Annotated in this window: 52 protein-coding genes (2 of these 52 running past the window's edge); 36 read left to right on the plus strand and 16 right to left on the minus strand. The window is 60.2% G+C overall.

Annotated elements, in window-relative coordinates; translation table 11 throughout:
• The 4 genes from DHV10_RS02335 to DHV10_RS02350 form a co-directional block, all read left to right on the plus strand.
• On the plus strand, positions 1 to 105 hold the final stretch of the coding sequence (locus tag DHV10_RS02335; RefSeq protein WP_239461258.1) for a FeoA family protein. 228 nt of this gene lie to the left of the window's left edge; 105 of the gene's 333 nt are visible here — the last part of the coding sequence; its start codon lies off the left edge, out of view; the stop codon is at positions 103 to 105.
• Positions 102 to 2024, plus strand: a complete 1923-nt coding sequence (gene feoB, locus DHV10_RS02340) for a ferrous iron transporter B (RefSeq protein WP_109484701.1) — start codon at positions 102 to 104, stop codon at positions 2022 to 2024. The genes DHV10_RS02335 and feoB overlap by 4 nt, the downstream gene beginning before the upstream one ends.
• Positions 2025 to 2043: 19 nt before the next feature.
• Positions 2044 to 3228 carry a VWA domain-containing protein gene (locus tag DHV10_RS02345; protein ID WP_109484702.1) on the plus strand — a complete coding sequence of 395 codons (1185 nt, stop codon included), beginning with the start codon at positions 2044 to 2046 and terminating at the stop codon, positions 3226 to 3228.
• Between the two features lie 163 nt (positions 3229 to 3391).
• On the plus strand, positions 3392 to 3829 hold the full coding sequence (locus DHV10_RS02350; RefSeq protein WP_109484703.1) for a hypothetical protein: 438 nt from the start codon (positions 3392 to 3394) through the stop codon (positions 3827 to 3829).
• A 64-nt stretch (positions 3830 to 3893) separates the two neighbouring features.
• Here DHV10_RS02350 and DHV10_RS02355 read toward each other — a convergent pair whose 3' ends face one another.
• The 4 genes from DHV10_RS02355 to DHV10_RS02370 form a co-directional block, all read right to left on the minus strand.
• Positions 3894 to 4319, minus strand: coding sequence for a hypothetical protein (locus DHV10_RS02355; protein WP_109484704.1), 426 nt, complete (start codon positions 4317 to 4319; stop codon positions 3894 to 3896).
• Positions 4316 to 5434: an adenosyl-hopene transferase HpnH gene (gene hpnH, locus DHV10_RS02360; RefSeq protein ID WP_109484705.1), complete on the minus strand. Its 1119-nt coding sequence runs from the start codon at positions 5432 to 5434 to the stop codon at positions 4316 to 4318. Before hpnH ends, DHV10_RS02355 begins: the two co-directional genes overlap by 4 nt.
• A gap of 104 nt (positions 5435 to 5538) precedes the next feature.
• Positions 5539 to 7548, minus strand: coding sequence for a squalene--hopene cyclase (gene shc / locus DHV10_RS02365; protein WP_109484706.1), 2010 nt, complete (start codon positions 7546 to 7548; stop codon positions 5539 to 5541).
• A 167-nt stretch (positions 7549 to 7715) separates the two neighbouring features.
• The gene (locus DHV10_RS02370) at positions 7716 to 8744 is read right to left on the minus strand and encodes a 4-hydroxy-3-methylbut-2-enyl diphosphate reductase (RefSeq protein ID WP_420818732.1); all 1029 of its coding nucleotides are present in this window, start codon (positions 8742 to 8744) and stop codon (positions 7716 to 7718) included.
• 281 nt (positions 8745 to 9025) lie between these two features.
• Here DHV10_RS02370 and DHV10_RS02375 point away from each other — a divergent pair, with 281 nt between their 5' ends.
• Positions 9026 to 9328, plus strand: a complete 303-nt coding sequence (locus DHV10_RS02375; RefSeq protein WP_109484707.1) for a helix-turn-helix domain-containing protein — start codon at positions 9026 to 9028, stop codon at positions 9326 to 9328.
• Positions 9329 to 9695: 367 nt separating this feature from the next.
• On the opposite strand, the gene DHV10_RS02380 is transcribed toward DHV10_RS02375, so the two are convergent.
• Positions 9696 to 11258, minus strand: coding sequence for a GH1 family beta-glucosidase (locus DHV10_RS02380; RefSeq protein ID WP_109484708.1), 1563 nt, complete (start codon positions 11256 to 11258; stop codon positions 9696 to 9698).
• 146 nt (positions 11259 to 11404) lie between these two features.
• On the opposite strand from DHV10_RS02380, the gene DHV10_RS02385 reads away from it, so the two are divergent.
• The 5 genes from DHV10_RS02385 (at position 11405) to DHV10_RS02405 (ending at position 15660) form a co-directional block, all read left to right on the plus strand.
• Complete coding sequence (locus DHV10_RS02385) at positions 11405 to 12733, plus strand: tetratricopeptide repeat protein (RefSeq protein ID WP_162601133.1); 1329 nt, start codon at positions 11405 to 11407, stop codon at positions 12731 to 12733.
• 265 nt (positions 12734 to 12998) lie between these two features.
• A complete protein-coding gene (locus DHV10_RS02390) occupies positions 12999 to 13457 on the plus strand; it encodes a hypothetical protein (RefSeq protein WP_109484710.1) in 459 nt (152 codons plus the stop codon).
• A 99-nt stretch (positions 13458 to 13556) separates the two neighbouring features.
• Positions 13557 to 14102 carry a hypothetical protein gene (locus DHV10_RS02395; protein ID WP_109484711.1) on the plus strand — a complete coding sequence of 182 codons (546 nt, stop codon included), beginning with the start codon at positions 13557 to 13559 and terminating at the stop codon, positions 14100 to 14102.
• A 257-nt stretch (positions 14103 to 14359) separates the two neighbouring features.
• A complete protein-coding gene (locus tag DHV10_RS02400; protein WP_338042561.1) occupies positions 14360 to 14905 on the plus strand; it encodes a SprT-like domain-containing protein in 546 nt (181 codons plus the stop codon).
• Between the two features lie 374 nt (positions 14906 to 15279).
• Positions 15280 to 15660, plus strand: a complete 381-nt coding sequence (locus DHV10_RS02405; protein ID WP_109484713.1) for a response regulator — start codon at positions 15280 to 15282, stop codon at positions 15658 to 15660.
• A gap of 18 nt (positions 15661 to 15678) precedes the next feature.
• Here the strand turns inward: DHV10_RS02405 and DHV10_RS02410 are convergent, their stop codons facing one another.
• Positions 15679 to 16467, minus strand: coding sequence for a prolipoprotein diacylglyceryl transferase (locus DHV10_RS02410; RefSeq protein WP_109484714.1), 789 nt, complete (start codon positions 16465 to 16467; stop codon positions 15679 to 15681).
• 119 nt (positions 16468 to 16586) lie between these two features.
• Between DHV10_RS02410 and hpt the strand changes: the two genes are divergently transcribed.
• The 5 genes from hpt (at position 16587) to aroA (ending at position 21821) form a co-directional block, all read left to right on the plus strand.
• Positions 16587 to 17132, plus strand: a complete 546-nt coding sequence (gene hpt, locus DHV10_RS02415; protein WP_109484715.1) for a hypoxanthine phosphoribosyltransferase — start codon at positions 16587 to 16589, stop codon at positions 17130 to 17132.
• Between the two features lie 22 nt (positions 17133 to 17154).
• Positions 17155 to 17529, plus strand: a complete 375-nt coding sequence (locus tag DHV10_RS02420; RefSeq protein WP_109484716.1) for a nuclear transport factor 2 family protein — start codon at positions 17155 to 17157, stop codon at positions 17527 to 17529.
• Positions 17530 to 17667: 138 nt separating this feature from the next.
• Complete coding sequence (gene deoC / locus DHV10_RS02425) at positions 17668 to 18423, plus strand: deoxyribose-phosphate aldolase (protein ID WP_109484717.1); 756 nt, start codon at positions 17668 to 17670, stop codon at positions 18421 to 18423.
• A gap of 197 nt (positions 18424 to 18620) precedes the next feature.
• Positions 18621 to 20444 (plus strand): SpoIIE family protein phosphatase, encoded by a 1824-nt coding sequence (locus DHV10_RS02430; RefSeq protein WP_109484718.1) that lies wholly within the window; start codon positions 18621 to 18623, stop codon positions 20442 to 20444.
• Between the two features lie 75 nt (positions 20445 to 20519).
• Positions 20520 to 21821, plus strand: a complete 1302-nt coding sequence (gene aroA / locus DHV10_RS02435; protein WP_109484719.1) for a 3-phosphoshikimate 1-carboxyvinyltransferase — start codon at positions 20520 to 20522, stop codon at positions 21819 to 21821.
• Between the two features lie 48 nt (positions 21822 to 21869).
• Here the strand turns inward: aroA and DHV10_RS02440 are convergent, their stop codons facing one another.
• The 3 genes from DHV10_RS02440 to DHV10_RS02450 form a co-directional block, all read right to left on the minus strand.
• The gene (locus DHV10_RS02440) at positions 21870 to 22247 is read right to left on the minus strand and encodes a hypothetical protein (protein WP_109484720.1); all 378 of its coding nucleotides are present in this window, start codon (positions 22245 to 22247) and stop codon (positions 21870 to 21872) included.
• Between the two features lie 282 nt (positions 22248 to 22529).
• Positions 22530 to 22982, minus strand: coding sequence for a GNAT family N-acetyltransferase (locus DHV10_RS02445; protein ID WP_109484721.1), 453 nt, complete (start codon positions 22980 to 22982; stop codon positions 22530 to 22532).
• 138 nt (positions 22983 to 23120) lie between these two features.
• The gene (locus tag DHV10_RS02450) at positions 23121 to 24233 is read right to left on the minus strand and encodes a 6-phosphofructokinase (protein ID WP_239461259.1); all 1113 of its coding nucleotides are present in this window, start codon (positions 24231 to 24233) and stop codon (positions 23121 to 23123) included.
• Between the two features lie 193 nt (positions 24234 to 24426).
• On the opposite strand from DHV10_RS02450, the gene DHV10_RS02455 reads away from it, so the two are divergent.
• Positions 24427 to 25089 carry a hypothetical protein gene (locus DHV10_RS02455; protein ID WP_204101297.1) on the plus strand — a complete coding sequence of 221 codons (663 nt, stop codon included), beginning with the start codon at positions 24427 to 24429 and terminating at the stop codon, positions 25087 to 25089.
• Here DHV10_RS02455 and DHV10_RS02460 read toward each other — a convergent pair.
• Positions 25022 to 26821 (minus strand): AMP-dependent synthetase/ligase, encoded by a 1800-nt coding sequence (locus DHV10_RS02460; protein ID WP_109484722.1) that lies wholly within the window; start codon positions 26819 to 26821, stop codon positions 25022 to 25024. The genes DHV10_RS02455 and DHV10_RS02460 overlap by 68 nt on opposite strands.
• 236 nt (positions 26822 to 27057) lie before the next feature.
• Between DHV10_RS02460 and DHV10_RS02465 the strand changes: the two genes are divergently transcribed.
• From DHV10_RS02465 to DHV10_RS02475, 3 genes are all read left to right on the plus strand, one after another.
• Positions 27058 to 28428, plus strand: a complete 1371-nt coding sequence (locus tag DHV10_RS02465) for a GGDEF domain-containing protein (protein ID WP_109484723.1) — start codon at positions 27058 to 27060, stop codon at positions 28426 to 28428.
• Positions 28425 to 29750: a GGDEF domain-containing protein gene (locus tag DHV10_RS02470; RefSeq protein ID WP_109484724.1), complete on the plus strand. Its 1326-nt coding sequence runs from the start codon at positions 28425 to 28427 to the stop codon at positions 29748 to 29750. The genes DHV10_RS02465 and DHV10_RS02470 overlap by 4 nt, the downstream gene beginning before the upstream one ends.
• 231 nt (positions 29751 to 29981) lie before the next feature.
• Positions 29982 to 31859 carry a PP2C family protein-serine/threonine phosphatase gene (locus DHV10_RS02475; protein WP_162601134.1) on the plus strand — a complete coding sequence of 626 codons (1878 nt, stop codon included), beginning with the start codon at positions 29982 to 29984 and terminating at the stop codon, positions 31857 to 31859.
• Between the two features lie 42 nt (positions 31860 to 31901).
• On the opposite strand, the gene DHV10_RS02480 is transcribed toward DHV10_RS02475, so the two are convergent.
• The 3 genes from DHV10_RS02480 to gltB all read right to left on the minus strand — a co-directional run bounded on the left by DHV10_RS02480 (position 31902) and on the right by gltB (position 37442).
• A complete protein-coding gene (locus DHV10_RS02480) occupies positions 31902 to 32537 on the minus strand; it encodes a hypothetical protein (protein WP_109484726.1) in 636 nt (211 codons plus the stop codon).
• Complete coding sequence (locus tag DHV10_RS02485) at positions 32538 to 32849, minus strand: PadR family transcriptional regulator (RefSeq protein ID WP_109484727.1); 312 nt, start codon at positions 32847 to 32849, stop codon at positions 32538 to 32540.
• A 126-nt stretch (positions 32850 to 32975) separates the two neighbouring features.
• Positions 32976 to 37442, minus strand: a complete 4467-nt coding sequence (gene gltB, locus DHV10_RS02490) for a glutamate synthase large subunit (protein ID WP_109484728.1) — start codon at positions 37440 to 37442, stop codon at positions 32976 to 32978.
• Between the two features lie 272 nt (positions 37443 to 37714).
• Between gltB and DHV10_RS02495 the strand changes: the two genes are divergently transcribed.
• The 8 genes from DHV10_RS02495 (at position 37715) to DHV10_RS02530 (ending at position 45733) form a co-directional block, all read left to right on the plus strand.
• Positions 37715 to 38170 (plus strand): arginine repressor, encoded by a 456-nt coding sequence (locus DHV10_RS02495; RefSeq protein ID WP_109485668.1) that lies wholly within the window; start codon positions 37715 to 37717, stop codon positions 38168 to 38170.
• Complete coding sequence (gene argC / locus DHV10_RS02500; RefSeq protein ID WP_109484729.1) at positions 38167 to 39234, plus strand: N-acetyl-gamma-glutamyl-phosphate reductase; 1068 nt, start codon at positions 38167 to 38169, stop codon at positions 39232 to 39234. Before DHV10_RS02495 ends, argC begins: the two co-directional genes overlap by 4 nt.
• Complete coding sequence (argB, locus tag DHV10_RS02505) at positions 39231 to 40013, plus strand: acetylglutamate kinase (RefSeq protein ID WP_109484730.1); 783 nt, start codon at positions 39231 to 39233, stop codon at positions 40011 to 40013. Before argC ends, argB begins: the two co-directional genes overlap by 4 nt.
• Before the next feature lie 47 nt (positions 40014 to 40060).
• The gene (locus DHV10_RS02510) at positions 40061 to 41320 is read left to right on the plus strand and encodes an aspartate aminotransferase family protein (RefSeq protein ID WP_109484731.1); all 1260 of its coding nucleotides are present in this window, start codon (positions 40061 to 40063) and stop codon (positions 41318 to 41320) included.
• Positions 41313 to 42344, plus strand: a complete 1032-nt coding sequence (gene argF, locus DHV10_RS02515) for an ornithine carbamoyltransferase (RefSeq protein WP_420818733.1) — start codon at positions 41313 to 41315, stop codon at positions 42342 to 42344. Before DHV10_RS02510 ends, argF begins: the two co-directional genes overlap by 8 nt.
• 74 nt (positions 42345 to 42418) lie before the next feature.
• Positions 42419 to 43774: an argininosuccinate synthase gene (gene argG / locus DHV10_RS02520; RefSeq protein ID WP_109484732.1), complete on the plus strand. Its 1356-nt coding sequence runs from the start codon at positions 42419 to 42421 to the stop codon at positions 43772 to 43774.
• 5 nt (positions 43775 to 43779) lie between these two features.
• Positions 43780 to 45225, plus strand: a complete 1446-nt coding sequence (gene argH / locus DHV10_RS02525; protein ID WP_109484733.1) for an argininosuccinate lyase — start codon at positions 43780 to 43782, stop codon at positions 45223 to 45225.
• Positions 45212 to 45733 carry a GNAT family N-acetyltransferase gene (locus DHV10_RS02530; protein ID WP_109484734.1) on the plus strand — a complete coding sequence of 174 codons (522 nt, stop codon included), beginning with the start codon at positions 45212 to 45214 and terminating at the stop codon, positions 45731 to 45733. Before argH ends, DHV10_RS02530 begins: the two co-directional genes overlap by 14 nt.
• Positions 45734 to 45752: 19 nt before the next feature.
• Here the strand turns inward: DHV10_RS02530 and DHV10_RS02535 are convergent, their stop codons facing one another.
• Complete coding sequence (locus DHV10_RS02535) at positions 45753 to 46166, minus strand: hypothetical protein (RefSeq protein WP_109484735.1); 414 nt, start codon at positions 46164 to 46166, stop codon at positions 45753 to 45755.
• Between the two features lie 20 nt (positions 46167 to 46186).
• Positions 46187 to 48520, minus strand: coding sequence for a carbamoyltransferase HypF (gene hypF / locus DHV10_RS02540; RefSeq protein WP_204101298.1), 2334 nt, complete (start codon positions 48518 to 48520; stop codon positions 46187 to 46189).
• Positions 48521 to 48737: 217 nt separating this feature from the next.
• Between hypF and DHV10_RS02545 the strand changes: the two genes are divergently transcribed.
• From DHV10_RS02545 to DHV10_RS02585, 9 genes are all read left to right on the plus strand, one after another.
• The gene (locus DHV10_RS02545; RefSeq protein WP_109484736.1) at positions 48738 to 49433 is read left to right on the plus strand and encodes a lipid-binding SYLF domain-containing protein; all 696 of its coding nucleotides are present in this window, start codon (positions 48738 to 48740) and stop codon (positions 49431 to 49433) included.
• Positions 49434 to 49676: 243 nt separating this feature from the next.
• Entirely contained in the window at positions 49677 to 50327 is a 651-nt protein-coding gene (locus tag DHV10_RS02550; RefSeq protein WP_109484737.1) for a hypothetical protein, read from the plus strand.
• A 98-nt stretch (positions 50328 to 50425) separates the two neighbouring features.
• Complete coding sequence (locus DHV10_RS02555; protein WP_109484738.1) at positions 50426 to 51193, plus strand: hypothetical protein; 768 nt, start codon at positions 50426 to 50428, stop codon at positions 51191 to 51193.
• 187 nt (positions 51194 to 51380) lie between these two features.
• The gene (locus DHV10_RS02560; RefSeq protein WP_204101299.1) at positions 51381 to 51878 is read left to right on the plus strand and encodes an NAD(P)H-dependent oxidoreductase subunit E; all 498 of its coding nucleotides are present in this window, start codon (positions 51381 to 51383) and stop codon (positions 51876 to 51878) included.
• Positions 51875 to 53536 carry a NuoF family protein gene (locus DHV10_RS02565; RefSeq protein WP_109484739.1) on the plus strand — a complete coding sequence of 554 codons (1662 nt, stop codon included), beginning with the start codon at positions 51875 to 51877 and terminating at the stop codon, positions 53534 to 53536. Before DHV10_RS02560 ends, DHV10_RS02565 begins: the two co-directional genes overlap by 4 nt.
• Positions 53533 to 54249 carry a bidirectional hydrogenase complex protein HoxU gene (hoxU, locus tag DHV10_RS02570; protein WP_109484740.1) on the plus strand — a complete coding sequence of 239 codons (717 nt, stop codon included), beginning with the start codon at positions 53533 to 53535 and terminating at the stop codon, positions 54247 to 54249. Before DHV10_RS02565 ends, hoxU begins: the two co-directional genes overlap by 4 nt.
• Positions 54246 to 54782 (plus strand): NADH-quinone oxidoreductase subunit B family protein, encoded by a 537-nt coding sequence (locus DHV10_RS02575; RefSeq protein WP_109484741.1) that lies wholly within the window; start codon positions 54246 to 54248, stop codon positions 54780 to 54782. Before hoxU ends, DHV10_RS02575 begins: the two co-directional genes overlap by 4 nt.
• Before the next feature lie 2 nt (positions 54783 to 54784).
• Positions 54785 to 56206, plus strand: coding sequence for a Ni/Fe hydrogenase subunit alpha (locus DHV10_RS02580; protein WP_109484742.1), 1422 nt, complete (start codon positions 54785 to 54787; stop codon positions 56204 to 56206).
• A gap of 13 nt (positions 56207 to 56219) precedes the next feature.
• Positions 56220 to 56699 carry a hydrogenase maturation protease gene (locus DHV10_RS02585; protein WP_162601135.1) on the plus strand — a complete coding sequence of 160 codons (480 nt, stop codon included), beginning with the start codon at positions 56220 to 56222 and terminating at the stop codon, positions 56697 to 56699.
• Here the strand turns inward: DHV10_RS02585 and DHV10_RS02590 are convergent.
• Positions 56696 to 57671: the 3' portion of an alpha-L-fucosidase gene (locus DHV10_RS02590; RefSeq protein ID WP_109484744.1), read on the minus strand. Its footprint extends 434 nt past the window's final position; 976 of the gene's 1410 nt are visible here — the last part of the coding sequence; its start codon lies beyond the right edge, outside the window; the stop codon is at positions 56696 to 56698. The genes DHV10_RS02585 and DHV10_RS02590 overlap by 4 nt on opposite strands.

Genomic DNA, 57671 nt, shown 5'->3' on the forward strand with positions numbered 1-57671 from the left:
GAGACCGCAACAGGCGCAGTTGCTGCCGAGTTGAGCAAGATCGCGGCGAACACCCGCGCCGAAGCGCAAACCGAGATTCACGAATTCGCAGGTGCCACCAGATGAACGCCTGCTGTGAGACGCCGGCGTTTGAGCCACCTCAGGCACCGCGCTCCGGAGGGCTCAGCACCGTCGTCCTCATTGGACCACCCAACTCCGGCAAATCCACCCTATTCAATCGCCTCACCGGCTTGCGCCAGAAGGTCGCCAACTACCCGGGCGTAACCGTAGAGCAGCGCATGGGTTTGATGTCCGGCGTAGGCCGCGACGACCTCACGCTTATCGATCTTCCGGGCGTCTATTCGCTCACTCCCTACTCCGAAGACGCGCGCGTCTCCGTCGACGTGCTCAAGGGCAAGATGCCCGGCACTCCCAAGCCCGACGCGGTCCTGCTCGTTCTCGATTCCCTGCACCTCACGCGGCAGCTCATGCTCGCCGCGCCAGTCCTCGCCCTGGGACTTCCCACGCTCATCCTCCTCAACATGAGCGACGTCATGGAGTCGCGCGGCGGCAAGATTGACACCCTGAAGCTCGCCAAGGAACTCGGCGCGCCCGTAGCCCAGATCAGCGCTGTCCACGGATCCGGTCTCGACGCCGTTCCCCTGTTTCTCAACCAGTGCGCTCTGCCACCCGCCGCAAAGAAAGCGGAGCAGCTTCTCACCCTGCCCGTGCTCGGCAACGCCGCCAGCACGCATCGCTGGGCCGCGCAGGTCAGCCGTCGAACCGGCTACAAGGCTCCGCTCTCAGCCGAGAACAGCCGCAAGCTCGACAGCATTCTTCTCCATCGCATCTGGGGACCGCTGCTCTTCCTGGCCGTCGTCATCGGTGTCTTCGAAGTTGTCTTCTCCATCGGCCAGCCTCTCAGCGATGGTTTCGGCGACGTCCTCGCCAAGATGGGTGCGCTCGTCAGGCCGCTGCTCCCCGCGGGCTGGTTGCAGTCGCTCGTCATCGATGGCGCATGGAAGGGCATCTCTTCCGTCCTCGTCTTTCTGCCGCAGATACTCCTTCTCTTCCTCTTCATCGGAATCCTCGAAGATTCCGGCTATCTCGCCCGCGCCGCTCTTATCGCCGATCGCGTCATGCGCACCACCGGCCTCAACGGCAAAGCCTTCATCCCTCTCCTCTCGGCTTACGCCTGCGCCGTTCCAGCCATCATGGCCACGCGCACCATCGAGAACAAGCGCGACCGCTTCGCTACCATCCTTGTCACACCGTTCATGACCTGCTCGGCCAGGCTGCCCGTCTACATGTTGCTAATCGCAGCGTTCATTCCGGCCAAAACATTCCTTCATGGGTTTCTTGGCCTTCAGACGATCGTCATGCTCGGCCTCTATCTCGCCGGCTTCGTCGCAGCCATGACAACAGCATGGCTGCTGAAGAGCTCGATCCTTAAATCCAGCGAAGCTCCCTTCATCCTGGAGCTGCCGCAGTACCGCATGCCCACTCTGCGCTCTCTTGGCATGCGCCTCGTCGATCGCGCCAAGGTCTTCATGCGCCAGGCCGGAACCGTCATCCTCTCCGTCACGCTCGGCTTGTGGCTGCTAGCCCATATTCCTCCGGTTCCAGGCCCGGGCGGCCATTACACCGCGCCCGAACTCGCCGACAGCGTCATCGGCAAAATGGGCCACTTCATCGAACCTGCGATTGCTCCTCTCGGTTTCAACTGGAAGGTCGGCATCGGGCTCATCTCCAGTGTCCTCGCCCGCGAAGTCATGGTCTCCACCATGGGCACGCTCTACGGCGCAGACCCTGAGACCCAGACCATGCACCTGCAGAACGCCTTGCACACCGACATGACTCTCGGCGGTGCAGTCGCGCTCATGATCTTCTTTGCCTTCGCCATGCAATGCACCTCCACCATGGCGGTCGTGCGGCGCGAAACAAACAGTTGGAAGTGGCCCGCGGTGCAGTTCGCCTGGATGCTCACCCTTGCTTGGACCGGGGCCTTCGCCGTCAATCACATCATCACCGCGCTGTTCGGCTAAGTAGCACCACTCTGCCTGCATGACAGGCATCCTGCGTTCCGCGTATCGTAAAGACATGCGGTACTGTGGCCTGAACCCCAGGTCAGCGGCTCAACTCGGCGCCGGGCTCATCCTGGCCATCGTCTGTACCGCAGCGTTCCCTCAACATCCTGTCCTCAAGACTCGCTCCAAAGAAGATCGTGAAGAGCGGTCCGGCGTCACACACCGCATCACGATGAACGTTCAGGTAATGAACGCTTCCGGAGATCCCGTCTCCGATCTTCGTGCCGAAGAGTTCAGCCTCTACGATAATCACCAGCCGCGCAGAATCATCGCGTTTCATCCTATCGACGGTCAGGCGCAGAGCGACGGAACGCAGGTCCTCATCCTGCTGGATGCGGTCAATACACCAGCGCCGGAACTCGCATCCGAAAAAAACGCCATCTTCAATTATCTAGCCGAGAGCCACAAACCTCTGCCGGCACCTACCGCCTTCGCGCTCTGGTTCAACGGCCATCTGAGCGCAACTTCTCCCACAACCGATCGCAACGCAATCGGCCGCGCGTTTGTGAAGCTCACAAAGAATGTCCACTCCAACTTCTGCGGAGCCGACCAGCCCGCGCTCCAGCAGAATACCTCCGGAAGCAAAAAGGATTCGGGCGCAACGGCATCGAACTGCCGTGCGGTTCACTTCAAAGACTCCATTGCCGCTCTCGACGGCATTGCCCAGCAACAGTTAACCTCCGGCGGACGTACGCTCCTGATCTGGATCGGCTCCGGCTGGCCTTCCCTCTCGAACGACGACTTTGAACGGCTCGATGCGAAGCAGCGCGAAGGCTACACCCACACATTCACGGAATTGCTGCACGACCTTCGCGCCGCGCAGATCACGATGTACTCCATCTCATCTGGCCCTGAGAATCAGCAGGACGCCAATGCCGCCGGCAAAGCGGTCGCGGCCACATCTTCAGCGAACGCCGAATTCCCGCGCATTGCGGTCAGCGAATTTGCCGAGCGCACCGGCGGCCGCTCCCTCCGCGCGAGCACGGACATGACCGCCGATCTTCGCACCTGCATCCGCGATGCCGAGTGGTACTACTCCATCGCCTTCAACGCTCCGCCTGCCCAGAACGGTCCCGGAGAAATGCACTCGCTCGAAATCAAAGTCGATCGTTCCGGCCTCAAGGTTCGCACCATGAACTCCTATTTTACCGAGCCGCAGTAACACTCGCCGCGCAGTACGCAGCTCAAATGGGCATGGATGCCCGCTTTAATCTAAAGCGTCATTACTTCGGATACCTGTTCTACTCGCCTCCCAATCAAGACAATAAGGGTCAGTGCGTGTTCCCCCAGCGCCGCGCACATTCCCGCAACGGAGGTCAATTCTCTTGCGCTCCCATATTGCTCTTTGCCTCACGTTCGTCATCGCAGCGTCCGCTTACGCGAAAGAACCGCACCACTACCGCTCCGGCAAACTCCTTCAGATGGCCTCGGTGCCCTGCGGCATGGCTGAGAAAGACGCCAAGACGCTCACCGGCGAACTGCTCGGGACCGACAGTTCACATAAAAAGACCGAAGAAGTTCTCTGCCAGGAGTACATCCTCGAGACCGATGCCGTCACCTACCGCATCCGTCCCAAAGACGATAAGCATCCCGTTCTGCTCCCGGTCGGCCAGCAGGCGCAATTCTTCCTCTCGAAAGACAAGATGGTCCTGCGTGTCGAAGACCTCGACAACAAGGACCGCGAATATCTGGTTGTCTCAATGATGCCGCGCGACACCAACACGGCAGACGCAAGCCAACCGGCACGTCCGCGGCTTCAATAGCTGAATTCACAACAGAAAAGGCGCGGTCACGCCGCGCCTTTCTCCTGCCCGTGTAATCTTCTGCCTACTCCGCTTCCGGAAGCAGCGCGATATTCTTCTCGCCGGCTGCCTTGCGCTCGTTGTAAGCCTTCACCCAGTCTTCCCAGTGCTTGCCCGCGGCGCGATCCTTGCCCGTAAACTCAAGCCGTGCGATCTCCGCATAGCTGAGCTTCTGCTTGGTCGCCACATTCGGTGCGAAGTACTGAACGTACGAATCTGCGAGCGTCGACCCGGTTTGCCTGTTGAAGATGTAGGCCTCGACCTTCGTTCCGGCCTTCGTGGTGATTGTGACATCGCCGCGATAATCGAAAGCCTTCTCAAGCGCCTGGCGCACTTCTTCGTCGGTCGCCAGCGACGGCACCGAGCCCTCCAGGTTTTCATGCACAGCGCCCGGCGCAATCTCAAGCGCCTCGATCTGCTCTCGCGTATATTTCAGGACCTCTGCGCTCATGCGTTGGTCTCCTCCAGAACGCGGGATGGCTTTTCGATTTGCACCAGTTGACTGTGTGCGTGCGCGTCCCACTCATTGAGTTGCTTGAGCGCGTGCTTGCTCTTGTAGGTGCTGAACGTGCCCTTCACCATACCCCAGAAGCCGCTCAGCGAGAGGAAGCCGTCGAGAACCGCCGTGGGCTCGTAACCGCAGCTCACCATGCAATTCGCGCACTTGGGATTGCCGCTGCCCACGCCGTAGTCTTCCCACTTGGTGGTTTCCATCAGTTCCTTGAAGCTCTCAGCGTAGCCGTCCTGCAGCAGATAGCAAGGCTTCTGCCAGCCGAAGATGTTGTACGCGGGCGAGCCCCAGGGCGTGCAGTCGTAATTGCGGTCGCCCATCAGGAACTCCAGAAAGAGCGGCGACATATTGAACTTCCAGGTCTTCTTGCGGTTCGAAAGAATCGCGCGGAAAAGCTTGCGCACGCGGGCTCGGCCCATAAAGTGCGTCTGATCGGGTGCCTTGTCATAGCTGTAGCCCGGCGAGAGCACGATGCCCTCCACGCCAATCGCCATCATCTCGTCAAAGTGTGCGCGAACGCTGTTCGGATCGGTTCCGTCGAAGAACGTGGAGTTCGGCGTTACGCGGAAGCCGCGCTTCACCGCTTCCTTGATGCCTTCCACTGCGATGTCGTATCCACCCTCGCGGCACACCGAGAAGTCGTGGTGTTCTTTCTGTCCGTCGAGGTGAACAGAAAATGTCAGGTACTTCGATGGAGTGAACTCGTGCAGGCGCTTCTTCAGTTCCAGGGCATTGGTGCACATGTAGACATACTTCTTGCGCGCCACAAGCCCGTTCACGATCTCCACGATCTGCGGGTGCAGCAGCGGCTCTCCGCCGGGAATAGCCACCATGGGGACGCCGCACTCTTCAACAGCCGCGAAGCACTCCTCAGGCGTGAGCATCCGCTTCAACACGTGGGGAGGATACTGCACCTTGCCGCAGCCGGCGCACGCCAGGTTGCAGCGGAACAGCGGCTCGAGCATCAGCACCGTCGGATAGCGCTTGACGCCCTTCAGCTTCTGCTTCCACACGTATGAGGCAACGGTCCACACCTGTGAGATGGGAATAGCCATATTCGGGAAAATCCTCCAGGCCAGCTTGTAGCTCTTTATTACAAGCTCTCAGCCAAAACATTGTTAGTGCGTCGTACTTCGTCGACGAAGCGAACAGCTGACACTTATGAGCCGCTCTTCTCCATCGCCCGCTGATAAGCCGTCAGAGCCATCAAAGGGAAATACTGTCTGTACAGCGTGTACGCCAGGTAGAACACTTTCGGAAATCCAGTGCCGGTGATGATGCCTTCACGCCTCGCGCCTTCGCCCATCGACTCATCCCAGCTGCCATCCTGAAGCTGACGATCGAGCAGCCAGCGAATTCCCTTCGCCACGGAGTCGGACCTGTCATCGCCCGCCGCGAGCAATCCGAGCAGCGCCCACGCAGTTTGCGATGGCGTACTGACTCCCACCCCGCGCGTATCCGGATCGTCGTAGGTCCCGCACGATTCGCCCCAGCCGCCGTCGGAGTTCTGCACCATCCTGATCCACTCGGCAGCCTGTTGAATCTGCGGCTCGTTGTGATCGAAGCCGATCGCCTCAAGCCCGCGCAGAACCAGAAACGTTCCGTAGATGTAGTTCACGCCCCAGCGACCGAACCAACTTCCGTCCGGCTCCTGCTCGCTCAGGATGAACTGAATTGCCTTTTGTACGCGCTTGTCGTCTTGCGTGTAGCCGTAAGCCGCCAGCATCTCCAGCATGCGGCCTGTAATGTCGACCGTCGGCGGATCGAGCATCGCGTTGTGGTCGGCAAACGGAATGTACTGGAAGATCATCTTCGTGTTGTCTTTGTCGAAGCTGCCCCAGCCGCCATTCCGGCACTGCATTGCAAACTCCCACTCGATCGCGCGCTGCGCCACCTGGTGCTGATAACGCTCGCGCGGATTATCGACCTTACTCAGGCCAAGCAGCACCTGCGCTGTGTCGTCCGTGTCGGGATAGAACTCGTTGTTGAACTCAAAGTACCAGCCGCCTGGCTCCGTCTTCGGAACCTTCACCGCCCAGTCGCCCTTGTGACGAACTTCCTTCGACAGCAGCCAGTCCGCGGCCTTCAGCATGCGCGGATCATTGCGCGGCACGCCGGCCTCACCCAGCGCATAGATCGCCTGTCCCGTGTCCCACACCGGCGACATGCACGGCTGCATGCGGAATGTCGGGTACGGAAACTCCGGCGTAGCCTCTTGCTCGATGCCCAGCTTCTCAAACTCGTCGCGCGCGCGAATGACCTGCGGATCGTCTTCCGAATATCCAAGGCAGCGCAGCGCAATGATGGCGTTCATCATGGCCGGATAGATGGCGCCCAGGCCATCCGACATCTCCAGCCTCTCCAGCATCCACTTCTCTGCCTTGTTCAACGCCAGCTTGCGAACGGGCCGCAAATGGACAGCCTCAGCCCAGTGCATCAGCCGATCGATCCCGATGAAAAAGTTCCGCCACGAAATCTTGTTCTTCCGATCCCACTGCAGCCGCAGATTCGCGTTCGCGCGTCCGCCCACAAAGAGCTCGTCAATCGCGTGCTCCTGCGGAATCTTCTTGTAAGGCTTCTTCGCGTAGATGATCGCCAGCGGCACAAGAATCGAACGCGACCACGCTGAAATCTCGTAGATGTTGAAGTAGAACCAGTTCGGAAAGAGAACAATCTCCGGCGGAATCGCGGGCACCGCATCGTAGTCATACTGGCCCAGCGCGCAAAGATACATTTTTGTGAACGTGTTGCACGCGACCACACCGCCGTTCGCCAGAATCCACTCACGCGCCAGCGAAAGCCGCGGATCGCTCGCCGGCACATTCATCAGCTTTGCAGAGAAGTAGCACTTCACCGTCAGCGAGATGTTTCCCGGACCGCCGGGATAAAGACTCCAGCTTCCGTCATCCTTTTGGTAGCGCATCATCTCGGTGAATGCGCGCTTCAAACGCCCGGAGTCACCCGACTCGAGCAGCGTGTGCAGAAAGATGTAATCCGCCTCGAGCATCGAGTCGGCTTCGAGCTCGCCGCACCAGTAGCCTTCGGGGTGTTGCCGGCCCAGCAGGTATTCGCATGAACGCTCGATCGCCGACTTCACATCTGCAAGAGCGGCATCCAGTCGGCCAAACTTCGGCACCGTCGACTTTGGCTGACTCAGCTGTGTACTCATGCGATATCTGGTCCTCGATGTTTCAAATGCCCGAAATCGCTTCCGTCCCCTGCTCGAGTCCGGTTCGATTCCGCTTCGTTTCCGCCTTATCGAGCAGCAATTCTACCCCGCGACCGAGGCCAACTTCGCTTCGATTCCGAGGGCCCGATGCGCGTTGGTTAACCCGCTCAGCGAACCGGAACCTGCTCCGCGCCCCCCGAGCTGCCGATCGCCTGCACGATCTCTGGAGGCAGGCCAAACCGCACATTCTCCGGCATGACTTCTACCTCTTCGACGCTCGAGAAACCGGTTTGACGCAAATAATTGACCACGTCCTCCACCAGCACCTCAGGCGCGGAAGCGCCTGCTGTCACTGCAACAGTAGACACTCCCTGGAGCCACTTCGGATCGATCGCCTGCGAGTTATCAATCAGGTACCCGATGGTTCCAAGGTTCCGCGAAACCTCAACGAGCCGATTCGAGTTCGAGCTGTTCGTCGATCCCACCACCAGCACCAGGTCCGCATTGTGCGCCACGTTGCGTACGGCTACCTGGCGGTTCTCCGTGGCATAGCAAATGTCCTGCGAGTGCGGTCCGACGATGTTGGGGAACTTCTGCTTCAGCGCGTGAATGATGTCGCGGGCCTCATCCAGAGACAGCGTCGTCTGCGTCAGGTACGCCACACGGTTCGGGTCCGGCACTTCCAGGGTCTCGACCTCAGCCGCGCTCGAAACCACCTGCGTCACATCCGGAGCTTCTCCCAGCGTTCCTTCAATCTCATCGTGATCGCGGTGGCCGATCAACACCAGCGAGTATCCCTGCTTGGCAAACTTCACGGCCTCGATGTGAACCTTGGTGACGAGCGGGCAGGTCGCATCGATTACCTTCAGTCCGCGTCCCTTGCTGCGCTCCCGCACCGCGGGAGAGACCCCATGAGCGGAGTAGATCACGCGATGTCCGTCCGGCACATCGTCGATCTCATGCACGAAAATCGCGCCTTTTTCCGCCAGCTCGTTGACAACGTAGCGGTTATGCACGATCTCGCGTCGAACGTAGATCGGCGCACCAAAGGTCTCCAGCGCGATGTTCACGATGTCGATCGCGCGTACGACTCCTGCGCAGAACCCGCGTGGTTTCAACAGAAGCACCCGCTTCTGGTCGGAGGAAACGTCGTTTGCAGCACGGTTGGGGATGGAATCGAGCGCAGTCGTAGTCACACTACCATTATAGCCTTTGACGGGTTTTCGCCAGCGTTCTCACGGCTACCTTGATGCTGCCGTTCTGGGTTCCATGCTCCCCGGCGTTCCGGCTTTGCAGAGTTCCAGAAACGCGGCTGCGATCGACCACTGAAAGTCGGTTCAACACGCGTGCTTGCTTCTCTTCCGTAACAGAACGGCATTACTACAAACAAGGTCCAAAATTACCAATTGGGATTGGCAAGTTCTTGTAGAAAGAACTACTTTCGGATCAGCTTCAACTTTGAAGCCATGGGGGAACGATGGAAGAGATGAACGCGCCAAAGAGTCAGGACAGTGTTTCTGCTGCAGGTAAAGAGCGGTTCATCTATCCGAACCTCAAGCTTCGGGTCTATACCATGGGCATGCGCCAGAACCGCCTCGCCAAGATGGTCGGCATCGACGAGGCCTATCTGAGCCGGATCATCAACGGCGTCCGCGTCCCTGGCAAACAGATGCAGCAGCAGATCGCTGAAGCGCTCGGCTGCGACCCTGAGTGGCTCTTTGAGCAGGCCACCATCCAGGCGCCCGGTGCTAGCAACGGCGACAGCGCGAAGCTCTCCTGAGGTTTCCGCACAGACCTGACGCGAGGTCAAGCTGCACGCGTACTCGAATGAGGCTAAGCGCTTCATTCGAAACGCCCAAAATCTGTGGCCAGTTTGCAGTTTGTTTCTTCGAATTCGTCATAATCAGAGCATGACGATCAACCAAGAAACTCGGGTTCCACCCTCTTCCTGCCATTCAGGACAAGCGAACCGATCATCCCTTAACTTCTTTGTTTGCAAGCACCTTGTGCGTAAGTCCAATCATTAGATACACTTGCGGCGCACTGGTTCCTGTAAGTAGAACAAAGAAGGACAGTTGTCGACGAAGTACCGGTAGGGGGAGGGGGTACCCGTCGGTGCGCAAGTAATACCGCCAACCACAACTCAGTCAGGTCAGCCGGTTTGTCGCAGCCACCTTCCCGTACCACAACCCTGAATCCTTGATCGTTCGCTTCTGATCGCGATAGTCCACGTAGATCAGCCCGTATCGTTCGGTGTGTCCGTTCGACCACTCGAAGTTGTCGATCAGGCTCCACGCATGGAAGGACCGCACCTTAGCTCCATCCTTGATCGCCCGCCCCAGCTCCGCGAGTTCCTGCTGGAACCAGGCGATCCGGCGCGTATCCGGCACTCGCCCGTTTTCCTTCTCGTACGGTGCATCGAGATAGCCGCATCCGCTCTCTGTGATCTCAATGATCGGATGGTCGTACTCCTTCGAGATTTGCGTCACGAGGTCGTATATCCCTCGCGGCCAAACCTCCAGGCCCGACTCGGTCAGCGGGCCTTCCGTCGGCATCTCGGCACGGAAGCGCGTATACGGATCGCGGCCTGTCGCGGGATCAGCTTCGATCTCCGTACCGCTGAATCCGCCACCGCTGGAGTTCTGCACTTTGCTCGCATCCGACACGACGCGCCGCGTGTAGTAGTGGAAGCCGACCCAGTCGAGCGGCGCATGCATGATCTCTTCATCTCCCGGCTTCATGCCCATCTTGTCGTACGGCGGATCGCCGACAAACGCCTTCGGATAGCGTCCGTGCATTGCCGCTTCCAGCAGGAACACGTTGTTCATCGCGTGGTAGCGCGCAGCCGCCGCGCGATCTTCTTCCGAATCCGTCTTGGGATACGCAGGGCACATTCCGTACGCGCTACCCACCGTCGCCTTCGAAGAAGCAGCCTTAATCGATCGCAGTGCCTGCCCCTGCGCCAGCGTCAGCGTATGCAGAGCTTTCAGGAAGTCATCGAAGTTGGCGCGCCCCGGCGCGAGCGCGCCGACGCCATAGCCCATGTACGCCACCGACCAAGGCATGTTGAACGGTGCCCAGATCGTAATCCGATCGCCAAGATGCTTCGCGAGAATGCCCGCGTAATCCGCGTAGTATCCCGCCAGATCGCGGTTCGGCCATCCGCCCTTGTCCTCGAGCGCCTGCGGCAGATCCCAGTGATAGAGCGTGCAGAACGGCCGCAATCCGTTCTTCAGCATCTCGTCCACAAACCGGCTGTAGTGGTCCACGCCCTTCATGTTCGGCGCGCCTGTTCCGATCGGCTGGATGCGCGGCCACGAGATCGAAAAGCGGTAGCTCTTCTGGTTGAGCTTCTTCGCCAGGGCCATGTCCTGCGGATAGAGGTGGTACTGATCGCAAGCCACATCCGCCGTCGTCGCGCCTTTTACCTTGCCCGGTGTGTGCGTGAAGCGATCCCAGATCGACTCGCCCTTGCCGTCCTCGTTCCACGCGCCCTCAACCTGAAACGCCGCCGTGGCCGTTCCCCAGAGAAACCCATCCGGAAACCGCGCCGCCTCGATCTCGCTCTGCGCGATCGCGCCAGGCACTTGCTGACGCGTGCTAGACGCGCTTTGCGGTGCCGGCGTGTTCTCTGCGTTCGAAATGCGACCGCCGACCAGCGCTCCGCCCGCGGCCGCCAGTGAATTCCCCAGAAACGTCCGTCGATCCATGACTTCCTCCCGGCGCCGCAAACCTAACATCCACCAAAACACTTGGTCAATCGTTTAAGCAATCGTCTTGGACAGCGGAGCCTGTCTGTTCTCGGCCTGGCTTCGTCTAAACGTCATCAGCCCGATAAGATTTCATTGAGGTACTCGTGCGTCACTTCACCATCTTCTGTGCCCTTCTCTGCGCGCCCGCTCTTGTGAGTTCTCAGCAGCAAAAGCCTAAGGACTCCCCGTCACAACCCGCACAGAAATCCGACCAGACAGCGGATATTGATCCCTCCCTCGCCGACGCCGAGGCGTCCATCGCCTCCTCCGACTGGAAGGCCGCCTCCACAAAACTCGACGCCTACCTCGCCAATCACGCCAATGACGCCCGGGCGCTCTTTGACGCCGGCTACGTAGCCGATCACCAGGACCAGCTCGACCGCGCCGCCGGCTTCTACCGCCAGTCGATCGAAGCAGACCACAACTCCTTCGAATCCCACCTGGCTCTCGGTCTCCTGCTCGCCCGGCAGGGCAAGCGCGACGAGGCTCACACCGAACTCTCCACGGCAACGACTCTCAATCCCGGTCAGGCCGGCTCCGAGTTGAAGGCCACGGCCTGGCGCAACCTCGCACGCCTGGACAAGCCTGGACCCGACGGCGAGGGCAATGCCAAGCTCGCTTCAGACGAGCTGCTCGAAGCGCTGAAACTCTCCCCCGGAACCCCGGCCGATACCCTCCTCGCGGCCGATCTTGCCGAAGACACCGGAGACCACCAGGCCGCAGAGAAAGCCTACCGCCGCGTCCTCGCTGGCGACCCCAAATCCGTCGGCGCCAATTCCGGTCTCGCCCATGTGCTGATCGAAGCGAAGCAGTATCCCGAGGCCGAGAAGCTCGTTCGCTCCGCTTTGCAACAGGAGCCCGATAACCCCGTCCTGAACGCCCAGCTGGCCACGGTCCTGGCCGCGCAGAACAACTCTGACGCGCTGCCGCTCCTGCAGAAGCTGCACACCGCGCACCCCGACAACCTCGCCATCACCAGCATGCTTGCTGACGTTCTGGCGGAAGCGGGTGACCTCGCAGGATCGGACAAGCTTTATACGGCACTGCTCGCCAAAAATCCCGACGACATCTCCCTCCTCGTCTCGCACGGGCAGAACCTTGTTCGTCAACAGCAGTACGCTCAGGCTTTGGCCGTGTTCGACAAGGCCACGAAGCTCGACTCAGGCAGCGCCGACTCATGGACCGGAATCGCCTTTTGCGCGTCGAAACTGCACCAGCCGTCGCTGGCGATCCATGCCCTCACCATGCGCTCCAAGTTTATTCCTGACGTACCTGCAACCTACTTTCTTTGGGCCACATCGTATGACACATTGAACGACCGGGTGGCAGCAATCACCTACTACCACCACTTCTTAGAATCGTCCGGCGGCAAATTTCCCGATCAGGAATGGCAGGCCAAACAGCGGCTCCTGGTACTCGAAAAGAAGAGATAGATAGACCGGGCATTCATGGTCCTGTATTAGTTGAGGCCCTTTCGATCGTACTTAAACACCTGACGCTTTTCACTTGCGCATTCTCCCGGATTGCTCCTATAGTCTGATCACCAATCTGGGGTAACGCTGGCACCTGCTTCACATCAGGCAGATTGACGGTTCCCAGGCGACTCTTTCTCCACTGGAGAAAGGCAAGTGATGTGTTTATTAACACGGCAGTAGGAACTGGAGTTCTGCTCTAATCCCGCTCTAGCGGAGGTTCCTCATGCGGTCCCTGGTTTGCTCGATCGCCGTACTCTCCCTCGTCGCACTCGCGGTCCCCGCTCGTGCATCTTCCCCCGACGACAAGATGATCGACCAGCAGACCATCTCCGCCCTCGAGGCACGCATTCCCTCAGCCCAGCCCCGCGAACAGGCCTTTCTTTATGCCGAACTCATCCACCAGATGACCGAGTTCAGCATGAAGCAGTACGCCGCCGGGGAAACCGACAAGGCCACCGACCTTCTCAAGCAGATCCAGAATGTGACCAGGAAGCTCCATCTCAGCATGGCCGACAACAACAAGCGGCTCAAGAATGCCGAGATCCTTCTGCGCCACACCGCCTTCCGCCTCACCGAATTTCTGCACAACAGCAGCACCGACGATCGCGACGTGGTTGAAGCCACGCTCGCTCAGGTGAACAAGGCGGAGAGCGAAACCATGCTTGAAGTCTTTCACAAATAGCTCGGCAAAACCCTGAACGCATCGCAAACGGGCGAACCTGCGCACGTTGCCCGCTGAGTTCTCGTGTGATTGAATGGAACGCAAGGTATTGCGCGCGCTATGCGTTCCTTCTTCCTGCTTCCCGCTGCGGTCATCGTTTTAGCTCTCCCGTCGCTCAGCGCATCGGCGCAGAAGGACCATCACGATCCCCTCACCGAAGCGCAGGTCGAGAAGATACGCGAAGCCGGGATCGATCCCAACGAGCGCGTCAAGCTCTACACGCAATTCGTCAACGAACACGTGAACGCGGTTCGGGCGCTGACCAATCGCGGCAAGTCCGACGCGCGTGCGCACAAGCTCGATCAGGAGCTCCAGAATGTCGCCACGCTGATGGATGAGCTCGGCTCCAACCTCGATACCTACTCCGACCGTCATGCCGACATGCGCCCGGCGCTGAAGACTCTGGCAGAGCAATCGCAACAGTGGTTGCGTACGCTGCGAGCTCTTGCTGGCGAGAATGGTTTCGACCTGTCGCGTAAAGAAGCGATAGAAGCCGGTCAGGATGTAGCCGATCAGGCGCAGCGCATCTTCACCGAGCAGACTACCTACTTCGAAGCGCACAAGGATGAGCGCGGCCAGGAACGCGCCGAGCCTAAACCGCAGTAGCGCCCTAGCTCGTTCGTATTCGCTACTCTCTACTCACTGCTCTCTCGTTCCCTCGTTCCCTCGTCACCTCGTCACCTCGTTCCCTGCTGCTCCATGTGCTAATTTCAAATTTGGTGACCGTAGAACTAATCATCCCCATTTTTGAACAGGAATATCGAGCATTACGCCCAAGGGCGCCGATCCCTCCTATCGCGGTTCGCTTCCGCAGATTCACTTCGCTGAACACAACGATCCGTCTGCGCGAAGGCAAGATCTTCGTGAGCCTGTCCGATCTCATCGAAGGCGCGCCCGAAAGCGTGATTCGCGCGATCGCGCACATACTATTGGCGAAGCTTTACAAGAAGCCGATCGATGCCGCGCATAACGTCCGCTTCAAACGCTTCACCACCAGCGCAGCAGTGACGCGGCAGACCGAACTCATCCGCCACGCGCGCGGAAGCAAGCGCTACACCGGCCCGCAAGGCCACTTCTACAACCTCGAAGAGGTCTTCGACTCGCTGAATACGCGCTTCTTCGGCGGTCTCCTCGGCCGCCCTGACCTGACCTGGAGCGAAGGCATGGCGCGCCGTTCGCTGGGCCACTACGACGCCGCGCACAACACCATCGTGGTGAGCCGTGTCTTCGATCGGCCCTCGAGCCCGCGCTACGCCATCGAGTACCTGCTTTACCACGAGATGCTCCACCTCAAGCATCCAGTCAAGATGCGCGGGCTGCGCCGCTGCGTTCACTCGCGGGAGTTCAAGGCCGACGAGGCGCGTTTTCCCCAGTTGCGCGAAGCATTGGCGTTTCTGAAACGGCTGTAGCCGCTTGTCATGGTCTGACAGAGTGAATTCCGAGGAAAATTTGTGGCCTTTCAAGGCGACTTTTTCTGCCGCTGCGGGTCTGAATGACGAGATCCCCGGGCCAGTTCCAGAGGCCGAATTCCTGTCTGATTCGCAACTCCCACGAGCCTAGGAGTTTACCCAGTTACAAGTTCTTTCAGGATTTGCAACACTCAATTCAACTCCACAATGACCGTGAGGCTGGGCCTTAGGGTTCTAGAGGAAAGCTTCCCACTCGCTTTCGTCTTTTCTGGGGTTTACTGACTGCACATGATTATCGGGCCTCTGAATCTTGCTGTTCCGTTTTACCGGACTCTTCAGATCCCAGAGTTTTGCTCAACCGGAAAAGGAACACGATGGCAACCCTTCAGACATCACGGCGTGTACTCATCCTCGATGACGAACAGATCATCGCAAACACGCTGGCTCTCATCCTGAATAAGAACGGTTTCCAGGCCAGCGCCGTTTACAGCGCGCAGGATGCGATCAATACGGCGGCACAGCTCTCGCCCGATGTCTTGATCAGCGACGTAATCATGGAAGGAATGACGGGCATCGAGGCGGCGATCCGCATCTCGCAGCTTGTTCCCTCTTGCCGCATCATCCTGTTTTCAGGCCAGGCCGCCACGGCCGATCTGCTCGAGCAGGCTCAGGCAAGCGGACATCACTTCGAGATCCTCGCCAAGCCCATCCATCCGCGCGTCCTTCTGCAATGCCTCACGGACGAGCCTCAGTAAGGCCCCGAGAGACCAAAGCTAGGCGGCTTTACCCACAGGCGTCGTTGCAGCACCCGGTTCCGTTAGCGGACGACGGCTTGCCCACCAGATCAGCCCCGCACCCACCACCACGGATCCCAGACTGGCCAGCTGCGCATTCGACAACTCCGCGATGATCTTCGGATTGCGGCGAATGAACTCCACCAGAAAACGAGCGATCCCGCTCAGCACCAGGTATTCGCCGACGATTGCGCCCGTGCCGTGCCGCTTTCCTGCGCGCCACCAGAGATACCAGCCGATCACCAGCCCCATACCGAACTCGTAGAGCGGCGTCGGATGTACCCGCACGCCCGGCGGGGTGGGCTCAATCCCGTTCGGGAAGGCCATTCCCCACGGCAGTTTGGTTTCGATCCCGTAGCACCCGTCGCCCGACAGGAAACACCCGATCCGCCCGATTCCGTACCCGATAGCCGCAGCAGGAGCAGCCAGATCGAGCGTTCGCAGTGCCCCGATCTTGGCGCGCCATCCTTGAATCAAAAGCGCTGAAATTCCGAATACGAGTCCGCCAAACCAGGCGAACCCAGCGGTGTCCCAGAGCACGCGCCAGCCCAGGTCCCGAAACTCACTTGGCGTGTCGACCACGTGCCAAAGCTTGGCGCCCACAATGCCGGCCAGAACCGCAGTCGCCACCATCCCCACTGCATCGCCGTCCAGCCTCGCGCGCTTGAAGCCGCGGTCCATGATGATCGCCGCCGCAACCGCCGCGAGCCATAACATCAACCCGAAGGTTGGAATGCTGAAGTGCCAGAGATGTATGTAGGGAACCATTCTTTTTCAGTATAGACGGCCTCAACTTCGTTGAAGTTACATCCCGCCCCCGATCAGGAGAGCCCCGATTTTCACAGAAGCCCTCTCCTTTCACCAGCTTCTCGCGCGATACTGTCTTCATGGCCACCATTACCTACCAGGGACTCGAGGTTCTCTACACGCGTCAGCAGATCGCGGAGAAGGTCGCGGAAATGGGCGCGCAGATTTCGCGCGACCTGAACGACGAGAAACTCGTCATGGTAGGCGTACTCAAGGGAGCCGCGATCTTTCTGGCCGACCTTGCCCGTTCCGTTAAGGTAGACACCACCTTCGACTTCGTTGCCGTCTCGAGCTACGGCAAAGGCCAGCGCTCCTCCGGCGCGGTGAAGCTCATCAAGGACCTGGACGAGCCAATTGAAGGCAAGAACGTTCTGGTCGTCGAAGACATCCTCGACACCGGGCTCACCCTCTCCTACCTGCGCAAGGTCCTCCTTCAGCAAAAGCCCAAGACGCTTCGCATCGCCGCTTTGCTCGACAAGCCATCGCGCCGCATCGAGAAGATTGACGCAGACTATGTCGGATTCTCCATACCAAACTTATTTGTCATCGGTTATGGAATGGATTATGCCGAGCGCTATCGTAACCTGCCGGACATCTGCCTTATGGCGCCCGATCACCCTGAGTAGCTCTACCCAGAGGCCCTTCTTCATGTCTGAACGCGACGTTCTTACCGCTGCTTATCGCGACTTCAATGCCCGCAACATCGACGCGGTCATCGCACTCATGCATCCCGAAGTGGAATGGGCGAACGGAATGGAAGGCGGCCACGTCCATGGTAAGGATGCTGTGCGGGAGTACTGGACACGCCAGTTCACGATGTTTAATCCACGCGTGGACCCTACGTCCATTGAGCCCAACGACAACAGGCAATGGGTCGTCACAGTGCACCAGGTCGTCCATGACATCAAAGGCAACCTCCTCGTGGACACAACCGTCTACCATACGTACCGATTCCGCGACGGCCTCATCGCCCGCATGGATATAGCTGAATCCAGCCCCTGGCTGGATCATCCGCATGATTAATCCACCAGTTCCTTTGGTCATCTCGACACCTCGGTTGCCAGTGGCCCGGCAGCGATCCAGGGACTATACTCAACAGCCGGTATCAGCAAGATAAGCCGCCGTAGATCGAAGAGCGGCCTGAACGAGGAGCAAGTACAAATGGCAGCAATTACCCCGATCCGTGATGAAGATCTAGATTTCGACCACGGAACCTTCGATTCAGCCGCTTTTACCACTCGGACGCTTTCCTCTTGGCAAAATCTTGCCCAAGTCATCGACCACACCATCCTGAAGCCGGACGCGACGCGCGAGCAGATCGAGAGCCTCTGCGATGAGGCGATTCGCTACCGTTTTGCCTGCGCAATGATCAATCCGGTCTGGGTGCCTCTTGCGGTCGAAATGCTCTCCGGAACCGGCATTCCCGTCGGTGTCGTGATCGGATTCCCGTTCGGCGCATCACTCGTATCGACTCTTCGGCAGGAGGCTGCAGCCCTCGCCCGTCTCGGTGCTAAAGAGCTCGACATGGTGATCCCCGTCGGCCAGCTCAAAAGCGGAAACCACCACGCCGTGCAGCACACGGTTCATGCGGTGGCCAACGTAGCGCACCATCATGGCGCCATCCTGAAAGTCATTCTCGAAACCGCCATGCTCAACGTTGAAGAGAAATTGCGGGGCTCCGAACTCGCGATTCAGGCCGGCGCCGACTACATCAAGACCTCTACCGGCTTCGGTGGCGGAGGCGCGACCGCGGCTGACGTAGCACTCATGCGCGGTGTAGCGGGCGGACGCTGCGGCGTCAAGGCCTCCGGCGGTATTCGCACTCTCGCTGACGTGAAAACGATGCTCGACGCTGGCGCCAACCGCATCGGCGCCTCCGCATCCGTCAACATCGTCCGCGAACTCGGAGCGGAATAAGACAGCTTTTAGCTGTTAGCCCTTAGCCTTCTAGTTACGCGCCTCCGGCAGTGGCCTGCCGCATGGGCGACCTATCGAATATTTTGTTGACTGGCGCTCCTCAGGGATACCTCATAACCTCAACACTCGCGAGCTAAAAGCTAGAAGCTAAAAGCTAATAGCTTGCGGTTCTCTTGTATCATCAACTTCGTCCTCCCATGTCTTCCACTCCTCCTACAACGCGTCCGGAGCCTGAGTACGAAGGAGACTATCGCCCCGTCGACTCCGCGAATCCGCACGCACACATCGACCTCGCAAACCCCCGCATTGAGTCGACGGACCTTCGCTACCTCGCGCAGATCGCCGACACCCTGAACACCACCCTCGATCTTCAGACGCTTCTCAACCGCACCTCAGAACTCGTCCGCTCCATCATTCCCTACAAGATCTTTTCGATTCTGCTGGTGAACGACCGCACCAACGAGCTCCGTATGCGTTTCCAGATCGGGCATAGGCCCGAGGCACAGCGCATGCGAATTCCGCTCGGCAAGGGCGTGGTCGGTCAGGTGGCGCTGACGCGCCAGCCTATGCTGGTCAACGACGTGAAGGAGATCGAAGGCTACATCGACGTCAACCCCAACGTCTGCTCCGAACTCGCTATTCCGCTCATCGCCAAGAATCGCCTCATCGGCGTCCTCGATCTCGAAAGCGAACAGACCGGCTTCTTCAAACCCGAGCACCTGCATCTGCTCACACTCACCGGCTCGCGCGTCGCCCAGGCTATCGAGAACGCAAGACTATACACGCGCGTCTCCCGCCAGGCAGAAACCCTAGCTGTCCTGAACGAAATCTCCACCGAGATCATCTCGATCCTCGACCTCGACCCGCTTCTCGCCAAGGTCGGCAACCTGCTCCGCCGCCTCATCGACTACCAGATGTTCTCCATCATGCTGCTGGACGATAAGGGCGAGACACTGATCACGCGCTACGCCTGGCGATTCGGCTATGCACAGGCCCCGATGCGCCGCATCTCGGTCACAACCGGCCTGGTCGGCGCTGCCGTGCGCGAGTGGCGTCCCATCAACGTCCCCGACGTTCGCAAAGATCAGCGCTATCTCCCGATGAATGCCGAGACCCGCTCGGAGCTCATCGTCCCGCTTTTCTACAAGGAACGCGTCATCGGCGTCCTCGATCTGGAGCACACGCGCACCGCATTTTTCAACGATGACCACGTGCGCACTCTCACCACCATGGCCGCGCAGATTGCCATCGCCATCGAGAACGCACGCCTCTACCAGCGCGTTCGGCGGCAGGAGCAGCAGCTCGAGCGTGACATTGCGATGGCCCGCGAAGTTCAGCTGCGCCTGCTCCCAACCGCGCCCCCGAAGCACGAACACGCCGAATTTGCCGTCAGCTTTCTTCCTGCGCGCGCCATAGGCGGCGATCTTTACGACTTTCTTGAATACACAGACACCCAGACCGCCGTCGTTCTCGGTGATGTCAGCGGCAAGGCCGCACCGGCGGCCCTTTTCGCTGCGCTCGTCAGCGGCATCATGCGCTCCGCGGTGCAGCAGAAACCTGCGCCAGCGGCCATGCTCGAACTGCTCAACGAGGCTCTCCAGGAACGCAAACTCGATTCGCAGTATGTTGTCATGCTCTACGCACTCTGGAACGACGACAACCGCACGCTTACCGTCGCCAATTCAGGCGCTGTGCAGCCCATCTTCTGCCGCGGCGGAGAAAATGTCACCGTGAAAGCCGAGGGCTTCCCACTTGGCATGTTCCCCAGCGCCACTTACGAGGAGTTCAATGTCGCCACGCAGCCGGGTGACGCCATCGTCTTTGTCTCCGATGGGATCCTGGACGCCGAGAACGAGAAAGGCGACATGTACGGTGAAGATCGTCTCGCGAGCCTTCTCTGCGGTTCGCGCGAACTCCCCGCCCAGCACATCGCCGACGCCATCCTCGCTGACGTCACTCGCTTTCAGGGCTCCAAAGACCGCTTCGACGACGAAACTATCATCGTTCTGAAAGTGAAGTAGAGTTCGCTGTACGTGCTGGTTACTCCCTACTCACTACCTAGTAAACTGAAACTACCGCCAATCCCCGGAGCCCGCTTGTCCACCGCCACGCAAGAACGCATCATCCGCCCCGCGCGCAACATTCTCGGTACCCTCCGTCTTCCCGGCGACAAGTCCATCAGCCACCGCTACGCGATGCTCGGCGCGTTCGCTGATGGCACATCGCGCTTCTCCAATTTCTCCACCGGAGCCGACTGCGCTTCGACGCTCTCCTGCATGCAGGCGCTCGGCGCACGTGTGCGCAAGTTAAACGACGGACGCATCGAGATCGACGGCGTTGGCGGACACGTCACTCCCGTAGATCACCCGCTCGATTGCGGCAACTCCGGCTCCACCATGCGCATGATCTCCGGCCTGCTCGCGCCGCAGCAAGGGACCTTCACTCTCATCGGAGATGAATCCCTCTCACGGCGTCCTATGGAGCGGGTTCGCAAGCCGCTGGCCGAGATGGGTGCAAGCATCACCCTCACAGACGGCCACGCGCCCATCACAATCAAGGGCACTCAACTCCGCGCCCTCGACTACACCACTCCCGTCCCCAGCGCACAGGTCAAGAGCTGTATCCTGCTCGCCGGACTCCAAACGGCCGGCAGCACCACCGTCCGCGAATCGTTACGTACCCGCGATCATAGCGAGCTCGCTTTGCGCGCATTCGGTGCTGAACTCACCCGCGCCATCGACTCCGTCACGATCAACGGTCCGCAGACTCTGCGCGCCATCGAAGCCGCTGTCCCCGGCGACCTCTCTTCCGCCGCATTTTTCCTCTGTGCTGCTGCGCTGTTCCCCGGCTCGGGTCTCATCCTTGACGGCATCGGCCTCAACCCCACACGCGCCACCCTGCTCGATGTCCTCACAGCTCTCGGAGCGCGCATCGCTGTTCTGCAGCTTCAGGAGTCGCACTCTGAGCTCGTCGGAACCGTTCAGATCACCACAGACCCGCAAGGTCTCGGTTCCACCACCATCAGCGGAGCCCTCGCCGCGCAGCTCATTGACGAACTCCCAGTACTCGCCGCGATCGGTCCGTTCACGAGCGGTGGCATTCGCGTACGCGACGCCAAGGAACTACGCGTTAAAGAGTCGGACCGCATTGCTCTCGTGGCCCGCAATCTTCGCGCGATGGGTGCCGAAGTGGAAGAGTTCGAAGACGGCCTCGACGTGCCCGGTGGCCAGAGACTTCACGGCGCTGTCATCGACTCCGGCGGCGACCATCGCATTGCAATGGCTTTCAGCGTCGCGGCGCTCCGCGCCGAAGGCGAAACGCTGATCCAGGGCGCAGAATCAGCAGCCATCAGCTTCCCTGAATTCTTCGATCTACTGGATCTCGTTGCCGAACGCTAGCCCCGCATCTGCGCCGAGCCGCTGCTTCACGCGGCGAACTACGCCTGTCTAGTCCGGCGCCCCGTCTTCGTCCGCGTGGTACATCGGCGTCCGCGGCACCGTTTCGAAGTGGGTGAACTGATCGCTTACCTGCGCCGCATTCCGTGCTCGATGGAAAAAGATCTTCTGCTTGATCAAGAGATATGGGTGGTAGAACATCAGGCAAATGATCGACACCACGATGCCGATCGAGGAGAACAGAATCGCGCAGGCCTCGAGGAAGCCAAGAATCACGAAGGGCTTGATCACGATGTCGCGCGCCGGCCCCAGGATCATCACCACAACGGCTTCAACGCCGCCGAACCCCGACGCGTAAAGCAGCACGGTCGCGCTGATCGCCAGCGACCGCGAAGGTCCCGAAAGATCCCGCCACCAAGCTGCTCGCACGTTCCGAGCCTCTCCTGTACACCTTGAGGTTTGAGCCTTGCCCTCTATTGTGCATCAGGAGTGTCGGGCAACCCACTCAATTCGCGCTGCAACGAGCAGCTGCAGCCGCCGCTGGTACCCAGACAAAAGTGCGGAGACTACACTGTACTGATGTAATCAGGTCATGCAGCGGGATGAGTAAAAGTAGCAGGCGACCAGCTCGGAACCGTTCTCCTGCTTCCTCTCAGGCAACATCCAAGCCCTTGCGCTCCCGAATCGGACAGCGATGGAAGTGACCCCTGCTCACACCAGGTGCTTTACGTAAATTGCAGCAGGACGGTTTCGCGCGTAGAAGTTCTCGGCGCGGCCGCTGTTTGCGTAACCGAGCCGCTCGTACAGCCGGATGGCCGCTGCATTCTCCAGATCGACATGGAGCCAGATCGCAACCGCGCCTTCCGCGTTCGCAGAGCCTTCAAGACGGCGAAGAAGTTCGGCACCCACTCCAAGCTTCCTGAATCCAGGCAGAACTTCGATCGTGGCGATATAGGCGATCACCCCAGCCGCCTGCTCGGCCCACTCAACGATCGCAAAGCCTGTCATCTTTAGCTTCTCTTCGGCGATCCACGTCACAGAGTTCGAAGCTACTACAAGTTGGCGCATGTAACGCCGCGTGAAACGGTATGGATGCTGGAAGCAGACCTCCTCGATGGCATACAGGTCCGGGAAGTCGGCGGCCTCGAAGAGACGGTAATGCATGAGGGCAGGGGTCAGTTGTCAGTGATCAGCAGAGACAATAGAAGGGGAACTCTGGGGCGGACTGTTGTTGATGAAGTCCCCCGGTCTCGGCTGTCGAGACCGGAGCACCTGCACTGATTTAGAGCCGACCGGTCAGCCCTACACCTTCGCTTCAAGATCCCTGATCACGTCGAAGAAACGCTGATCCAAACGCCGGTTCGTGGCGATTGCTTCCTTGATCGTGATATCGGTGACATCAAGGCCTTTCAGCACAGCGATACGGCCCCACTTCTTCTCGTGCACCATGTCGATCGCGTGCAGACCGTAGCGCTGCCCCAGCAAGCGATCGTAGGCCGTCGGCACGCCGCCGCGCTGCGTGTGGCCCAGGTTCACGGAGCGAGTCTCGAAGCCGGTCTTCTTCTCGATCATGCCGGCAAGAGCCTCTCCGATCCCTGAAAGACGGGCGTGACCAAATGAGTCTACTTCCTTCGATCCCGTCACCTGTCCGACTTCCGGCAAATGGCACCCTTCCGCAACCACGACGATGCCGTAGTGCTTGCCGTGATCGTAGTTGTACTTCAGCAGGGCGCACACATGATCTATGTCGATCTCCTGCTCCGGCACCAGCACCACGTGAGCGCCGCCCGCGATGCCCGACGCGTAGGCAATCCAGCCCGCATCCCGTCCCATCACTTCGCAAACAATGACGCGATTGTGCGAGTCCGCGGTCGTGTGCAGCCGATCGATCGCCTCTGTTGCGATCATGACCGCCGTATCGAAGCCGAAGGTCTGGTCGGTGCCGCTGATATCGTTGTCGATGGTCTTCGGGACACCGACCGCATTGATGCCGTTCTCCGCCAGGTAGAGTGTGACGGACTGCGTGTCATCTCCGCCCAGCGCAATGAGGGCATCGATCTTGTTGGTCTTCAGAACTTCCTGGACCTTCTCGATTCCGCCGGGAATCTTCTTCACGTTGGTGCGCGACGAGTGGAGAATGGTGCCGCCCTTTAGTTGGATTCCGTCGATGTTCTCCAGCGTGAGCGGGATGAACTGGTTGTCGAGCACGCCGCGCCAGCCGTTGAGGAACCCGATGAATTCATCGCCGTAGGTCTGAATTCCCTTGCGCACTGCCGCATAGATCACAGCATTCAAGCCGGGGCAGTCTCCGCCGCCGGTCAATAGTGCAACTCGCATCGTGTATTTCTCCTGATCGAAATGGGGCTGCGCCGATGGCGCGCCGGAAGTACCCTGGATTGCTGGTCGCGCGTGCATGAGGGATGCGCTTCGCAAACAAGAAGCTGTTTCCGGAAGGCTCCGCTGTGACGCTCTCGACGCCTTAAACAGTATATGCGCCGCTGTAAAGGCCAATCGTGACAAAGCTCACTCGATTCGGATCCCCACTCGCAGCCGGCACCCTTCAAATCCAACCCCGAAACACCCTGCTCGCATGGTTCAATAGGGAGATATGCCTACTCCGGGGACTGGAGCGTTGATCCTGCTCGCGTTTGCGAGCCTGGTGGTCATTCTGCTGCTCGTCTTCCTGCAACTCACGCGCCTCGGTTTCATCGTGCGGTCCACCATCCCCGATCGTCCGCGACGCCGGATGTTCATCGCCTCCGTCTCGTTCCTCTTCACCTTTGCAGGGGTGCGATTGATCGTGAGCCTGGTCATTCACAACCACGGGCCCTTCGGCTGGGTCATGGTACGAGGCCATCACATCCACCATCTTGTGTGGGGGATCCTCATCCTGCTTTTCGTCGGCTATGGATGGCTCCTCGATCTCGGCCGCAGCCACTCGCCGCTGTCCATCTTTCTCAGCCGCCTCATGGCCGTGAGCTATGGCGCGGGCGCCGCGCTAACGCTCGACGAGTTCGCCTTGTGGCTCAATCTCGATCCCAATGACTACTGGTCGCGCGAGGGCCGCATTAGCATCGACGCTGTCATCCTCTTCGGCAGTATCCTTGCCGTCGGAGCATGGGGCGCGCCGTTCTTTCGCGGATTGCAGGTGATGTGGAGCAAGCGCCCGGTGTTTCGGCGTCCGCCAGTGCATGGCGAGCCGGCTATTCGGCGCGTGCGGTTGCTTCGTCCGCGTAGAGCTCGGCGATCTCCGCCGCATATTTCGCATTGATGACCCGGCGCTTCAACTTCATGGACGGCGTCAGTTCGCCCGAGTCCTGCGACCACTCGTCCGCAACAAGGCGAAAACGCTTCACCGTTTCGAAGTTCGCAAGCCCGGAGTTCGCCTCGCGCACCACTTCCCCGTAGAGTGCGACCACGCGGCTGTCCAAGACCAGAGCCTTTCGATCTGCTGCTTCCAGGCCGGCGTGTTTCGCCCAGCCCTCAAGCGCCGCGAAATTGGGCGAGATCAGCGCCGATATAAATTTGTGTTTATCGCCGACGAGAGCCGCCTGGCCCACCATCACAGAGTTTTTCAGCTTGTTCTCGATCGGCTGCGGAGCCACCAGCTTTCCGCCGGACGTCTTCAGCAACTCCTTCTTTCGGTCGGTGATATACAGGAACCCGTCGTCGTCGATTTTCGCGATGTCGCCCGTACGGAACCACCCCTCGGCATCGAAACACTCTGAATTCGCCTCCGGCTTGTTCCAGTAGCCAACAAAGATCGACGGGCCCCGCACCAGCAGTTCTCCGTCCTCAGCCAGCTTCAGCTCGACATTCGGCAGCGTCTTGCCCACCGCTCCCATCCGGTGCACCTGCGGATTGTTCAGCGCGATGACCGGCGACGTCTCCGTCAACCCGTATCCCTCCCAAACCGCAATTCCCGCCGACGCGAACCATCTAGCCGTATCCACACCCAACGGCGCTCCGCCCGACACCCAGACGCGCACACGCCCGCCGAATGCCTCGCGAACCTTCGCATAAACCAGCTTGTTCGCCAGCTTCCACGCCAGCGATGAGGGTTGCCGGCCATCGTATACCGTATCGCTGTGATGCGATCCAGTTTTCAGCGCCCAGGCAAGCAGACGCTTCTTGATCGGCGAAGCCGATGACTTCTGCTCCACGGCCTGACGGATCTTCTCGTACACCCGAGGCACTCCGACAAAAACCGTTGGGCGAATCTCCTTCATCGCCTGCGGCAGCCGGTCGAAATTCGAGCAATAGACCACCTGCGAACCATGCCCATACATCACGTAGTCCAGCGCCCGAGCCGTGATGTGCGATAGAGGCAGAAACGAGATGCACGAGTCCGTCTCGTTGAATGCGTACCCGTTCACCGCCAGGTTCTGGTTCGACGCGATGTTGCCATGCGTGAGCATTACTCCCTTGGGCTCGCCGGTCGTTCCCGAGGTATAAATCAGCGTCGCAAGATCCGCCGGCTGCACAGACCGAATCAGCGCATCAAAGACCGGATCTCGGTAAGACCCCGGATCATCGGCCCCCGCCAGTGTCTTGCTGAACGCGACAGCGCCTTCGGGGTGCCCCGGATCCATCATCAAGATATGTTCGAGCTGGGTATGGGACCGCACGGCATTCAGCTTGTCAAACTGCTGGCGCGTCGATACTACCGCGATCCGGCAACCGGCATCGGCCAGCAGAACGGCAATCTGATCCCCGGTAAGCGTCGGGTAAATCGGCACGTTCACGGCGCCGATCGACAGAATCGCGAAGTCGGTAACCACCCACTCCCAGCGGTTCTCCGAGATCAGCGCTATCCGGTCGCCCTTCTTCGCTCCCCAGCTCAGGAAGGCCTCCGCCAGTTGGTGAACCCGGCAGTAGATCTGGTCGGACGACAGCGGCTGCCAGTTGTTGAACTCGTCCTGCCACAAGATCGCGCGCGAGTTCGCGGCGCCCGCAACGCGCAGGATCAGGTCGTTGATGGTCGAAAGCGGGGCTGGAGTCATCTGCTGCTCAGGGGCGTCCGAGGGGTGGATGGGTAACCAAAGCTGAGTGTATCAGCGCGGATGGAATTGACGCGCGAAGCCCGGCAGCTCGCCTTACCGGAAAATCGCACATAAAGCAGGGGCTGGCGCAAGGCTAAGCGGCCAAACTTCCGTTTCATTGGAACCCCTTTCGACACCCGGATAAGAGCTTTTTCTGGAGTAATATCGAGCCAGCCAAAGCACCGCCACCGTTACCCATGGACACGCGCACTGCATCTCTGCCTCCCGGCGAGCCCGATCCGGCTCTGCTCGCCAAGCTATCGGTACTGCAGCAGGCCTGCCTGGGAGTCGTGGCGGTCATCTCGATTACCGTATTCACGGCCTGGCTCTTTCCGCAGGTCGCGGCGTTCCTTCCCTGGGTGATGACGCGAATGAGCATCCCCATGGCACTCACCGTGCTGCTCTGTGCGCTGAGCCTGGCACTCTCTGAACCCGGAAGCCACCTTTCCCTCCCGATCGCCGGCAAATACATCGCGGCCCAGGCCGGCATCCTCTCCATCCTCGTGTGGCTCGAGTCCATGTACCGCCAGTTCCCAGCGGTCGACACGCTCCTCGACGCCGATCGCGCTCCTGGAAACACGGGGGGATTGCCGGTACACTCTCCGGCCGCCTTTGCGCTATTGAGCATCGCCATGATCATGGTGAGCAGCCGCAACGTCATCCTCCGGCGCATCGCCGACGGGCTCGTTCCTTTGGTCTGCCTGACCGGCCTGGTGCTGTTGAGCGAGAATCTGTTCGGCTCGTTCGGCCTCGTCCGCATGTCCGCGGACAACATGATTTCTCCTCTGCTGCTTGTCTGTCTCGTCATGCTCACATGGGTCGTCGCCATGCGCCAGACCCAGAACGGAATATGGTCGATCTTTGTTGGCTCAGGCATCGGCAGCCGAATTGCCCGTGCCTTTGCACCCATCCTGCTCGTCATTCCCTTCCTGATCGAAGTAGCCCGCACGCGAATCGTGCTCCGCGAATTGGTTCCTGAGCAATACGGCGCGGCAATCCTCACCTCCCTCGCTGCCGGGCTCTCGATCCTGCTGCTTCTGGTGCTCGTGTGGCGAATCAACTCGATGGAGGGAGAAATCCACGACCTCACCCTCCGCGACGAGCTGACCGGCCTCTACAACATGCGCGGCTTCTACCTCCTTGGCGAACAGACCTTGCGGCTCGCGCAGCGTGCCGAGCTTCCCTTCTCCGTGCTTTTCATCGATCTCGATGGTCTCAAGAAAATCAACGACGACCTGGGACACAACATGGGATCCACCTACCTGGCGGAAACAGGAGACCTCGTCATGAACTGCTTCCGCGAAACCGACGTAAAGGGCCGCTTCGGCGGCGATGAGTTCGTGGTGGCTGGCCAGTTCAGCATGGTTGGCATTGAACTCGCAGCCCAGCGACTCAAGTCCATGACCGATGCTCACAACGAGAAGAATCCCCGCAAGTATCCGCTGAGCCTCAGCGTCGGTTTTGTGACCCTCGATCATCCGTCAAACGAAAGCCTCAAGGAGCTTGTGCGGCGCGCAGACGAAAAGATGTACCGGGAAAAGAGAGCGAAAAAGGTGGCGCGCGCATGAAGAGGAAAGAAGACCAGGTGCCGGAAAGCCTCACCGTACTGCCCGATCCCAAGCTGTTTCGGCTTGCCCGCTGGACCCAGGTGATCTCGCTGTGCGTTGCGGCAGCAGCCGCCCTCCTTCACTTGCTCCCCCTTTTCGCCGGACCTGCTGCATCGGCTCGCGCGAGCCTGCCAGTCGTGCTTACCGGACTGGTGTGCGCCATCAGCCTCGGCCTCTCCGGGCCCGACCTGTCAGGCACCCTGGCCGCGTATGCCGCCCGTGCCGCCAAGGTGCTGGGTGTGTTCGGGGGAGCGGTCGTCATCTTCTGGATGCGAGCTTTGGCCGACACCGCCAATCCAATGCACGCATTCGCAGCCCCGGCGCGAATCGCCTTCGGGTTCGTTCTGCTCTCCGTCGCCGTCCTGCTGCTGGACCACACAAACCGGATTGTGAACCGCCTCGTGGATGTGCTGGTCTGCGTTCTCTGCCTGCTGGCGGTACTCATCACCGCGGACTACTTCTACGGACGCTTCCGCCTGTTCGGTTCCGCCGCGGCGACGCACGGAGCGGGATCGCTCATTGTCTGCCTCGTTGCTTTGACATCAGCAGTGACGCTGCGACAGGCGGAACACGGTGTCCTCTCCGTCTTTCTCGGCATCGGGTCCGGAAGCAAAATGGCGCGGCTCTTCGCTCCCATCCTTCTCGTCATCTCATTTGCGTGGGAAGCTCTGAATGCCCGCGTCCACCAGCAGTTCGCCGCAGGGCTTCTGGCGGCAGCCGCAGTTGCCGTCTTCACCGGAATCCTGCTGCTCTTTGCCTGGCGCATCAGCCGCATGGAAAACGAAATCCACGAGCTGATCCTGCGGGATGACGCCACGCGCCTCTACAACAGCCGCGGCTTTCATCTCCTTGCGGAGCACGCTCTGCGCCTCGCCAAACGAAACAGAGTCCCCTTCTCCATTCTTTTTATCGAGATGGAGAATCTTGCCCAGATTCACTCGGAGCACGGCCCTCAGGCTGCGGCGGCTTCGCTAGCCGAGGCCGGCGAGATCCTGCGCGCCACCTTCCGCGAGTCCGATATCAAAGGCAGAATCGGCGCGGGCGACTTCGCTGTCGCCGGGCAGTTCGATCGCACCGGAATCTCCGTCGCTGCACTACGTCTTGAATTCGCCACTGCTGCCCGCGCTTCCAGGACTCAGGGCCCTCGCCCGCTGAAGCTGAGCATGGGACACGTCACTACCCTCGATTCCACTCTCCCGGAGACTCTCCAGGACCTGATCGACAGAGCCGGCCAGGTCAAAAATCGGATGACCTCCCAGATGACCGAACTCACCGTCAACTAACGCTCCAGGCCAGTTCTTACAAAAAGACCGGGTTCCCCTTGTCCCTCGCACTTGGGGACAAGGGTCTTCCAAACCATCTCCTCAGCATCCGTCCGATCACCGGGTGCCCCTTGTCCCTCGCAGTTGGGGACAAGGGTTCTGCTCGTCTGCGCGGCGTCCCGTCCGATCTGACCTCTTGCCACACTCAGGACCGTGTGACAAGCTATGCTTCAACCCCGAGGTCAGTCTCGATTGCGATCTTTCCGTGTGCTTCTTGCGGTGACGCTCATTCTGCTTGCCTCTGCACGTCCTGGTCGCACCCAGACGATCTTGACGCACAGTGTCGGGGCCCCCGCACGCCTGGATGGTCCGTGGCTTCTCTATGAAGGCGATCCTCCCGGCGATCGATTCGCATCAGTCGATCCTCGTCCCGGCCGACCTTATCGCCTTGGCGCAGAAAGCCCTCAACCCGGCGGCTCCAACGTCGTGTGGCTTCGCGCGACCGTGTCGACGGATGAACAGCTCTCCGATCCAGCTTTGCTGGCGAATCCGAACGCCGGCGATTGCAAGATTTTTGTGAACGCACTGAAAGCCGCCGATTGCGGCAACTGGCCGCGGACGACGGAATGGGGACGCCGCTGGCTCCTGGTGCATCTGCCTGCCGGTACCGCCCAGATCGCGATTCGAATTGTTGGGCCTCTCAACGGAGTTGCAAGACTCCCGCAATCCGGGGATGTGCTGCTGGGCCCCGCATCCGTGCTCGTGTCGATACGCACCGCCACCGATGCCAATCACTTCTACAGCGTGCTCCCGGAAGCGCTGCTTTGCGTGGGCGAACTCCTCGGTGGGTTGATCCTGCTGCTCGTCTTCCGCAACGATTCCCGCGAACGAGCGTACCTGTGGTTCGCCGTTTTCCTATTCCTTGATGGAACAACGTCGCTGGAGTCGGTCTTTTACAGGGTGTACCCGCTGCTCCCAAGCACGTTCGATCGCTTGACCGATTCGCTTGGCACAATCGGCCGCTATGCTCCACTGGTCGGATTCATCGCAGCCTTCACCGGTGTCCGTCTCAACCGATGGATGCGTTGGTATCAGATTCTCCTCCTGGTCGCCCCGGTGCTGGTGGGAATTCCTTTCTTGAGCGAGAACGTCTCAGAACTGCTGCCTCGATTAAGCATCCAGACCATTCGAGTGATCGGGCTGTTTGTTCAATTGCCCTTCATCGTAGGTTCGCTGGGATTCCTCTGGTGGAAATGGAGACGCGGAAACCGGGAGGCCGGGCTGCTTCTGCCCTCGTTTCTGCTGGCGAGTGCCTTTGAAGTGCTGGGAATCATCCGGCCCTCATTCTGGACCTTCCACGTCGGACGCTTCGGCTTCGACTATGACGACTTGTCGGTCTTCTTCTTCCTGGTTTCGATCGCCCCGGTTCTGCTGTCTCGCCACCGGCGCATGGCTCTTGAGCACGAAAGAACAAAAGCAGAATTCGAAGCCGCACATCGAGTTCAGACCCTGCTGCTTCGCTCGACTCCAATCAGCAGCGCGAGCATCTGGATCGAAAACGTGTACAGCCCCGCACAGGACGTGGGCGGCGACTTCTTCCACACCACCGTCATCGACGGGCAACACAGAATCATCATTGGCGATGTGAGCGGCAAGGGCCTCGGAGCGGCCATGCTCGTCTCAGCCATCATCGGCGCGCTCGACACTCTGCGAGATGCAGCACCCGCTATGGTGTTGAACTCTTTAAACAATCTGTTGCTTGCCCGCCAGCAGGGCGGCTTCGCGACATGCCTTTGCGCGGTGGTCACGCTCCGCGGCGAGATCAGGATCGCGAACGCCGGTCACCTCGCTCCCTATCGCAACGGATCGGAACTCGCAGTCGAACCAGGATTGCCCCTTGGACTGACCACAGGAATCGAGTACGCCGAGGTATCGTTACCGCTTGCTTCCGGCGACAGGCTGACATTCCTCTCTGACGGCGTCGTCGAGGCTCAGAACGCATCGGGTGAGCTGTTCGGATTCGAGCGAACTCAGGCCATCAGCAAAGAATCAGCGGGACGCATTGCGCACGCCGCGCAAACTTTCGGCCAGATCGACGACATCACGGTTCTCACCGTTGCTGTTGCGTGAATCTTGATCTGATTAACTGCCTTACAGTCGAGCCTGGGCGCGCTATAGATACAGCTGCCGTGGCCAGCGGCCGATCGGAAGCTTCCTCCGAATCACCATCCGCTTCCATTCCGTATATAAAACCGGAAAGAAACAACACGAGATCAACCACAATCCGTTACGGCTATCCCCTCCGAAAAGCAGGACGATCGAGCCGAGCATCACGACCCACTTGATCGCGCGATAAATCCGGCCTCGGCTCACTGTATAGATGGGCATGAATGGCGGCATAAAGAAGATCGCCATCAATGCGCCAACGACAAGTATTCCCTTTGCAAGGGAATACTGATGCATGGCAAGGAACATCACCGAGAGCAACAGCAGCGTTCCCGGCGCCGACAGAATCATCCACTTCGCCCAGCCGTTCGAGCAGATCATCCGCAATTCTGCATTCGAATTGCGCAGCACCTTAGCCTCCGACTTCGTCAGCAGCACCTTCCGATACTGCCGATTAGCGACACGCGGATCACCAAGCGCCTGCATCGCCATCGCGCCGGCTTGCTGCGGATCAATACTGCTGCCGAGAGCCTCTCCCCGCGCAGCCTCGAAGTGCTCCTCGATCTCACGTCTTACCGTCTCCGCAGACTCCTGAGACAAACCTCTGACCGCCCGCTTCAACCAAACATCCAGAGTCGCCATCTATGCCTCCCCCAGAATCATGCTGACTGCCCGCGAAAGCTGCTGCCACTCGGCGCGATCGTCCTTCAGCGCCTTCCGCCCCGCCGGAGTGATCCGATAGTAGCGGCGAGCCCGCCCGCTCTCCACACCCTCATACGACTCGACCGAGCCTTCGTTCTCCAGCTTGTGCAGCGCCGGATAGAGCGTGCCTTCCTTGAAATCGAGCAGGCCGTCTGAGCTCTGCTTGATCTTCTGCGCGATCCGATACCCGTGGCTCGGCTCCTGCGCTAAAAATTCAAGAATCAGCGTCGGAAGTGTCCCTTTCAGGTTCATACATCGGAATACTATGCATCGGGCTTGCTATTGTCAAGCACAAAGCATGATCCGGTTCAGGGCCTCGCTCATCGCACAGTCTCACCGTGCCCTGAGTGGGCGGAGAAACAACTTGCACGGATACCTTTAGCCTTGTGCTTTCGGTGTCAGCCTCAGAAACTTCCTGCACTCGGCATCCCAGTTCGCCAGCAGCCAGCGCGCTCGCGTGCTTGCAGTCTTCTCCGCATGCGACGCCACCAAATCCCGAATCGAACCCCGAGCCTCATCATCGAGTTGCTCCCACTTTTCCGGCATCAGAAACGCTTCATGGTAGCGGCTGTTACCCAGAAGATCCCCATCCTCGTCGTAGACCCATGCCAGACCTCCGGTCATCCCTGCGCCGAAGTTGATCCCAGTGCGTCCCAGCACGACAGCAAGTCCCCCGGTCATGTATTCGCATCCGTGATCGCCAACCCCCTCCACGATCGCGCACGCCCCAGAGTTTCGAACTGCAAAGCGCTCGCCTGCGCGTCCCGCTGCAAAGAGCAACCCGCCGGTTGCACCATAAAGCGCCACATTGCCAATAAGCGTATGCGCCTCGCTCTGCTGCGCAATGCGGCCTCTTCCACGAAGAATGAGTTCGCCACCGCAGAGCCCCTTGCCGACAAAGTCATTCGCCAGCCCCTCAAGCGACAACGTCATTCCCGTCGTAGCGAACGCGCCGAACGACTGCCCTGCCGTTCCGTGCAGGTTAAATGTGAGCTGCGAACCCTCCTTGCAGCCGTTATCCGCGCGATGTTTCGCGATCTCTCCGGCAAGCCGCGCACCCAGAGTACGATCCTCGTTCGTCACGCGCGACTCGATCGAGAACGGTACGCCTGACTTGTATGCCGCAAGCGCCGGTCCCACCCAGGCATCGTCTAACGGTGCGTGCGGCTCGGGCCTGTCGTTGCGCTTCCCTGCCCAGCGAATAGCGCCGCCCGTCTCTGCCGCGACAGCAGTTGCGGCAAGCACGGGCTTGAGGTCGATCCCCGCATCGAAACGCACCTGCTCCAGCAAATCAGTCCTGCCGATGGCATCCTGCAGCGACGACAATCCGAGCTTCGCTAGCAGCTGCCGTACCCCTTCAGCCAGCTCGTTGCAGAAACGGACAACATGCTCCGGCTTCCCCCGGAACTTCGCCCGCAGGTCCGGCCGCTGCGTCGCGATCCCCGTAGGACAAGTATTCAGATGGCATTGCCGGGCCATATCGCAACCGAGCGCAACCAGTACCGCCGTCCCGAATGCGTATTCATCTGCGCCCAGAAGAGCCGCGATCACAATATCGCGCGCAGTCCGCAGCCCACCGTCCGTACGCAACCGTACGCGCCCGCGCAGCCCGTTATGGATGAGCACCTGCTGAGCCTCAGCAAGGCCAAGCTCCCACGGATTTCCCGCGTACTTGATGCTTGATAGCGGCGAAGCGCCGGTGCCACCTGAGTGCCCTGCGATCACGATGTAGTCCGCATACGCCTTCGCCACACCCGCTGCGATCGTTCCGATGCCGCAACTGGAGACAAGCTTCACTCCCACGGCTGCCCGCGGATTCGCGCGCTTCAAATCCCAGATGAGCTGCGCAAGATCCTCAATCGAGTAGATGTCATGGTGCGGCGGGGGTGAGATCAACTGCATCCCCGGTTGCGCATGCCGCAGCCGCGCGATCAGTTCCGTAACCTTGTGGCCCGGCAGCTGCCCTCCTTCTCCCGGCTTCGCTCCCTGCGCAATCTTGATCTCAAGCTCCTCTGCGTGCGCCAGGTACTCCGCCGTTACGCCGAACCGGGCGCTCGCAACCTGCTTGATCTTGTTGTTCAGCAGCGAGGGCGCCCCATTCAGCGGCGCATAAACGCTTGGATCCTCGCCGCCCTCTCCCGTGTTGGACCGACCGCCCAGGACGTTCATCGCCTCCGTGATCGTCTGGTGTGCCTCCGGAGAAAGCGACCCGAAGGACATCGCACTCGCGATGAATGTGCGCGTGATCGTGTCGGCGGCAGCGACCTGGTCGACGGCAACCTCCGGACCAGCCGGACTAATCTCCAGAAGATCGCGCAGGTTCGCAGGCTGCGGTTCCACTGCTTGTGCAGAGAACGTTGCGAACGGCGCAAGCGCCAGCGCGGCTCCCTGCTTGGTCGATCCCACAACTGTCTGCAGAGCGCGAACCGTCGTGGGCTGCCAGCCGTGCGACTCAGCCTCATCCGCTTTGCGAAAACGCACAAATCCGTAGTCCGGAAGTTCTCGCACATTCGCCGGCTCCGCAGTTCCCTCGCCCGGCTGCCCTTCTCCCACGAGCTTTGCGCTCCACAACTGCCTCACGTAGTTCTCAATCTCGACGTAGCCAACACCGCCGATCGGAGCCGGAACGCCTGCGAAGCACTTGTCCACCACATGCTGCGCGATGCCGATTGCGTCGAAGAGATGCGCGCCGCGATAGCTGTCCACCACGCTGATGCCCATCTTCGACATCACCTTCGCCAATCCATGCTCAAGCGCATGCAGCAGGTTTTCTTCCCCATGCTCCGGGTTCAAACTGCGCGCGGTCTCCAGCGCAAGCCACGGGCAAACCGCTCCGACCCCCAGACCCAGCAGAACCGCCACATGGTGAATCTCGCGGGCATCTGCAGCTTCCACCGCGATGCCCACCTCCGCGCGAACCCCCGCCTTTGTCAAAGCTAGATGCACCGCGCCCGCGGCCATCGCCATCGGAACGGGTATCGCTCTGGCGTCAGCTCCGCGGTCGGTAAGAATCAGCAGCGACGCACCCTCCCGCACCAGTTCGATCGCCCGCTCCGCGAGAATGTCGACAGCGACTTCAAGCGTGGACTCAGGCGAGTAGAGGCAGTGCAGAATCGCATGCGGCATCTTCTCGGCCTGCGGATGGTGCCCTTCAACCAGCGCGTGCATCTGCCCAAGCGAGAGGATCGGCGAGCGCAGCGACAGTCCAGGCAGCGGCTCGCGAAGCTCGAGGATGTGCGGCCACGGCCCGAGACGCGTATGCATCTGGAAAACGACGTTCTCGCGCAGAGGATCGATCGGCGGATTCGTCACCTGCGCAAACCGCTGCCGAAAGAAAGCATAGAGTGGACGCGGCGCCCGCGCCAGCGGCGCGATCGAGGTATCGTCGCCCATCGACCACACCGCGTCTTTGCCGTCCGTCGCCATCGGCTGCAGAATCATGCGAACATCCTCGCGGGTGTAGCCAAACCGGTGCTGCAGGCGATTGAGTTCCGCAGGATCGAACGGCGCAGGCGCCTCGAGTGAGTCCTGAAGAGGAACGTCTTCGCGAATCAGGTCCTGATACTGGCGCTTCGTGTCGTAGATGCGCAGAATCTCTTCGTTCTCGAAAAAACGGTGATAGTCCAGATCGGCAACGATCATCTGACCCGGCCCCAGTCGTCCGCTATGAATCACGTGATCCGGATCCATATCCACCAGGCCTGCCTCAGAACCCGCAACAACAAGCCCCGTGTCGTCCAGCGCAAAACGGCAAGGCCGAAGCCCGTTGCGATCGAGGATGGCCCCCACCTGGTACCCATCGGTAAAGGCAAGCGCCGCCGGGCCATCCCACGGCTCGATGATGTCTCCGCTGTACTGCAGGAATGACGATGAGTTTCCCGGATTGGCCGGAGGCACCACCATGCGCACAGCCTCGCCCACCGTTCGGCCGCTATGTGCCAGCAGTTCGACGATCTCATCCAGCGAAGTGGAGTCCGAACCGCCCTGCGTGAGAATCGGATACATGTCCAGCGGTAGGGTGGCAGCACGGGCTTCCATGCGTGCGCGGTTGCCCCAGATAGTGTTGATCTCCCCGTTGTGCGCAAGACATCGGAACGGCTGAGCACGCTCCCACGAAGGCAACACGTTGGTTGCATAACGCTGATGGAACAGCGCAAATGGCGTCGTGAAATTCGGATCCGCAAGGTCAGGGTAAAACTCTGCGAGAAGCCGACCCGCGCACAGAGCCTTGTAGATCATCGTCGACGACGAAATGCTGACAATGTAGCCCGGAAGCCCTGAACGCTCAAACTGCTTCCGTGCCAGGAAGAGTCGGCGGTTGAAGAACTCTGCATCGTCGGTTGTGACCAACAGGTGCCATATTTCGGGCCGCGACGATTCGGCAATCGCCCCCAGCACCTCAGGACGGATCGGAACCGGCCGCCAGGAGAGAACCTCGATATCCTGCTCGAACAATGCCGACTCAAGTTCCGTTCGCTGGGCGGTATCGTCTTTGGGCAGGAAGACGACGGCAACTCCCAGAGGGCTGCTCTCGTCGAGCCAGAGGCCGCACTGCTCGAGCAGCCACTCCCGCGGAATCCGAGTGGTGACGCCTACGCCGTCCGACGATTTGCCATCCGCAGCAACGGCGCCGCGATGCTCCAGCCGGCCCAGCGCGGTCACGGCATGTTGCAGGATCTGGTGCGATGGCTCAGCCGATAGCTGGGCTACAAACCCCACACCGCAGGAATCAAAGTCAAACCGCGGATCGATCAGGCTACCGCCGATATACGAAGGCAGACTCGAGGCGTAGCCAGGCTGCAGGCTGTTCGTAGAAGAGGATGAAAGCCGATTAGGGAAGCCCATAGTCAACTATACGACCTTTGTAATTTGGATTTGAGAAGCGGCTAGAGAGGGTACGGAATTTGGGAGATCGCGGAGAGACTACGCGGCGCGCAGCGGCGCTGGCCGCCGGCTAAGTCGAGTTCGAGTTTGGGGTCGAAACACGCGCATATTACCTTTGCTGATTCCGCTGGCGGGTAGTGGAAAACCCGCTTGCATAGTTATACAGTGCCTTGTATATTTATGCAAGCGCGGCCGCCGCATGCGAGCCGCGTTTTGCTTTGCTGGAAAGAAAGATGAAGTTTCAACGGCACAATGCGATTCGCGAACTGGTTGCGCACGCCCTCGTTGCAAATCAAGACGAGTTGCGGCGCAAGCTGCGCAGGCGCGGCTTCGAAGTGACACAGGCAACGCTCTCCCGCGATATCCACGAGCTGCAGCTTACCAAAGGTCCGAACGGTTATTCCCTTCCGAATGGAAATGGAAATGGCCACAGCGTGATCGACGACGGCCCGCCCTCGGTCGCGGAGATCATGGAAAGCTTCGGCCTGGAAGTAAAGCACGCGATGAACCAGGTGATCCTCAGAACGACGATGGGCGGCGCGCAGCCCATGGCTGCCGCGCTCGATCGCGAGCGCTGGAGCGAGGTGCTGGGCACAATTGCAGGGGACGACACCGTCCTGGTGATCTGTCCTGACCTGAAACGCGCTCATGAAGTCGAATCGCGGCTCAGAAGGATGCTGGAATCATGAGCCACGCTGTGCAGACTGCAGTCATCGGAGTGACGGGTTACGCCGGCGCAGAACTGGCGCGCCTGCTGCTGCATCATCCCCGCCTCAAAGGTACGCCGCCCGTATTCGCGGGACGGGTGAACGAAAAGGATGCAGCACGCGGCGGAGTTCCACTGGAAGAGATTCATCCCCAGTTGGCCGACAACAACGGCAGCCGGTCACTCAAAATGCAGCCGTTCTCCTGGAAGGCGATGGCTGATCGCGGCGTCGAAGTTCTGTTTCTAGCTACTCCGCACGAGCAGTCACGCGAGTGGGTTCCCGAAGCGCTCGAGCACGGCTTGCGTGTTGTGGACCTGAGCGGCGCCTGGCGTCTGACCGAAGCGAAGAATCGCGCGGTGTATGCGTTTGAAGACGAGGGAGCGGCGACAGCAACCGCAACTCAGGCACAGGCCGTCTACGGAATGCCCGAACTGCACCGCGCCGAGATCGCGGAAGCGAAGCTCGTTGCCAATCCAGGCTGCTATGCAACGTCAGTGATTCTGGCAGTGCGGCCGCTGGTTGCGGCCGGCCTTCTCGATCTGGCGCACGGTATCGTGGCGGATTCGAAAAGCGGCGTCAGCGGGGCGGGTAAGGCGCCGACCGCAAAGACACACTATATGTATGCCGCGGATAATCTGTCCGCGTACGGCGTCTTCAGCCATCGTCACACCGGTGAACTGCTCGAGCAGATCGGCATCGCTGCCGGCGATATCGTCTTCACGCCGCACCTGCTTCCCATTCCGCGCGGCATCATGTCCACCATCTACGTGCGCTTCAAAGAGCCGCAGACGCGAGACATTGTGCTGCAGGTCTATCGCGATTTCTTCGCGGCCAGCCCCATGGTTCGGATCTACGAGAATTCGCTGCCCCAGATTCAATACTCGGTCCGCACCAATTTCGCGGATATCGGGTTTCAGCTATCGAACGACGGCCGGCGAGCTGTAATCGTCAGTTGTCTCGACAACCTGCTCAAAGGCGCATCAGGACAGGCTGTGCAAAACATGAACGTGATGCTCGGCTGGAACGAGGCGGAGGGCCTGGCATGAAGTACGTTGTAAAACTTGGTGGGGCGGGTCTGGAAGTTCCGGAACTTTTGCAGGGCTGCGTACGCGCGATCGCAGATCTGGTCCGCGACGGAAACCAGGTTGCCGTGGTGCATGGCGGCGGCATTCAGCTGACGAAGATGATGGAACGCCTCGGCGCGAAGAGCGAGTTCGTCAACGGCCTTCGCGTCACGGACGAGGAAACACGGAACATCGCCCTGATGGTCTTTGCCGGCAAGGTGAACAAAGGCCTGGTCGCCGCGCTCGGCGCGCTCGGCCAACCAGCGGTCGGAATGACGGGCGGCGATGGCCTCCTCTTCCGCGCTCGCAAGAAGCGGACAGCCCCGGACCTCGGCTTTGTCGGCGAGATCGCTGCCAGCGACGCCCGCTGGATCGACGCCATCTGGAAGCTGAACGGCGTTCCTGTGATCGCTCCCATCGCGCTTGGCTTTGACGGCGAGTACTACAACGTAAACGGCGATGAAATGGCAGCCGCCTGCGCTGTAGCCTGCCATGCAGATGCACTCGTCTTCCTCACCGACGTCCCTGGCGTCAAGGGTGCTGACGGAAACGTGCTGCGCTGGCTCAGCATTGACCAGATCGCGGAGATGGCCAAGAACGCGATCATCTCCGGCGGCATGTTACCCAAGCTTGGAGCTTGCCGCGAAGCACTCTTAAACGGTGTAAAGCGCGTCAGAATTCTGCCCGCAGCTGCCGCCGGTTCCCTTCCCGATCTCTGCAGCAGCCGCGTAGCTCATGGAACTGAAGTGATGGTAGCTTGATCGGCTAAGCCTCCGATCAACCGAGATCCATTTTTGAGGAGTATGCATTGACGAAACTCGAACAGATTCGCGCAGCGGAATCCAAATTGCTGCTGCAGACTTACGAACGGAATCCCATACTGTTCGTCGGCGGAGAAGGCGTGCACCTGATCGACGAGAGTGGCGCACGATACCTCGATCTGCTCAGCGGCATCGGCGTCAACGCGCTGGGGTACGGCCACCCTGCCATTGAGCAGGCCATCGTCAAGCAGAGCCGCGCCCTCATCCACACGTCGAATCTCTTCTATCACGAGGGTCAGGCTGAGCTCGCACTGCGCCTCACCGAACGAACCGGCATGGATCGCGTCTTCTTCTCCAACACCGGTACCGAAGCTTGGGAAGGCGCACTGAAGCTGGCGCGCGCACATGCAGGACTGCTCCGCGGTGAAGGCAAGCAGATCGGCACGAAGTTTCTCGCTCTTGAGCAGAGCTTCCACGGCCGCACGTACGGCTCCATGTCGACAACCTACAAGGCGAAATACCGCGAGCCGTTTGCGCCCGGTGTCGCGGGAGTCGAGTTCGTACGCTTCAACGACGTGGCGGACCTCCGCGCCAAATTCTCCAGCGAGGTCTGCGCCATCCTCGTTGAAGCGATCCAGGGTGAAGGCGGTATCCGCCCGCTCACGCAGGAGTTCATGACCGAAGCGCGAAAGCTTGCGGACTCGACCGGCGCCTTCCTGATCGTGGACGAGATCCAGGCCGGCATGGGCCGCACGGGCAAGTGGTGCGGATACCAGCACTACGGCGTCAAGCCTGATGTCACGACATTAGCCAAGCCGATCGCGGGCGGCATACCTCTGGGAGCGATCCTCTGCACTGAAGACGCCGCGCGCGCCATCCATGCCGGCATGCACGGCACTACCTTCGGCGGAGGACCGCTGGCATGCGCCGTTGCGATCGCTGTCATCTACGAGATCGAATCCAAAGGTCTGCTCTCGCACGTGACCGAGGTCGGCGACTACTTCCAGTCGGAACTCCGCAAGCTTGCAAACAAACACGACTGCATCAAGGACGTTCGCGGCAAAGGCCTCATGCTCGCGGTCGATCTCGACAACGCTGACCTGGCGAAGCAAACCGTAGCAGAAATGCTGAAGCGACACATCGTCATCAACTGCACCAGCGATACAGTTCTCCGCTTCCTGCCGCCTTTCATTCTTGAGCGCGAGCACGTAGACGAAGCGATTGCAGCACTTGACGAAATCTTCACCGAAAAAGCCGCGGCCGTTAGCGCCGCGCAACACACTGCCGGAGGGAACAACCGTGGCTAGCAAAGCGCTCTTAGAACGGCGGGCTGCTGACGTGCCCGTTCAACAGGACAAGGACATTCTTGCCGCGGCCGCGCGACTTGCAGGCGAGGACCTCTGCTCCATCGGAGATCTCTCGAGCAGCGAGATGCGGGCCATCATGAAGCTTGGGCACGATGTGAAGCTGAACCCCCGCGACTACCGCCACGCTCTCGATGCTAAACAGATGGTGCTGATGTTTGAGAAGGCCAGTCTTCGCACGCGGCTCTCGTTCGAAGCCGGCATCAACACCATGGGCGGGAACGCCATCTTCTTCGACCAGACCAACTCGCCCTTGGGGGAGCGCGAGTCGATCGCTGATGTAGCACGCAACGTTGAACGCTGGGTAGACGTCATTGTGCTGCGCACCTATGCACACGACACGATCACCGAAATGGCGGCAAACGCACGCGTGCCAGTCGTCAATGCTCTTTCTGACTTTGAGCACCCCTGTCAGGCGCTTGCCGATTTCATGACCCTCGAAGAGCACTTCGGCTCAGCGACTGGGCTCAACTTCACCTACGTAGGTGATGGCAACAACGTGTGCCACTCCCTGATGCTGGCCGGTGTGCAACTGGGCGCCAACGTCACGATAGGCACTCCACGCGGATATTCGCCCGATATCGAGATCGTCACCAAGGCTCGCGAAATTGCAGAGCAAAACGGGTGCGAAGTGAAGCTCACGCAAGACGCGCAGGCCGCGGCGGAAAACGCCGACGCCATCTACACAGACGTGTGCGTGAGCATGGGCATGGAGCATGAGTCGACCAAGCGCGCCCCCATCTTCCGTCCTTTTCAGGTCAACGAAACCCTGATGAGCAAGGCAAGGGACCGCGCTGTGTTCATGCACTGCCTGCCTGCGCGACGCAACGCTGAGGTTACCGACGCAGTGCTGGACGGCCCGCAGTCGATCGTCTTTGACCAGGCCGAAAACCGCATGCATGCGCAAAAAGCACTCTTGTTGCTGCTGCTTGGCGGCCTGGCAAACGTAGAGAAGTTCAGCTTATAGTTTTCAGCCGCAAGCTCTCGCCGATCGAACGATCGATGCACAGCTGTGGCCACACGTTAGAAGGATCGGTAAGCATGTCAGTCATTCTTGAATCTTTGCCCGTCGGTGAGAAGGTCGGTATCGCCTTCTCCGGTGGGCTCGACACCTCGGCTGCTCTCCACTGGATGAAGCAGAAGGGTGCCTTCCCCTACGCCTACACGGCAAATCTGGGCCAGCCCGACGAAACCGACTACGACGCAATTCCCCGCGCGGCTCTTGAGTACGGCGCAGAGAAAGCACGGCTCATCGATTGCCGCGGACCTCTCGTTCGCGAAGGAATTGCAGCGCTCCAGTCCGGCGCCTTCCACATCAGCACCGCCGGCGTAACCTACTTCAACACTACCCCAATCGGCCGTGCGGTCACCGGCACCATGCTCGTAACCGCAATGAAAGAAGACGAAGTCAACATCTGGGGTGATGGCTCCACGTTCAAGGGCAACGACATCGAGCGCTTCTATCGTTACGGCCTTCTGGTGAACCCTGCCCTCCAGGTCTACAAGCCCTGGCTCGACGCAGCTTTCATCGAGGAGCTTGGCGGCCGCGCCGAGATGTCAGCGTATATGCAGCGCTCCGGCTTCGCCTACAAAATGTCGGCAGAGAAGGCCTACTCGACCGACTCCAATATTCTCGGCGCAACCCACGAAGCGAAAGATCTAGAACAACTCTCTTCTTCAATCCGCATTGTTGATCCCATCATGGGCAAGGCGCACTGGCGCGACGACGTGTATGTGCCACGCGAAGAAGTAACGGTCCGCTTCGAAGAGGGTTTCCCCGTTGCACTGAGCGGCCGGCACTTTGACGATCCAGTCGAACTGCTGTTCGAGGCAAACAAAATCGGCGGTCGTCACGGACTCGGCATGTCCGATCAGATCGAGAACCGCATCATCGAAGCCAAGAGCCGCGGCATCTACGAGGCTCCAGGCCTTGCGCTGCTATACATCTGCTACGAGCGGCTTATCACCGGCATTCACAACGAAGACACGATCGAGCAGTACCGCGAGAACGGTCGCAAGCTCGGTCGTCTGCTCTATCAGGGCCGCTGGTTCGACCCCCAGGCCATCATGCTACGCGAGTCCGCTCAGCGCTGGGTCGCCAAGCCTGTCACGGGCGAAGTCACGCTCGAGCTGCGCCGCGGCAATGACTACTCGATCCTGAACACGGAATCGCCCAACCTGACCTTCCACCCCGAGCGCCTCAGCATGGAGAAGACCGACTCCGCATTCTCCCCGCGCGACCGCATCGGCCAGCTCACCATGCGCAATCTCGACATCACCGACACGCGCGAGAAGCTGATCACCTACTCGAAGGCCGGACTCCTCACTCTGAGCCGCGGAAGTGAAATGCCGCAGCTTAACGGAAGTGAAGAAAAAGAGACGGTCAGGGGCGCCTAGCGGAAATGTCGAACGAACAACAATCCGGAAAGATGTGGTCAGGGCGCTTCCGCGAACCCCTGGACAAGGAGTTCGAACTCTGGCAGCGCTCCATTGTCTTTGACTGGCGCCTACTGCGGCAGGAAGTCGCCGCGAGCAAGGCTCATGCCTCTGCGCTCGAAGCTGCCCGCGTGCTCACGCCTGCCGAACTCACCGAGCTGCGTACAGCCCTCGATGCGATCGCTGCCGAGTTCGCCACTGCAGCCGGTTCCGACAAAGTACGCAATCATCCGGTTGCAGAAGACATTCATCACTTCGTCGAGCTCTCCCTTGTGGAGCGGGTTGGCTCTCTTGGTCGCAAGCTGCATACCGGCAGGTCGCGCAACGAGCAGATTGCGACGGATCTGCGTCTCTACGTCCGCGAGCAGACCGGCAACGTTATCGCTGCTCTCGCCAAATGGGCGGATGCCCTGCTTGACCGAGCACAGTCTGCCGGCGACGCCGTTATGCCCAGCTACACGCACCTGCAGCGCGCCGAGCCCGTTCTCGTCGCCCACTGGCTGCTTGCATATGTCGAGATGATCGTCCGCGACGCCGACCGCCTCCGCGATTGCGCCACTCGATTGAACCACTGTCCGCTCGGGTCCGGTGCAATCGCAGGAGCGACCCTGGCCCTCGACCGCACCATCGCCGCAAACGAACTTGGCTTCAACGGCCCGACTTGCAACTCAATGGACGCGACCAGCGACCGGGACTTCATTCTCGAACACCTGCAAGCCCTAACGTTCGTCGGCCTGCATCTCAGCCGCTTCGCCGAGGAAATCACGCTCTTCGCCACTGCTGAGTTCGGCTTCGTCAATCTGCCGGAGGCGTTCTCCACCGGATCGAGCGCCATGCCGCAAAAGAAGAATCCCGATCTCACCGAACTCATCCGCGCCAAAGTCGGCCGGATCCATGGAGCCGCCGAGGCTGTCACGCTGCAGCTCAAAGGCCTGCCGCTGGCCTACAACAAGGACATGCAGGAGACCCAGGAGCCTGCCTTCCAGGTTGAGTTCGTTGCCCAGATGCTCGACTTGGTTGCGCGGTTCACTTCCGCTCTGCAGTTCAACTTCGACCGCATGCGCCAGGCCGCCCAGACCGGCTATCTGAACGCGATGGCCGGGGCCACATACCTCGTACATAAGGGCGTCCCCTTCCGCACCGCACACGAAAAAATCGGCAATGCAGTGCGCTTCGCCCTTGAAAAGCAGGTGGAACTGAACGAGCTCAGCCTCGAAGACCTTCGCCAGTTCGGCGAAGATTTCGCAGACGATTTCTACGATGCCGTGTCTCTCCAAGCCACGCTCGACTGTCACGACGTCATTGGGGGAACCGCGACTGCACGCGTTAAGTCGGCTCTTCACGATGCAAGCCAGCGAGTGGCGGCTCTCAAGCAAGCCGGTGCGCCGGAGGTAGCCCATGCAGGTACGTAAGGCCCTCCTCAAAGACGCGAGCAACATCTACGACCTGGTCAATTCCCTCTCCGGCGACGGCACGCTGCTCAAGCGCACCTTCGCCGAGATCTGCGAAAACGTCCGCGACTTCACAGTCGCCGAGTCCGACGGCGGCGTATTCCTCGGCTGCGGTGCGCTTCACTTTTACGGCCCGCATCTATGCGAGGTCCGCTCCATCGTCGTCAAACCCGAAGCCAAAGGCCAGGGCGCGGGCGGCCGCATTCTGCAGTCGCTCATCGACGAAGCCGAAGAGCACGGTATCCAGTCGGTCTGCCTCTTCACCCGAATCCCCGACTTCTTTTTCAAGTACGGCTTCCGCCCCGTCGAGGACAAAACGGAACTGCCTGACAAGATTTTTAAAGACTGCCAGAACTGCCCTCGCCTCCACCGCTGCGACGAAGTAGCCATGGTACGGGGCCGTATCCCCAGGATCTCCATCCTCGGGCCGAAGTACGAGGCAGAACAACTGGTGAAGCTGGGCGGTTAGTTGCACCCGGGAGCCGCTCTCAACTTTTGTAGCCCCACACGCCCACCTTGTCGTCCACGAGCAGCGCCACGAGGTTCAGGATCACCACCGCGAAATAAGCCAGCGTGGCGTCGGCGTTGATCGTCTGCATCACGGTCGCAATCACACTCTCGCAGTAGCCAAGTTCAGAGCACGTGCGCCAGTTCAGCACCGAGTAGGCCCCTACGAACGTCAGCGCCATCAGCGACAGCACAAAGGTCGATCGGCTCAGCGGACGCAGAATCAGAAGCACGGGAAGGCAGAGAATCGGCATCGCGCAATAGACGACGCTCAGCGCGGTGTCCTGCCGCAGGTCGATCGACATCGCAGACCACACGCCGTAAAGGCTCACGCCGGCGCTGATAACTGCAGAGACAGCAAGGAGAACGGACCAGATGATTCCTCGAACCGTCATGCGTCGCCCTCGTACCGATTTCAGCGAGTGGATTCTTTCTCCAGAATCGCGGCTGCCACCGCGGCTTGTCCATAACTAAGTCCGCCGTCTCCGGGGCTCACTTCGCGATGCTGGAGAACCCTGAAACCCTCTTTCTCAAGACCGAAGCGCAGGAGTCGAGCAAGACGGCGGTTGTGCAAGCATCCGCCCGATAGCGCCACGAGCCCAACGCCGCATTGCTTGCGGGCCGCAACTGCGGCGCGAATCAATCCCTCCGCGACTCCCGCATGGAATCGCGCCGAGATCAACGCTGGCGGCGCTCCAGCGCGAAGATCCTGAACCAGCGTGCGCCAGAGTTCCGCAGTTCTCAGCACGTGTGAAACTCCTGTGTCGGTGAGGTTCAGTACATATTCTTTTTGCGGCAGGATGTCTGGTTCCCCGATCGCGATCCCCTCCAATTCGATCGCCGCCTGCGCATCATAGTCCACCTCGCGGCGTCCCAGAATGATTGCAGCCGCCGCATCGAACAGCCGTCCCAGACTCGATGTGAGTGGCGCATTGATTCCTCGCTCCATCATGCGCGCCACAACCCGCACCTCTTGATCGGTAGCGCCGGTAAGCTCTTTTGCTTCCCGTTCGGAGAATCCGGCAGCGAGCAGATGCGCGAACGCCATGCGCCACGGCTCCCGCACCGCCGCATCACCGCCCGGCATCCCAACGTACTCGAGATGTGAAAATCTTTCAAAGCCCTCGAGAGTGCAGATCAGCACCTCGCCGCCCCAGATGTTTCCGTCGGTGCCATACCCGGTGCCATCGAGAGAAAGGCCGATCACCGGGCCGATCAGCCCATGCTCAGCCATGCATGCAGCGATGTGCGCGTGATGGTGCTGCACCGCGACGAGACGAAGCCCTCGCTCCTTCGCATAGCGCTTCCCCCAGTTCGTTGAGAGATACGCCGGATGCAAGTCGTGCACCACTGTCTGCGGCTCGATCTCGAATGTATGCGACAGATGCGAAAGCGAGTGCTCGAAAAACTCCAGCCCGGTGACGTTTTCCAAGTCCCCAAGATGCTGACTCTGGTAGGCAAACTTGCCTAGCGCCAGCGCAAACACATTCTTCAGATGGCCGCCAACGGCCAGCAGCGGCGGAGCCTCCATCGGCAGCGGAATTCGTAGCGGCACATAGCCCCTTGCACGTCGGATGAGCTGCGGTGCGCCGTCGACAGTAGCCGCGACCGAATCATCACAGCGCTGCAATATCTCGCGATTGTGCATCAGAAGGGCATCGGCGATCTTTCCAAGCCGTGTGCGCGCTTCCTCGTTTTCAATAGCTATCGGCTCTTCGCTGAGGTTCGCGGACGTCATCACCAGCGCCTTCACGCGAGCGTCAGCGAAAAGCAGATGCTGCAACGGAGCATACGGGAGATACACGCCCAGCCAGGGAATACCCGGCGCCACTGACGGAGCGATGCCGTTTCCCGCCTTCGTCTCCACCAGCACAATTGGACGCGCCGGCGTCTTCAGTAGCGCTTCCTCTTCCGCCGTCAACTCGCACATCGCCCGCACCGCTTCGAGGTCGCGCACCATCACTGCCAGCGGCTTGCCATAGCGGTGCTTCCGGTCGCGCAGCCGCTTCACCGCATCCTCATTGGTCGCATCCACCGCGAGATGAAATCCACCGATCCCCTTGATCGCAACGATCTCGCCGCCGAGCAACCGCTCGATCGTCTCCGCAACGGGGTCATCACTCTCGATTGACTCGCCTTCCGCAGTCTCCAGCCAGACGCTAGGTCCGCATCTCCAGCAGGCGTTCGGTTGCGCGTGAAAGCGCCGATTCAGAGGATCGTCATACTCGGCCTGGCACTCCGCGCACATCGGGAACACTGCCATCGACGTCTGCGGCCGGTCGTAGGGAATGCGGCGCGTAATCGTGAATCGCGGTCCGCAATTCGTGCAGTTCAGAAATGGGTACCGGTAACGTCGGTCTGCCGGATCGAGAAGCTCGCGAAGACAGTCAGCACACGTCGCCGCATCGGCTGGTATTCCCGTGCTTACCCGCCCGTGCACTTCGCTGGCAACGATTCGGAAGCTCGTCTCGTGTTTGCACGGGAGATCTTCCGCAACAACCGCATCCACTCGAGCCAGAGCGGGCTTCTCCGCAACGAGCCGGCTCAGGAAGGCCTCCAGCCGCGAACCCTCGCCTTCGACTTCGATTACAACTCCATCAGTGTCATTGCCGATGAATCCAGCCAGCTGCTCCTCGCTCGCCAGCCGATACACAAATGGACGGAACCCCACTCCCTGCACCACTCCTCGCACCCTGACGCTCTTGCGAACAGTGATTGGCCGCGGGCTGGACGTGGTCGATGACGTCAAGTTTTTCGCGCCTCAGGTCCAGCATAGCGTAAGCACAAATTGAATCCCTACATAAACTTCGGCCCGGGGGCAACCAAAGCTTCCCCACCGTGATTCCAATGAATCGTGCGGGGAGGTGGGTACGCGTCAAGCCTCGTCTCCCGCAAGACGAACCAAGAATTCGAATACTTAGAACTTCCCCCCATTTCCCTGGTAGGTAACGCGAAAGGTGGACCTTATGAAAAAGATTATGTTGGCACTCGCAATGGCGAGCCTGGCGACGATCAGCTGGGCAGACGACACCAAGCAGAGCGATACAGAGCGGCTCGACAAAGCGGCGGAGGTGCTTCATCAGGTGATGAACACTCCTGACAAGGGCATTCCCTCCGAGGTGCTGGATCACGCAAAGTGCGTGGCCGTGGTTCCTCACATGATTAAAGGTGGATTTGTTTTCGGCGCTGAAGGCGGAAAGGGCGTCGCCACCTGCCGCACCAGCAATGGATGGAGCGCTCCGGCGTTCTTTGCAGTGACCGGCGGAAGCTGGGGCCTGCAGATCGGCGTTGAAGGCATTGATCTCGTCATGGTCTTCCAGAACGAGGAAGGCATGAAGCACCTCCTCCAGAGCAAGTTCAAGATCGGCGCGGATGCCTCCGCAGCTGCCGGCCCGGTTGGCCGTCACGCCTCTGCGAACACCGACTGGAAGATGAACGCTGAAGTCCTCACCTACTCCCGCGCCAAGGGCGCATTCGCCGGCCTCACGCTCAACGGTGCTGACGTCCGCCCCGACGAGGATGCAATGCGCGCGATGTACGGCGGCGACGTAACCTATCGCTCCGTGCTGACGGGCTCTGTGCCTCCCCCTCCTGCGGCTCACACGTTTCTCGCGGCAGTTCGCGGGTCCAAGGCTGAAGCCGCTGAAGTGACCAACAAGTAACGACTGTGTTGCGAAAGACGACGAGCACCCGGGCCCTGTCCGGGTGCTCGTTGCTTTTGGCAGCCGCTCGATACGCCTGGAGACTCTATGCTTGCAGTCACGTCCAAACATTAACGTCTGCGATCATTGATGTAGATTCGAGTGTCCGCGCAAATGGTTCCTAGTCGCCGAAGCCGCCTGGCCCTTCCTGTAGCCCTGCTCCTTTCATTCAGTGCGCTTCCTCTCAATGCTCAAAGTCCAGACTTGCCTGCCGTCGTTCACGGCGTCGACAACTCTGTTAAAGACCGTCTCGATCGGCTCGCTTCCTACACCGTTACCGAACATTACGCAGTATTTCGCGGGCGCGACACTTCCAAACCCGCAGCCGAAATGCTCGTTAAAACCACCTACCGCAAGGAAACCGGCAAGAGCTACCAGATTCTCGCGCAGAGCGGGTCGGCCCTGTGGCGCAACCAGGTCCTCAAGACGCTGCTTGAAAACGAGCAGCGCATGAGCCAGCCCGGCAACGTCGAAACCGCGCTCATCAACAGCTCCAACTACGAGATGAAGCTGGACAAGAATGCCGTACAGACCCTGAACGGCCGCCAGTGTCTACTCCTCGACATCACGCCCCGGCGCAAAAGCGAATACCTGTTTAACGGGCTTCTGTGGGTCGATGCGCGCGACTACGCCATCGTTCAGCTCAAGGGCACAGCAGCCAAGAGCGCCGTCTTCATTGCAAACGCCGCCGAAGTCACCCGGCAGTATGCCGAAGTGAACGACGTGCCGATGGCCACGCACGCCGAAGCCGTATCGGGCAGTTCCCTCCTCGGGCAGACAGTCGTAAAGGTTGACTACAGCGATTATCAGATGCAGCTCCTCCCCGCCCCCGTGAAGACTGCCGTAAGCCGCTGAAGAGCCCCAGCGTTGCCGCCATCATCCATTTCGATTCGCTGCAATCCGTGACGAATGACCGCGCAGCCTAAGCCGGGCCTGCCTTATACTGAGCCTCTGTGACTCTGCTGCCGGGCGACTGGAAACTCGACGCCGCTCTCGGCTCGTGCCTCGTGCTCGGGCTGCGGCACGGGTTCGACTACGACCATCTAGCCGCCATCTCCGACATCACCGCCGTCCAGCGCAACTGGAAAAGCGGCCTGCGCCTGGGTATGACCTACGCCCTTGGCCACGCTGCCACCGTGGTTGCCCTCGGCGTCGCCGTACTCCAGTTGCATATGGGATTGCCCGAAGGCCTCGACCACTGGACCGAGCGGCTCATCGGACTCACCCTCATCGTTCTCGGCATCGGCGTGGTCGCCGGAATCATGCGCAAAGATGCGCACGGCCATGGCCACAGCCGCATCGAGAGCCGCCTCGCCATCGCAATCAACGGAGTACTCTGGCTTGCATGGCGCGTGCGCCGCATCTGGAATCCCGCAGTTCCCAAGCCCGACCGCTTCCAGTGGATGTACAACGGCAGATCCGTCTTCCTCATCGGCGTGCTCCACGGCGTCGGAGCTGAAACCCCGAGCCAGCTCGCCCTCTTCTTCCTCACCGCGAACCTCGGTGGCACCTCGCGCGGCATGCTTGGTCTGGCTGCTTTCGCCCTCGGCCTCGTATTCATGAACGCAATGATGACCGCATCCATCGGCGGCGCCTTCAACGCGGGCGGACATCATCCGCGCTTCTACCAAGTGATTGCGTGGACCGGAGCAGTCTATAGCTGCGGCATCGGACTCATCTTCCTGCTCGGCATCTCCGACCGGCTCCCAGCACTGAGCTGAATTTCGCCAACCTCTTCTAAATCCCTGATTCGGAAATCATTCCTCCAGGCCTTTCCTGCAGAATCAACTAGCCACTGACGCTCGTGACCGTGGTCACGGCTACTTGTGTGCGCGCGGGAGTAAAACAGGGCCAGACAGAGAGCGGAGCGTAATGTAAGTACTTCGTACTCAGCTGTCTGGAGGGATTGTGGCTGCATTCACACCACCGCCGCTGCCGAGCGACGACAAACGCTGGAAGATCGTGGCCGGCACCATGCGTAAGAACGGCTTCGCCCGCCATGCACTCATCGAGACCCTGCACACCGTTCAGTCCTCATTTGGCTATCTCGATGACGACGCAATCCGCTTCGTCGCCAAGTCTCTGCGCGTCCCGCTGAGCCAGGCATATGGAGTGGTCACCTTTTACCACTACTTCAGTCTCAAGCCGCCCGGCAAGCACACCATGACGCTCTGCGCCGGAACCGCCTGCTACATCAAGGGCACCGACAAGCTCATCGCGTCCGCCGAGAAGCACCTCACGTTGAAAGCGGGTCAGACGACAAAAGACGGTCAAATCAGCCTGATGACGGCCCGCTGCGTGGGCGCCTGCAGTCGCGCACCGGTCATGATCTGCGATGGCGAAGTCGCCGGCGAAGTCACAGACGAGCAGATGATCGCTCAGTTGGAAAGGTGGGCGGTTGAATGACGATCGAAGAACTGGAACAGATAGCCAAAACCGTTCAGCTTGAAAACTCCCGGTACGACTATGAAGTCAATGTCTGTATGGATCTTGCCTGCGCCAGCCAGGGAGCGGGCCTGCTGCGCGACGCGCTCTCCAGGTTGGCTGAAGCTTCCGGCAAGAAGGTTCTGATTCGCAAAACCGGCTGCATGGGCCCCTGCTCCTCCGGTCCCCTTGTACGCGTTGATCCCGACGACACGCTCTATGCAAAGGTGAAAGAAACAAACGCAGAGGCCATCATCAACAGTCTCGGCGAAAAGCCCGTTGCCGAACTACAGTGCGATCTCAACGAACACTTCGACAAGCAGGTGCGCGTCGTCCTCGAGAATGCCGGCCACATCGACCCCGAAAAGATCGACGACTACATCTCTCGTGACGGCTACAAGGCGCTGCTGACGGCGCTCACCGAAATGACTCCGAATGGTGTCGTCCACCGCATCACCGAGAGCGGCCTGCGCGGCCGCGGTGGCGGCGGATACCCAACCGGCCTCAAGTGGGGCACGGTTGCCAAAGCATCCGGCGACGTAAAGTACGTGGTCTGCAACGGCGACGAAGGCGACCCCGGCGCATTCATGGACCGCAGCGTCATGGAAGGCGATCCGCACCGTGTCATCGAAGGAATGGCGATCGCCGCATACGCGGTCGGCGCAAGCAAGGGATTTATCTACGTCCGCGCCGAGTATCCTGTCGCCGTCGCCCGCCTGACCACCGCCTTGCGCGAAGCACGCCGTCGCGGCCTGCTCGGCAGCGGAATCTGTAACACCACCTTCAACTTCGATATCGAGATCCGTCTCGGAGCCGGCGCCTTCGTCTGCGGCGAAGAGACTGCCTTGCTCGCGTCCATCGAAGGCCGCCGCGGTACACCCAAGCCGCGACCGCCCTACCCTGCAGTCAGCGGATTGTGGGGCAAGCCAACGCTCATCAATAACGTCGAGACCTACGCCAACATCGCGCCCATCGTTCGCAACGGCGGCAAGTGGTTCTTCAACATGGGCTCCGAGCGCTCCAAGGGCACAAAGGTCTTCGCCCTCACCGGCCGCATCAAGAACACCGGCCTCATCGAAGTCCCGCTCGGCATCAAGCTGTGGGAGATCATCGACGTCATCGGCGGTGGCGTACCCGGCGGACACAAGCTCAAAGCTATCCAAACCGGCGGGCCCTCAGGCGGCTGTATCCCGGCCGACATGATGAGCCTCGGCGTCAGCTACGACGCGCTCATGGCGGCGGGCTCCATCATGGGCTCCGGCGGCATGATCGTCATGGACGACACCTCCTGCATGGTCAACGTCGCCCGCTTCTTCGTCGAGTTCTGCATGACGGAGTCCTGCGGCAAATGTATTCCGTGCCGCGCCGGAACAGCGCAGATGTACACGCTCCTCACGCGCATCTGCGATGGCACCGGCACTATGGACGACCTCGAACTGCTCATCGAACTCTGCGACACCGTAAGGGAGACAAGCCTTTGCGGCCTTGGCCAGACCGCACCAAACCCGGTCCTGAGCACGCTGAAATACTTCAAGAACGAATACCTCGAACACATAATGCACAAGCGCTGCCCGGCAGGCGTCTGCAGCATGGCCGGCGCACCAGCCGCTCAAACAGCGGCCGCGGAGGTGTTGGCATGACAGAGGCGCCCTTTGACGTAAAAACACTCGAAATCGACGGTCGCGAGTTAAGCGCCCGGCGCGGCCAGACGATCCTTGAAGTCGCGCGCGAGAACGATATCAACATTCCTACCCTGTGCAATATGGAAGGGCTCAGCAACGTTGGCGCCTGCCGTCTGTGCCTCGTAGAAATCAAAGGCAGCAACAAGCTCCTGCCCGCCTGTGTCGCTACTGTCTCCGAGGGCATGGTCGTCAGCACCAACACCGAGCGCCTGCAGAAGCATCGCCGCAACATCCTCGAGCTTCTTTTCGCCGAGCGCAATCACGTCTGCTCCGTCTGCGTCTCCAACGGGCACTGCGAATTGCAATCCATGGCCCAGGACCAGGGCCTCACCCATGTCCGCATGCCCTACCGCAATCCACATCTGCCGGTTGACGCCTCTCACGAACGCTTCACCGTCGACCACAACCGCTGCATCCTCTGCACACGCTGCGTCCGCGTTTGCGGCGAGATCGAAGGCGCGCATGTGTGGGACGTGATGGGCCGCGGCATCGACTCCATGGTCATCACCGACCTGCACGAGGACTGGGGTAAATCAACCTGCACACGCTGCGGCAAATGCGTCCAGGTATGCCCCACCGGAGCGCTCTTCGACAAAAGCAAGATTGGCTCCGATCATCCCAAGTACCCCGACTTCCTGCCGTATCTGAACCTGATGAGGGAGGCGCGATGAGCAGCAAACTCAAACTCGCAACCGCCTGGCTCGATGGCTGCTCCGGTTGCCACATGTCCTTTCTCGATATGGACGAGCGTCTCCTGGAACTCGCCGAACTCGTCGACGTGGTCTACAGCCCCGTCGTCGACACCAAGGACTTCCCGGACAATGTCGACATTGCTCTCGTCGAGGGAGCCGTCGCATCCGTCGACGACGAAAAGAAGATCCGCAAGATTCGCGCCCACTCCCGGATGCTCATCGCCATGGGCGACTGCGCGATCACCGGGAACGTGCCATCCATGCGCAACCCCATCGGCCCCGACGCCATCCTCGACCGCGCCTACTTCGAAAACGCCACGATCCAGCCTCAGATCCCCTGCGTGGTCGTCCCCAAGCTTCTCAAGACCGTCAAGCCGATCCACGAATTCGTAAAGGTCGACGTATTCCTCCCCGGCTGCCCGCCCTCCGCCGACACCTTTCACACAGCGCTCACCGCGCTCATCACTGGCGAGCCGCTCGACATCCCTGCGCTCACCCGCTTCGGAGCCTGATCATGACCCAGACCATCACGATTGATCCCGTAACCCGGCTCGAAGGACACGGCAAGATCACCATCCAGCTGAACGCCGAGGGCGAAGTCGCAGACGCGCACTTCCACGTAACGCAGGTTCGCGGCTTCGAGAAGTTCTCCGAGGGCCGGCCCTTCTACGAGATGCCGGCCCTCACCGCCCGCATTTGCGGCATCTGCCCCGTCTCGCACCTCCTCGCCTCAGCCAAGGCCTGCGAAGCCATCATGTCTGTGCGCATTCCCCACACCGCCGCCCAGCTCCGCCGCATGCTGAACCTCGCGCAGATGGTCCAGTCGCATGCGCTCAGCTTCTTCCATCTCTCATCTCCCGACCTGCTCCTCGGCATGGAATCCGACCCCGCCCAACGCCATATCTTCGGCGTAGCAGCCGCCCGGCCCGATCTCGGCCGCGCCGGCATCGCCCTACGCCGATTCGGCCAGCACATCATCGAGCTGCTCGGCACTAAGCGCATCCACACCGGCTGGGTCATCCCCGGCGGAGTCGCCGAACCGCTCAGTGCAGCTAAGCGCGACGAGATGCTCGCCATGATGCCCGAGGCCTACGCCAACATCGGCCTCGCCCTCGCCGCCTACAAGCAGATCGCCGACAAGTTCCAGCAAGAGATCTCCGTCTTCGCCAACTTCCCCACGAACTACCTCGGGCTGGTCAACGAGGACGACTCCATCGAGTTCACCGACGGCGCACTGCGTCTGATCGACACAAAAGGCAATCTGATCGAAGACGGCATCACAGCCCAGCGCTTCCCGGAAGTCATTGGCGAAGCCGTCGAACCGTATAGCTACACCAAGTTCGTCTACTACAAGCCGCTCGGCTATCCCGAGGGCAGCTATCGTGTCGGCCCTCTCGCCCGCCTCAACATCGTCAAGAAGATGGGAACTCCGAAAGCCGATCAGGAACTCGCTGAGTTCAAGCAGATCGCAGCCGGCCCCGTCGAAAGCTCCTTCTTCTACCATCACGCGCGCCTTGTCGAAGTGATGTACGGCATCGAGAAGATCGAGCAGATCCTCGCTGATCCCCTCATCCTCGACAAACACGTTCGCGCCACCGCCGGCGTCAACCGCCTCGACGGCGCAGGCCAGATCGAAGCACCGCGCGGCACGCTGAACCACCACTACAGGGTTGACGACAACGGGAAGATCACCTGGGCCAACCTCGTCGTCGCCACCGGACACAACAACAACGCCATGAACCGCGGCGTCCTCCAGGCCGCGAAATGCTACGTCAGGGACGGCAAATTCACCGAAGGCGCGCTGAATCGCGTCGAGGCAGTCATTCGCACCTTCGACCCCTGCCTCAGCTGCTCCACCCACGCCTACGGCCAGATGCCGCTCCAGATGACATTGCTCTCCGCTGACGGCGAAGTTGTCGATCGACTCGTACGCTGATTACGATCGCCGTATGACTTCTGCGGCCCGCTGTCTCATCCTCGCCTGCGGCAACACGCTCCGCTCGGACGACGGCATCGGGCCGCTCCTTGCCTCCTGGGCCGAAGACCGCTGGCGCAATGATTCGCGCGTTCGCATCCTCTGCGATCACCAGTGGACACCTGAGTTGGCCGAAGAGGTCGCCGCAGCCGAAACGGTCCTCTTCATCGACTGCTCCCTCGAGCAAGGCCCCGGCGAGATCCTGTTGCGCGACCTCAGCCCTGCCTCATTGAAGCCCGGCCTCGTCACCCACCACATCGGCGCCGCCGAACTCCTTAGCCTGGCGCAGGACCTCTACGGAAAGCGCCCTCGCACCGCCCAACTCCTCACCATCGGGCCCGATAGCATTGAACTGGGCGAAGGTCTCAGTGAACCGGTCAAGCAGGCGCTCGCCGTAGCTCAGCGGATGCTCATAACTACAGTGCAATGCCTGCTCAATCAGCAGCCAGATTAACGCGCAAATCCCGCGAGCTTGACGACGAAGGCATAATCTCCCGGCAGTTTGTCCGGCAGACCTATTGCGAAGTTCTTTCCTACATGCTCAACTTGGAGCTTTGAACCACCGAGCACGGTAGCCTCAGTGAGCGAGTGCCCCTCAGATTCAAACGACAGCGTCTTTCCTTTCGGTTTGCCCAGAACGATAACGTACACATCATTGCCCTTCTTCGTGAACCTCAGATCATCGCCCTGAACCGACTTCGCCTCCGCCTTCGTCCAAGCCGTCGTATCGTAGATCGCCTCGCCGTTCTGCTTCAGCCAGGCACCAAGCGCCTTGAGCCGGTCCATCTGGATCGGCGGGATCGTCCCATCCGCCTCCGGTCCCACATCCAGCAGCAGGTTGCCGTTCTTGCTCACGATATCGACCAGCAGCGCAATCAGCTCTCCCGGCGCAATCGTCTCCTTCTCGCCCTCAGCGCGGTTGTACCCAAACGACCGCCCCAGCCCGCGGCACTCCTCCCACTTCTTTTCCACGATCTGGTCTTTCTTCTCGTACTCCGGCGAAGTGAAGTCCGAGTGTTTGATGCCGAACCGGTCGTCGATCACCCCATCGGGAATCGCGTTGTAGTAGTCCGCCTCCACCTGCAACGCGTTGCCTGTCTTGGGCCAGTCGATATCGTTCCAAAGAACCGCCGGCTTATACCGTGTGATGAGTTCATGAATCTGCGCGAACGCATAATCGCCGTACGCCTTCGACTCCGGCTTCACCGCCTGATAGTCCTTGTCCGTCTCGATCGGGCCCGTGTTGAATGTCCAGTCATAGCCGCCCGAGTAATAGAGCCCCATCTTCATGCCCTGCTTCTCAACTGCATTCGTCAGATCGCCGACAATGTCCCGCTCCGCATGCAGCTGGTTCGGCTTCAGGCTCGGCGTCGGATTCGGCGTCGTGCTCGGCCACAGCGTGAACCCCTCGTGATGTTTGCTCGTC

It is taken from the genome of Occallatibacter savannae (assembly GCF_003131205.1).
In the GTDB taxonomy this organism is placed as follows: domain Bacteria; phylum Acidobacteriota; class Terriglobia; order Terriglobales; family Acidobacteriaceae; genus Telmatobacter; species Telmatobacter savannae.

Excerpts from the sequence above, each read along its gene's own strand:
- feoB (WP_109484701.1), top strand. The coding sequence starts at position 102 with ATGAACGCCTGCTGTGAGACGCCGGCGTTTGAGCCACCTCAGGCACCG.
- DHV10_RS02345 (WP_109484702.1), top strand. The coding sequence starts at position 2,044 with ATGACAGGCATCCTGCGTTCCGCGTATCGTAAAGACATGCGGTACTGT.
- DHV10_RS02355 (WP_109484704.1), bottom strand. The coding sequence starts at position 4,319 with ATGAGCGCAGAGGTCCTGAAATATACGCGAGAGCAGATCGAGGCGCTT.
- hpnH (WP_109484705.1), bottom strand. The coding sequence starts at position 5,434 with ATGGCTATTCCCATCTCACAGGTGTGGACCGTTGCCTCATACGTGTGG.
- shc (WP_109484706.1), bottom strand. The coding sequence starts at position 7,548 with ATGAGTACACAGCTGAGTCAGCCAAAGTCGACGGTGCCGAAGTTTGGC.
- DHV10_RS02375 (WP_109484707.1), top strand. The coding sequence starts at position 9,026 with ATGGAAGAGATGAACGCGCCAAAGAGTCAGGACAGTGTTTCTGCTGCA.
- DHV10_RS02380 (WP_109484708.1), bottom strand. The coding sequence starts at position 11,258 with ATGGATCGACGGACGTTTCTGGGGAATTCACTGGCGGCCGCGGGCGGA.
- DHV10_RS02390 (WP_109484710.1), top strand. The coding sequence starts at position 12,999 with ATGCGGTCCCTGGTTTGCTCGATCGCCGTACTCTCCCTCGTCGCACTC.
- DHV10_RS02395 (WP_109484711.1), top strand. The coding sequence starts at position 13,557 with ATGCGTTCCTTCTTCCTGCTTCCCGCTGCGGTCATCGTTTTAGCTCTC.
- DHV10_RS02405 (WP_109484713.1), top strand. The coding sequence starts at position 15,280 with ATGGCAACCCTTCAGACATCACGGCGTGTACTCATCCTCGATGACGAA.
- DHV10_RS02410 (WP_109484714.1), bottom strand. The coding sequence starts at position 16,467 with ATGGTTCCCTACATACATCTCTGGCACTTCAGCATTCCAACCTTCGGG.
- hpt (WP_109484715.1), top strand. The coding sequence starts at position 16,587 with ATGGCCACCATTACCTACCAGGGACTCGAGGTTCTCTACACGCGTCAG.
- DHV10_RS02420 (WP_109484716.1), top strand. The coding sequence starts at position 17,155 with ATGTCTGAACGCGACGTTCTTACCGCTGCTTATCGCGACTTCAATGCC.
- deoC (WP_109484717.1), top strand. The coding sequence starts at position 17,668 with ATGGCAGCAATTACCCCGATCCGTGATGAAGATCTAGATTTCGACCAC.
- DHV10_RS02430 (WP_109484718.1), top strand. The coding sequence starts at position 18,621 with ATGTCTTCCACTCCTCCTACAACGCGTCCGGAGCCTGAGTACGAAGGA.
- DHV10_RS02445 (WP_109484721.1), bottom strand. The coding sequence starts at position 22,982 with ATGCATTACCGTCTCTTCGAGGCCGCCGACTTCCCGGACCTGTATGCC.
- DHV10_RS02450 (WP_239461259.1), bottom strand. The coding sequence starts at position 24,233 with ATGCACGCGCGACCAGCAATCCAGGGTACTTCCGGCGCGCCATCGGCG.
- DHV10_RS02455 (WP_204101297.1), top strand. The coding sequence starts at position 24,427 with ATGCCTACTCCGGGGACTGGAGCGTTGATCCTGCTCGCGTTTGCGAGC.
- DHV10_RS02460 (WP_109484722.1), bottom strand. The coding sequence starts at position 26,821 with ATGACTCCAGCCCCGCTTTCGACCATCAACGACCTGATCCTGCGCGTT.
- DHV10_RS02465 (WP_109484723.1), top strand. The coding sequence starts at position 27,058 with ATGGACACGCGCACTGCATCTCTGCCTCCCGGCGAGCCCGATCCGGCT.
- DHV10_RS02470 (WP_109484724.1), top strand. The coding sequence starts at position 28,425 with ATGAAGAGGAAAGAAGACCAGGTGCCGGAAAGCCTCACCGTACTGCCC.
- DHV10_RS02480 (WP_109484726.1), bottom strand. The coding sequence starts at position 32,537 with ATGGCGACTCTGGATGTTTGGTTGAAGCGGGCGGTCAGAGGTTTGTCT.
- DHV10_RS02485 (WP_109484727.1), bottom strand. The coding sequence starts at position 32,849 with ATGAACCTGAAAGGGACACTTCCGACGCTGATTCTTGAATTTTTAGCG.
- gltB (WP_109484728.1), bottom strand. The coding sequence starts at position 37,442 with ATGGGCTTCCCTAATCGGCTTTCATCCTCTTCTACGAACAGCCTGCAG.
- DHV10_RS02495 (WP_109485668.1), top strand. The coding sequence starts at position 37,715 with ATGAAGTTTCAACGGCACAATGCGATTCGCGAACTGGTTGCGCACGCC.
- argC (WP_109484729.1), top strand. The coding sequence starts at position 38,167 with ATGAGCCACGCTGTGCAGACTGCAGTCATCGGAGTGACGGGTTACGCC.
- argB (WP_109484730.1), top strand. The coding sequence starts at position 39,231 with ATGAAGTACGTTGTAAAACTTGGTGGGGCGGGTCTGGAAGTTCCGGAA.
- argG (WP_109484732.1), top strand. The coding sequence starts at position 42,419 with ATGTCAGTCATTCTTGAATCTTTGCCCGTCGGTGAGAAGGTCGGTATC.
- argH (WP_109484733.1), top strand. The coding sequence starts at position 43,780 with ATGTCGAACGAACAACAATCCGGAAAGATGTGGTCAGGGCGCTTCCGC.
- DHV10_RS02530 (WP_109484734.1), top strand. The coding sequence starts at position 45,212 with ATGCAGGTACGTAAGGCCCTCCTCAAAGACGCGAGCAACATCTACGAC.
- DHV10_RS02535 (WP_109484735.1), bottom strand. The coding sequence starts at position 46,166 with ATGACGGTTCGAGGAATCATCTGGTCCGTTCTCCTTGCTGTCTCTGCA.
- DHV10_RS02545 (WP_109484736.1), top strand. The coding sequence starts at position 48,738 with ATGAAAAAGATTATGTTGGCACTCGCAATGGCGAGCCTGGCGACGATC.
- DHV10_RS02565 (WP_109484739.1), top strand. The coding sequence starts at position 51,875 with ATGACGATCGAAGAACTGGAACAGATAGCCAAAACCGTTCAGCTTGAA.
- hoxU (WP_109484740.1), top strand. The coding sequence starts at position 53,533 with ATGACAGAGGCGCCCTTTGACGTAAAAACACTCGAAATCGACGGTCGC.
- DHV10_RS02575 (WP_109484741.1), top strand. The coding sequence starts at position 54,246 with ATGAGCAGCAAACTCAAACTCGCAACCGCCTGGCTCGATGGCTGCTCC.
- DHV10_RS02580 (WP_109484742.1), top strand. The coding sequence starts at position 54,785 with ATGACCCAGACCATCACGATTGATCCCGTAACCCGGCTCGAAGGACAC.
- DHV10_RS02585 (WP_162601135.1), top strand. The coding sequence starts at position 56,220 with ATGACTTCTGCGGCCCGCTGTCTCATCCTCGCCTGCGGCAACACGCTC.